The sequence below is a fragment of the Streptomyces sp. NPDC018833 genome, from assembly GCF_044390825.1.
In the GTDB taxonomy this organism is placed as follows: Bacteria; Actinomycetota; Actinomycetes; order Streptomycetales; family Streptomycetaceae; genus Streptomyces.
The window spans coordinates 426,888-484,286 of sequence record NZ_JBIRZM010000003.1; the positions used below are offsets into that span (position 1 = coordinate 426,888).

Genomic DNA, 57,399 nt, shown 5'->3' on the forward strand with positions numbered 1-57,399 from the left:
CGTACAGATCAAGCGGGAACGTCCCCAGGTGGCCGTCGTGGTCCTCGGGCCGGTGCCCAGCCCACGGGGCATCGCCGCCGCCTTCGCGGCCGGGGCGTCGGGCTATGTGCGCCACGACGAGCGCATCGAGGGAGTGGAGCGCGCCCTGGTGAAGGTCCGTGCGGGCGAGGCGGTGGTGGCGCCGCAGTTGCTCCAGGGGGCGTTCGCCGAGCTGCTCAACCCCGCGGCGCAGCCCGACGACGAGGGCCAGCGGCTCCTCGCGCTGCTGACCGCCCGCGAGGTCGAGGTGCTGGTGCGGGTCGCGGAGGGCGAGGACACCCGGCTGATCGCGGCCGGCATGGGCATCGCACCGAGCACCGCGCGCACGCATGTGCAGCGCGTGCTGATGAAGCTCGGGGTCGGCTCCCGGCTGGAGGCGGCGGCGCTCGCCGCACGGACCGGGCTGCTGGACCGGGCGGCCCGCGGGAGCCTGCCGCCGGACGCTGCGCAGGGCTGACCCAGGGGATCTCCCGCGACCCATCCGGCGGATATCGCCGGAGGTCCGGCCGCTTGCGTATGCCGGATGCCTCTGGTCGCTCCCGCATGCCCCGGACGTATGGGGACGAGCCCTTCATAACGAGCTGTTGACTTGTAGTTGGTTGTGTTCGATTCTGTTGGGGAAAGTGGTGAGGAGCTGCGCGTGAAGAAGACGTCGACCCGGCTCGCCGACGGTCGTGAGCTGCTCTACTACGACTCCCGCGGCGACGCCGTACGCGACGCCGTCGACACCCGGCCGCTCGATACCGTCTCCACCACATCCGAGATCCGGCTCGACGTCCTGCTGGGCGACTCGGTCGCCATCGCCTCGCACCGTCAGGCCCGTACCTACCACCCGCCGGCCGACGAGTGCCCGCTCTGCCCCTCGCGCGACGGCCGCCTCGCGGAGATCCCGGCCGCCGACTACGACGTCGCCGTCTTCGAGAACCGCTTCCCCTCGCTCGCAGGCGAGGCCGGCCGGTGCGAGGTCGTCTGCTTCACCTCCGACCACGACGCCTCGTTCGCAGACCTCACCGAGGAGCAGGCCGGTCTCGTCCTCGCCGCCTGGACCGACCGCACGGCGGACCTCGCCGACGTGTCCGGCGTCGAGCAGGTCTTCTGCTTCGAGAACCGGGGCGCCGAGATCGGCGTGACCCTCCAGCATCCGCACGGCCAGATCTACGGCTACCCCTTCGTCACACCGCGCACCGCGCTGATGCTGCGCTCGGCGGCCGGGCACCGGGCGGTGACCGGCCGCAACCTCTTCGACGACGTCGTCGCGCGCGAACTGGCCGAGGGCGTACGGGTGGTGCTGGAGGGCGGGCACTGGGTCGCCTTCGTACCGTACGCGGCGCACTGGCCGTACGAGGTGCACCTCTACCCCAAGCGCCGGGTGCCCGACCTACGGGCGCTGGACGGGGCCGCGCGCACGGAGTTCCCACAGATCTATCTGGAACTCCTGAGGCGCTTCGACCGGATCTTCGGCCCGGGCGAACCGCCGACCCCGTACATCTCCGCCTGGCACCAGGCGCCGTTCACCGTGGACGGGCGGGACGACTTCGCCCTCCATCTCGAGCTTTTCACCATCCGCCGCACTCCCGGCAAGCTGAAGTTTCTCGCGGGTTCCGAGTCCGGTATGAGCGTGTTCATCAACGACGTGCCGCCGGAAGCCGCGGCCGAGCGACTGCGAGAGGTAGCGAGCTAAGTGAGCAAGAAGTACCTGGTCACAGGCGGTGCGGGATATGTCGGCAGTGTGGTGGCCCAGCACCTGGTGGAGGCCGGTCACCAGGTGACCGTGCTCGATGACCTCTCCACCGGGTTTCGCGAGGGCGTTCCGGCGGGCGTGGCGTTCATCGAGGGCCGCATCCAGGACGCCGCGCGTCATCTCGACGCCTCGTACGACGGGGTGCTGCACTTCGCCGCGTTCTCGCAGGTCGGCGAGTCGGTTGCCAAGCCGGAGAAGTACTGGCAGAACAACGTCGGCGGCACGATGGAGCTGCTCGCCGCCATGCGTTCCGCCGGAGTGCGCACCCTGGTCTTCTCCTCCACCGCCGCGACGTACGGCGAGCCGGTGTCCACCCCGATCACCGAGTCCGACCCGACCGCGCCCACGAGCCCCTACGGCGCCTCCAAGCTCGCCGTCGACCACATGATCAGCGGCGCGGCCGCGGCGCACGGCCTGTCCGCGGTGTCCCTGCGCTACTTCAACGTCGCGGGCGCGTACGGCGACTGCGGTGAGCGCCACGACCCCGAGTCGCACCTCATCCCGCTGGTCCTCCAGGTCGCCCTCGGCAAGCGCGAGTCCATCTCCGTCTTCGGCGACGACTACCCGACACCCGACGGCACCTGCGTCCGCGACTACATCCACGTCGCGGACCTCGCCGAGGCCCACCTGCTCGCGCTCGACGCGGCGAAGCCCGGCGAGCACCTGATCTGCAACCTCGGCAACGGCAACGGCTTCTCCGTGCGCGAGGTCATCGAGACCGTCCGCAAGGTGACCGGCCACCCGGTGCCCGAGGTCGTGGCCGAGCGCCGCGGCGGCGACCCCGCCGTCCTCGTCGCCTCCGCAGCCGCCGCCCAGGAACGCCTTGGCTGGCAGCCGAGCCGCGCCGACCTGGCCGGCATCGTGTCCGACGCCTGGGCCTTCGCCCGCAGGAGGGAGAACACATCATGAACGACGGTGTGTGGGCAGCCCCCGGCAGGGTGAATCTGATCGGTGAGCACACCGACTACAACGGCGGTTTCGTCATGCCCTTCGCGCTGCCGCACACCGTGGTGGCCACCGTGGCACGCCGCGACGACGGCGTGCTGCGGCTGCACTCCGCGGACATCGACGGCGCCGCCGCCGGCCCGGTCGAGCTGCGCATCGACGCGCCGGCAACGGGTGGCGGGGGCGGCTGGACCGACTACCCGGCGGGCGTGGTCTGGGCGCTGCGCGAGGCCGGCCACCGGATCGGCGGCGCGGACATCCACTACGAGTCGACCGTCCCGGCCGGCGCGGGCCTGTCCTCGTCCGCCGCGCTCGAGGTCGTCACGGCGCTCGCCCTGAACGACCTGTACGAACTCGGCCTCGAACGGTGGCGTATCGCCCGCCTGTGCCGGCGTGCCGAGAACGTCTACGTCGGAGCCCCCACCGGGATCATGGACCAGATGGCCTCGGCCTGCTGCACCGACGGCCACGCCCTGCACCTGGACACCCGTGACCTGTCCCTGCGTCAGGTCCCCTTCGAGCTGGGGGCGCACGGGCTCGAACTCCTCGTCGTCGACACCGGGGTGAAGCACTCCCACAGCGAGGGTGAGTACGGACGACGCCGCGCGGGCTGCGAGGTCGGCGCGGCCGACCTGGGCGTGAACGCGCTGCGGGACGTGCCGCACGACGCGCTCGACGACGCCCTCGCCCGCCTCGACGACCCCGAAGTGCGGTCCCTGGTCCGCCATGTCGTCACGGAGAACCACCGCGTGGAGCGCGCGCTCGCGCATCTGGAGGCGGGCGAGGTCCGCGCGATCGGCCCGGTGCTGACGGAGGGGCACGCCTCGCTGCGCGACGACTTCCATGTCTCGTGCCGCGAACTGGACCTGGTGGTAGACACCGCGCTGGCCTCGGGAGCGCTCGGGGCCCGGATGACGGGCGGCGGCTTCGGCGGCTCGGCGATCGTGCTGACCGAGTCGTCCTCGGCGCACCTGGTGACGAAGTCGGTCCAGGAGGCCTTCGCCTCGGCGTCGCTGGACGCGCCGCGGGTCTTCACGGCGGCGCCGTCGGCGGGGGCGCGGCGGGTGAGCTGAACGCGCCCCGGCCCGCCGTCGCCTGTCGCGCCGGGGCGGGAGCAGGGTCCACCGCACGTGGCGCATCACGCGTGGTCCCGTGCGGCGGTGGACGCGTCCTCGCGCGATGCGGCCGGGGCGGTCAGTTCTGCAAAGAGCCCTCCGTCGCGGCCACCCGTCCGTACTCTGATGGTCGACACCGGTGGGGGCCGGTGTCGATCAGGGGGCGAGACCGTTGGGTACGGTGCCCGGGGCGGGGTATCAGTCAGAGCACGGCGGCGGCCGGGCGATGTCCAGTACCGCGCTTCTCCGGGCGCCGTATCCGCGCCGATCCGTCCTCCGGCACTGGGGGTGTATGTGGTTCGTATCCGGGTCCTGGTCGTGGACGACCACCGGATCTTCGCCGAGTCGCTCGCCGCGGCTCTCGCCGCCGAGCCCGACGTCGAGGTCGCCGCGGCAGGCAGTGGGCCGGCCGCGCTGCGCTGCCTGGAGCGGGCCGCGGCCGAAGGGCGGCGCTTCGACGTCATGCTCGTCGACGCCGATCTGGGCATCACTCCGGTGCCCGCGCCCCGCGCGGTCGCCGGCTCCGAGGACGGGCTCGTGGACGGGATCTCGCTGGTCGCGGGCGTCCGTTCGCACGGGATCGCCGTGCGCTCCGTGGTGCTCGCCGAGAAGGACGACGCCGCCCGGGCCGCGCTCGCGCTCCAGGCGGGGGCGTCGGGCTGGGTCGCCAAGGACTGTTCGCTGCAACGGCTGCTCGCCGTCATCCGCGGCGTGCTGCGCGACGAGACGCATCTGTCGCCCGCGCTGCTCACCGGCGTCCTGCGCGAGTTGACCGCCGCCCGCAAGCATCGCACCGAGAGCGAGCAGCTGGTCGAGTCGCTGACCCCGCGCGAGCACGAGGTACTGCGCTGCATGGTTGCGGGACTGGGGCGCAAAGCCGTTGCCGAGCGTCTCTTCCTGTCCCCGCACACCGTGCGGACGCACATGCAGAACGTGCTGGGCAAGCTCGGCGTGCACTCCACGCTCGCCGCGGTCGCGCTGGCGCGACGGGCGGGTGTCGGACCGGCCGAGCTAACCGGGGATGTTGTCGAACGGGGCGGTCAGCTGGCGTAGCAGTGCGGCCAGTTCGGCGCGCTGGGCGTGGGACAGCTCGGACAGGATCGCCCGCTCCTGGGCGAGCAGTCCGGCCAGGGCCTGGTCGGCGCGGTCGCGGCCTTCGGGAGTGAGCCGTACCAGGACGCCGCGCCGGTCGCTGGGGTCGGGTAGCCGCTCGACCAGATTCTTCTTGGCGAGCCTGTCGATGCGGTTGGTCATCGTGCCCGAGGTGACCAGCGTCTGGGTGAGCAACTGGCCGGGGGAGAGCTGGTAGGGCGCTCCGGCGCGCCGGAGCGAGGTGAGCACGTCGAACTCCCAGGGCTCCAGCTGGTGCTCGGCGAAGGCGAGCCGGCGGGCGCGGTCGAGGTGGCGGGCGAGCCGGGAGACGCGGCTGAGCACCTCGAGTGGTTCCACGTCGAGGTCGGGGCGCTCTCGGCGCCATGCTGCGACCAGTCGATCGACCTCGTCCTCCATGTCGATCAGTGTAGTTGGTCTGTCGACATGAAGTCTCTTGACGTCAAGATATAGTCCGCTGGACTATTGGGCATGGTCGGGCCGAAACACGCTCCGTTTCGGCATTCCGTTCCTGCAAGGGGGACTCGAACATGCACTCCGTACCCAACTGGGACCCACATCAGTACCTGCGCCACGCCGGGCACCGCACTCGTCCCTTCCTGGACATGCTCGCCCGCATACCCAGGCTGCCCTCCGGCAGCCGACCTGCGCGTATTGCCGACATCGGCTGCGGTCCCGGCAATGTCACCGCCCTCCTCGCCGATCGCTGGCCCGACGCCCACATCACCGGCTTCGACCTCTCGCGCGAGATGCTCGCCCAGGCCGAGAAGGACCACGCGGGCCCCACGGCCGGCGGCGGCCGACTGGATTTCCACCACGCCGACGCCGCGCACTGGACCCCCGACGAGCCGTACGACCTGATCGTCTCGAACGCGGCATTGCAATGGGTCCCCAACCACCCCGAGTCCTTCGCCGTCTGGATCGACGGACTCGCACCCGGCGGCACCTTCGCCTTCCAGGTGCCGGGCAACTTCAGCTCCCCCAGCCACGCCCTGCTCGGTGAGCTGTGCGAGTCCCCGCAGTGGCGCACCCGCCTCGGCGACCACGGAAGGCGCTACGTCCACATCCTGGAGCCCGCCGATTACCTTCTGCGCCTCGCCGACCTCGGCTGCGACACGGACGCATGGGAGACCACCTATCTCCAGCTGCTCAACGGCGACGACCCGGTGCTCGACTGGGTGAAGGGCACGGCGCTGCGTCCGGTCCTCACCGAGCTCGCCGACGACCCGGAGGCGGCGGCGGAATTCCTGGGCCAGTACCGGGACCTGCTGCGCAAGGCCTACCCGCCGGGGCCGCACGGCACCGTGTTCCCCTTCCGCCGCATCTTCGCCGTCGCACGGAAGGTCGCCTGATGCTCGCCGCCGTGGACGACGACCAGCCCGCCGCACCGCCCGGCTCCGAGGACGCGCTGCGCGCCCACTGCCGGGAGGTGCTGGGCATGAACGAGATCCCCGAGCCGCCACAGCTCGCGGCGGCTGCTGGTTCGTGAACGGGTCCGTCCAACTGCATCCGGGCATCGAGCAGGACTTCCCTCCCGCCACGTGAGCGGGCCCGTACAGGCGAAGCGCCCCGCCGCGGGTGAACCGCGGTGGGGCGCCTGGCTGCCGGGTGCCGGCCGGGATCTGAGGGATCAGGCCGGCCGGATCAATACTGTCCTGGATCAATACTGTCCCGGATCAGTACAGACCGTTGTAGGTGTTCCAGCCGGTGCCGATCCTGGCCTTCGCCTTGAAGCCGCCCTTGCCGTCGGCGTCGTAGCGGTACAGCTCGCCGTCCGCGTTGCGGACCAGCAGGTCGGCCCGACCGTCGCCGGTCAGGTCGCCCGGTGCCACGAACCTGCTGAACTGGTTCCAGCCCGTGCCGATCAGCTTCTTCGCCTTGAACGGGGCCGCGGCCACGCCGGTACCCGCGTACAGGTGGAGGCTGCCGTCCTTGGCGCGCGCGACGATGTCCGCGCGGCCGTCGCCGTCGATGTCACCGGCGCCCGCCAGCGCGGTGAACTGGCCCCAGCCGGAGCCGATCTTCTGGCGGGCGGCGAATACCGAGCCGCTGCCGTTGCCCCGGTACAGGTACAGGACGCCGGAGCTGTCGCGGGCGATGAGGTCGCCCTTGCCGTCGCCGGACAGGTCGCCCGGGCCTACGAGGCTGTTGTAGATGCCCCAGCCGCTGCCGAGCTCGCCGTCGCCGACGTAGTCGTCGTAGTTGTACAGCGTGCCGTCCATGACATCGAGCAGGTCGCCGAAACCGTTGTTGTCGAAGGACGAGGCCAGCGACAGCTTCGCGCCCTGCCAGCCGGTCGAGCCCTGCTGGCGGGCGCTGAGCAGGCCGTTGTTCATGCCGTGGTACCAGTACGTGGTGCCGGACTTGTCGACGCCCAGCACCTCGTTCTTGCCCCAGAACGGGTTGCTGCCCGCGCCGGCGAACTGCGAGACGGGGTGCCAGCCGGTGCCGAGCTGCAGCTTCGCCTGGAAGGCGCCCGTGCCGGTGGAGAGGTACCGGTAGAGCGTGCCCGACACGGTGCGGGCCATCAGATCGGCGAAGCCGTCGCTGTTCACGTCGTCCACGCTGAACAGCTGGTTGTACTGGGCCCAGCCGTCACCGACCTTGACCCGCGGCTTGAAGGGCTGCTCGGCCTCGACGCCGGCGTAGAAGAACAGCTCACCTGCGGGGTTGCGTGCGAACAGATCCGCGATCCCGTCGCCGTTGGCGTCGTTGACGCCCACGAGCTGGTCGAACTGGCCCCACCCGGAGCCGACCTTCACCTTCGGCGCGAACGGTTCGGCCGCTCCGGGCCGGGCCCGGTACAGGAACAGCTCACCGGCGAAGTTGCGCGCGAGGACGTCGCCGGCGCCGTCGCCGGTGAGGTCGCCGGGCGAGAAGACCTTGTTGAACTGCTGCCAGCCCGTGCCGGACCACTGCGGTTCGGCGGAGGCCTCGTCGCTGCGGTACGAGGACAGGCGGCCGTCGGCGGACAACGTGAAGTGGGTGGGACGGGTCGGCTCGGCGGCGTCCATGCCCGCGATCGAGAACACGTCCTTGAACGTCTCGTCGCTCGTGCCGAGCGCATAGATGTAGGTGTCCTCGCTGCCGGTCGGCGTCACCCAGTACTGGCCGTCGATCGCGCGGTGCAGCAGGTCGCTGAAGCCGTCGCCGTCGATGTCGCTGCGCGGCAGGGCCGGCTTCGCGGCCTGGATGCCGGCCGGTGCGGCCGACGGTACCTTCGCCGCGCCGGACTGCGTGATCGGAGACTTCGGCATGCTGTCGACGGTCGGAGCGGTGCGCGGCGCAGGCTTGCGCGGCGCCGGTGCGTCGTCCGCCTGAGCCGGAAAGGTGAGCAGCATGCCCGCCGAGATGGCCAGCGCCGTACAGGCCGTGGTGCGCCGCGCCGCCTTGTGGCGCGCGACGGCAGGGCGGCCGGATTCCTTCGAAGTCAAAGTTCCCCCCGGGGAAGGTCATGAAGCCGGGATCACGCAGTCCGCGTCCTGGAAGTCGGTCTGCTCCCTGTCGGGGGACTTGTCCCGGAAGTCGTGTCCTGCAGCCTCGTCGTCCATCGACGGGGCACGGAGATAGACGGCTCAGGGGGATCCAGGGATGCACGGCGGACCGGTCGTTTTTTCTGTGCCGCTTTCCGGCCCCGACCCGGCCGGGCCGGGGCCGGGCCGCGCGGGTGTGGAGGGCGTCGTCGCTGGCTTCCGGGTGCCGGCTGTATCCCGCTGCTGCGGGCACCCGCGTCCCCCGGTGCGCTCCCAGGACGGCCGCGCGCGTCCGGCACGGGTGCGGCTTGCGTCCCGCCCGGCGGGCTCTGGGTGCGCTCGGCGCTGGTTCCGGGAGCTGGTCCGCCGGGAGCCGCGGTCGGCGCCCTGGCCGCTGTGCTCTCGGTTCCGTCGGCACCGGGCCCGGTGCGCCTGCGGGCCCGCGCTGGCCCGGAGCCGGGAGGTTCTCGGGTATCCCGGCCGGGCCCCCGCCGGCCGGGACCGGTCGTCGCTGTTTCCGGGGGCCGGTCCGCCGGGCCCCGCGGTCGGCCGGCCGGGTGCCGGAGCGCTCTGATGGCGGTCGGTGGCTCCCGGTGGCCGGCCTGCATCCCGCCGCGGCGGCTCTCTCGGGGGCCTCGGGGGCCTGCGCCCCCCGGTGCGTTCCGAGGGCAGTCGGACGCGGGTGCCGGCTGTCGGGTGCGGCTTGCGTCCCGCCGAGGCGGGCTTCAGGGCCGTGGTGCTTGCGTCTGAGGGCGGTCAGGCTGGCAGGTGGTCCTGGTCTGCAGGGCGGGCGTCGTCGCTGTCTCTCGGGCCGACCTCCGTAGCCGCCCCGGCGGGCTCTTGGGTGCGGTCGGTGCCCGCCACGAGGGCGAGGGCCTCGGGGCCGGTCTGCGTCCCCCGGTGCGCTCCGAGGCGGCGGTCGGCGGGCGCCGGCTCCGGGTGCGGGTGCCGTCGGTGCTGGCGCCCCGAGGGCGGCAGGCTCACAGGCGGCCCTGGGCCTGCGAGGCGGCGGCCCGCGGGGCCGGTCGTTCTCAGGCCTGCCTCCGCCGCCGCCCTGGTGGGCGGCGTGCTCGGCCGCGCTCGCCGACGTCCCGCTCCGGCGGGCTCTTGGGTGCGGTCGAGGCCCGCGAGGGCGGGCGGGCTCGGGGCCCTCGGGCCAGGCCTGCATCCTGGTGCGCTCCGGGGGCGGTCGTCGACGGCTGTTCGAATGCGGCTTCCGTGCCGCCCGGCGGGCTCCCGAGGGCGGTCGGACGCCGGACACCAAGGGGGGCACGGGGTCGGCGCTGGAGCCCAGCGGTCGTCAGGCCCGCGGTCCGCGCCGGGCTCCGGAGTCGGTCTGCGCCGGCCCCCGAGCCGGGCACGCGGTGGGCGCGGTCGGCCCCCGAGCCGGCCCCGTCGCTCCCCGGCTGTCGGCCGCAGTGTCAGTTCTTGCGGTGGCCTATCAGGCGTGGCTTCTGTTCCAGGCCGTCCAGGCCGTGCCACGCCAGATTCACCAGGTGCGCCGCCACCTCCGCCTTCTTCGGGCGGCGGGCGTCCACCCACCACTGGCCCGTGAGCGCCACCATGCCCACCAGTGCCTGCGCGTACATCGGGGCCAGCTTCGGGTCGAAGCCCCGGTTCTTGAACTCCAGGCCCAGAATGTCCTCGACCTGCGTGGCGATGTCGCTGATCAGCGAAGCGAACGTCCCCGTCGACTGCGCCACCGGCGAATCCCGCACCAGGATGCGGAAGCCGTCCGTATACGTCTCGATGTAGTCCAGCAGCGCGAATGCCGCCTGCTCCAGCAGTTCCCGGGGATGGCCGGCCGTCAGCGCGCCCGTCACCATGTCCAGCAGTTGGCGCATCTCACGGTCGACCACGACCGCGTACAAGCCCTCCTTACCCCCGAAGTGCTCGTACACCACCGGCTTGGAGACGCCCGCCTTGGCCGCGATCTCCTCGACCGACGTGCCCTCGAAGCCCTTCTCGGCGAAGAGGGTGCGCCCGATGTCCAGCAACTGCTCCCGGCGCTCCGCGCCCGTCATCCGCACCCGTCGCGCCCGCCTGCCACCGGGCGACCGGGTCTTGTCCGCGCTGCTCGTACTGCCGTCACTCGCCACGTCGTCCATCATGCCGCGTCGGCGGTGACACGCTTGCCGCGGGCATCGGCGTCGTCCGCGTCCGCACGGCGTGCGTCGATACGCGATTTCTGCGGCCAGCGCACGTCGTACGCCCAGCCCGCCAGCTCGAACCAGCGGATCAGGCGGGCGCTGGAGTCCACCTGGCCCCGCAGCACCCCGTGCCGCGCGCTGGTCGGGTCCGCGTGGTGCATGTTGTGCCACGACTCACCGCACGAGAGCACCGCCAACCACCACACGTTGCCCGAACGGTCACGCGACTTGAACGGGCGCTTGCCCACCGCGTGGCAGATCGAGTTGATCGACCACGTCACGTGGTGCAGCAGCGCGACACGGACCAGCGAGCCCCAGAAGAACGCGGTGAACGCGCCCCACCACGACATCGTCACCAGGCCGCCCACCAGCGGCGGGATCGCCAGCGACAGCACCGTCCACCAGACGAAGTCCCGCGAGATGCGGCGCAGCGCCGGGTCCTTGATCAGGTCGGGGGCGTACTTCTGCTGAGGGGTCTGCTCCTCGTCGAACATCCAGCCGATATGTGCCCACCACAGGCCCTTCATCAGCGCCGGGAGCGTCTCGCCGAACCGCCACGGCGAGTGCGGGTCGCCCTCGGCGTCCGAGAACTTGTGGTGCTTGCGGTGGTCGGCCACCCAGCGCACCAGCGGTCCCTCGACGGCCAGCGACCCCATGATCGCCAGCGCGATCCGCAGCGGACGCCTCGCCTTGAAGGAACCGTGCGTGAAGTACCGGTGGAAGCCGATCGTGATGCCGTGGCAGCCGATGTAGTACATCGCCACCAGCAGACCGAGATCGAGCCAGCTCACGCCCCAGCCCCAGGCCAGCGGCACCGCCGCGAGCAGGGCGAGGAAGGGGACCGTGATGAACAGCAGCAGGGTGATCTGCTCGATCGACCGCTTGCTGTCCCCGCCGAGCGTGGCGGACGGCGCGTCGGCAGGTGGCTTCTTGGTGTCCAGCAGATCGGGGCTCGTGGTCATGAGGGTTCCCTGGGGGTGGGGAGAGGGGACGGATGCCGCCTGGCTACGGTCCCGTAACCTACGGCGACGTAAGTATGGCAGCGCCCGGAGGGGCGGCAAGAGACCTGAGGACAACGTCAGGGAAATGGACACCTATCCTGGGTCTCGTCGGACAGCGCGGTCCGCAGCCTCCAGTACCCCTCCAGACGTGCTCAAACACTGCAAGGAGCCGCACCTGTGAGCAGTGCCGACCAGACTCCCACCGCCAGCGCCGAACTGCGCGCGGACATCCGCCGACTGGGCGATCTTCTGGGCGAGACGCTCGTCCGCCAGGAGGGACCCGAGCTCCTTGAGCTCGTCGAGCGGGTCCGCGCCCTGACGCGTACCGACGGCGAGGCCGCAGCCGAGCTGCTGGGCGACACCGACCTCGAGACCGCGGCCAAGCTCGTCCGCGCCTTCTCCACGTACTTCCACCTCGCCAACGTCACCGAGCAGGTGCACCGCGGCCACGAGATGCGCGAGCGCCGCGCCGCCGAGGGCGGCCTGCTGTCCCGCACCGCCGACCGGCTCAAGGACGCCGACCCCGAGCACCTGCGCGAGACCGTCAAGCACCTCAACGTGCGGCCGGTCTTCACCGCGCACCCCACCGAGGCCGCCCGGCGCTCCGTGCTCAACAAGCTCCGCCGTATCGCCGAGCTGCTGGAGAATCCGGTCATCGCCGCCGACCGCCGCCGCCACGACCTGCGGCTCGCCGAGCACATCGACCTGATCTGGCAGACCGACGAGCTGCGCGTCGTACGCCCCGAGCCGGCCGACGAGGCGCGCAACGCGATCTACTACCTCGACGAGCTGCACGCCGGGGCCGTCGGTGACGTCCTCGAAGACCTCGCCGCCGAGCTGGAGCGCGTCGGCGTCGAGCTGCCGCCCGGCACCCGCCCGCTCACCTTCGGCACCTGGATCGGTGGCGACCGCGACGGCAACCCCAACGTCACCCCCGCCGTCACCTGGGACGTGCTGATCCTCCAGCACGAGCACGGCATCACCGACGCCATCGAGGTCATCGACTACCTCCGCGGGCTCCTGTCGAACTCCATCCGCTACGCCGGTGCCACCGAGGAACTGCTCGCCTCGCTCCAGGCCGACCTGGAGCGGCTGCCCGAGATCAGCCCCCGCTACAAGCGGCTGAACGCGGAGGAGCCCTACCGGCTCAAGGCCACCTGCATCCGCCAGAAGCTCATCAACACCCGCGAGCGCCTCGCCAAGGGCACCCCGCACGAGGACGGCCGCGACTACCTCGGCACCGCCGAGCTGATCAACGACCTCACCCTCATCCAGACCTCGCTGCGCGAGCACCGCGGCGGCCTGTTCGCCGACGGCCGCATGGACCGGGTCATCCGTACCCTGTCCGCGTTCGGCCTCCAGCTCGCCACCATGGACGTACGCGAGCACGCCGACGCCCACCACCACGCCCTCGGGCAGCTCTTCGACCGGCTCGGCGAGGAGTCCTGGCGCTACGCCGACATGCCGCGCGACTACCGGCAGAAGCTGCTCGCCAAGGAGCTCCGCTCCCGCCGCCCGCTCGCGCCCACGCCCGCGCCCCTGGACGCCGCCGGACAGAAGACCCTCGGTGTCTTCCACACGGTCAAGGAAGCCTTCGAACGCTTCGGGCCCGAGGTGATCGAGTCGTACATCATCTCGATGTGCCAGGGCGCCGACGACGTCTTCGCCGCCGCCGTCCTCGCCCGCGAGGCCGGACTGATCGACCTGCACGCCGGCTGGGCGAAGATCGGCATCGTGCCGCTGCTGGAGACCACCGACGAGCTCAAGGCCGCCGACGTCATCCTCGAAGGCATGCTCGCCGACCCCTCCTACCGGCGCCTGGTCTCCCTGCGCGGCGACGTCCAGGAGGTCATGCTCGGCTACTCCGACTCCTCCAAGTTCGGCGGCATCACCACCAGCCAGTGGGAGATCCACCGCGCCCAGCGCAGGCTGCGCGACGTCGCGCACCGCCACGGCGTACGGCTGCGGCTCTTCCACGGCCGTGGCGGCACCGTCGGCCGCGGCGGCGGCCCCTCGCACGACGCGATCCTCGCCCAGCCTTGGGGCACTCTCGAAGGCGAGATCAAGGTCACCGAGCAGGGCGAGGTCATCTCCGACAAGTACCTGATCCCGTCCCTGGCCCGGGAGAACCTGGAGCTGACCCTCGCGGCCACCCTCCAGGCCTCCGCGCTGCACACCGCCCCCCGCCAGTCCGACGAGGCGCTCGCCCGCTGGGACGCGGCCATGGACACCGCCTCCGAAGCGGCCCACTCCGCGTACCGCAAGCTGGTCGAGGACCCGGACCTGCCCGCGTACTTCTTCGCCTCGACCCCCGTCGACCAGCTCGCCGAGCTCCACCTCGGCTCGCGGCCCTCGCGCCGCCCCGACTCCGGCGCCGGTCTCGACGGACTGCGCGCCATCCCGTGGGTCTTCGGCTGGACGCAGTCGCGGCAGATCGTGCCCGGATGGTTCGGTGTCGGCTCCGGCCTCAAGGCGCTGCGCGAGGCGGGCCTCGACACCGTGCTCGACGAGATGTACGGGCAGTGGCACTTCTTCCGCAACTTCCTCGCCAACGTCGAGATGACGCTTGCGAAGACCGACCTGCGGATCGCCCGCCACTACGTCGACACGCTCGTGCCCGAGCACCTCAAGCACGTCTTCGACGCCATCGAGGCCGAGCACGCGCTCACCGTCAACGAGGTGCTGAAGGTGACCGGTAACGACCGACTGCTCGGCTCCAACCCCGTCCTGCAGCAGACGTTCGCCATCCGGGACGCCTACCTGGACCCGATCTCCTACCTCCAGGTCGCGCTCCTCAAGCGCCAGCGCGACGCGGCCGAGCATGGCGAGGAGCCCGACCCGCTGCTGGCCCGGGCCCTGCTGCTGACCGTCAACGGCGTGGCGGCCGGCCTGCGCAACACCGGCTGACGCCGGACGACATGAGGATGCCCCCGCCTGAATCAGGCGGGGGCATCGTCATCTGAGCTGTCAGTGCTGACGGGCCGTACGGCGGCGGGCCATCAGGTAGCCGCCACCCGCGACCAGCGCGGCAGCGACGCCCGCGAGGATGCCGATGGGCGCGCCGTTGCCGGTCTCGGCGAGGTCGCCGGACGTGTCGTCACCGCTCGGCGCCGGGGCGGCCGAGGTGTCGGGCGCGGTCGACGGCTCGTCGCCCGGCTTGTCGCCCGGCTTCTCACCGGGCTTGTCCTCGCCCGGCTTGTCGCCCGGCTTGTCCTCACCGGGCTTGTCGCCCGGGGTCTCCTCGTCGTCGCAGTCGACCTTGAAGACCTTGTGCTTGGCGGCGTTGCTCTTCTGGCCCTCGAAGGTCCAGAACAGCTTGTACTGGCCGTCGGCGAGCGTCATCTCGTCGGTGCGCTCGTGGCCGGAGCCGTCGAGCGTCAGCGAACCGGTCTTGACGACCACACCCTTGTCGAGGTCGTTGTTCGCCCACGCCTGGATCTCCCAGTCGACCTTCTGGGCACCGTCGAACTTGAAGCCGTCGATGTAGAAGGTGCAGACCTTGGGGTTGTTGCTGGGGTCGTACTCGCCCGTCTCGATGTCGTGGATCTTGACGTTGCCGTTGTCGCCGGGCGGCGTGGCGAACGCGGCGGGTGCGGCCGACAGCGAGAGCGCTGCGGCGGCCACCATGGCGCCGGTGGAGCGAAGGATGCGCATATGGGAATCCATCGTGAGAGAGGGAAGGAAGATGGCGTGGGGGGCGGCTCAGCGTCCTGTGAACCAACGCGCTAGTCAAGGTCTCTTCCTCCCCATCCGTACCAGGAAGCATGATTCGACCCAAAGATGCTGATAACGATCAGGTCAACTGGGGCGTCCACACAGACTTCTGACAGCTCTACAGCGCCAGGAACGACGCCACCAGAAGTGCCCCGCCCACGGACGCCGCCACCCACGCCACCCGCGTCAGCCGCAGCCCGCCGCCGATCACCAGCGCCGCCAGCAGCAGTGCACCGCCCAGGGGCAACCAGGCATGGAGCCCGCCCGCCGGCCCCGTCCGCACCGCCTCGCCCGTACCCGGCTTCAGTACGACGGCGAGCGTCACGCCCTTCTTCACCGCGACGGACCGGTCGATCGTCACCCGGTCGCGCTCCGGCGCCGGGTCCTTGGGCACATACGGTCCCGAGCACACCTTGTCGTCGCACCGCGCGACCGTGAGAGTGCCGTGCTCACGCCCCCTGGAGAGCAGGATGTGCTGCGCGTTGCCCCAGGACGACCAGAAGCCGGCGACAAGGAGCAGCAGGGCGACGAGCGCCATGGCCGCCTTGCGCGTGTGGGTCAGTATCCGGCCGGGGGAGTTCCGCTTCATGGCCCGCGATCCTTGGCCATAGGGCTGCGCGGGGTCAAACATCGCTGGTCAGCGACGAGACCGCACGTGGTACGCCCCGCTACGGGTATCGAGGCGAAAGCGCGCCCAAGAGAAGCAAATGGGCGCGCTCGCCGGTGTCCGCGGTTACTCCTCGGTGAAGATCGCCTCGGCGGTGGCGGCGGTCACCGCGTGGGTGAGCCACGTGCGCATCAGTTGTGTGTCGTCGCAGGTGGTGATCCGCTCGCGGGCTTCGTCGGGAACGTCGAGTCCGCGCTGGTGAAGGACGAGGAGGATGGCATCCGCGAGGCTTTCCGCGCGGCCCTCCGCGCGCCCTTCCGCGCGGCCTTCCGCGCGGCCTTCGTCCCGGATCTCCTCCGAGAGGGGAGAGGTGTAGAAAGAAAGATCCACGGCCACCAGGTTCCTCCACTGATCTGCGGCCGGGCGGTTGCCCAGGCCCTGTGCGGTGAGTTCGACGATAGGGTCGGCGATGGCTTCCGGTGCGTCCCGCAGCGCGGCGGACAGCGTTTTCAGTATGGCACCGATGTCCGGATCGCCGGCGTGCGTGATGGCGGCCAGCGTGGCGAGCGCCAGGTCCTTCCGGGCTTCGGCCACGTCGACGATCACCGGCATGTTGTGCGGACCCGCGACGAGGGGGCGCAGGGTGAGCGCAGGCCACTTCCGGGGGCCGATGGGTACGGGGCGCGAGGCCCATTCGGCGGTGGCGCGGTCCTGACAGACGACCAGCAGCAGTGGCGGCGTCCGGTACTTCGTGTACAGGAAGGACAGGTAGTACGCCCAGCTCGCGGGTTTGTCCGGGTCCCTCTTCCCCTGGGCCTCGATGGCCAGGAGGAACGACTCGTCGTCCTCGGTGTCGATGCGTAACAGGGTGTCGACGCGGCGTTCCACGGGACGCGCCTCGGTGAGGTCTGTGGGCAGAAGTGTGGTCGAGACGGGTGTCGGGAAGGGAACGCCGAGCACCTCGGAGACGCGGGAGAACAGCCCCGGATACTCCTGAAAGATGCGGTGCATCGCCTCGTGGGGAGAACTGACCATGGGGTGCCTTCGGTTGTGAGGGTGAGGACGGTTCAAGCGGCTTCCTGCGCGCCGGCGCGGCAATCGCGACAGCGGCCCCGGTAGCGGGGCGCGGAAGGCGCGGTCGCACTTGTCGCAGTTCTGGAGCGGGTTGCGGGCTTTCGGTGGGGCGAGGGTCGGCAAGGGCGGCGGTAGGAGTGCGGCCGGGACGGCGGTGCACGGCTGGTTGTACGAGATCGTCCGCGTCACGACCTTGCCGTCGGGCAGCCGCTCCAGGGTGCGCGACAGGTAGCGGTGGTCCTCCAACTCCCGCAGCGCGGCGGCGATACGGGCCTCGCTCTCAGGGAACCGGTCGGCCAGCACCTTGATGCCGACCTTGGCCCCGTCGGGCAGCGACTGGATGTGGACGGCGAGCCCGATCGCGGTGAGCGACAACTGCCCGTGCTGGGCGACGTGGTTGCCGACGATCGTGAAGCGGCTGGTGTGGATCGCGTTGACGTGGATCACGCCGAAGGCGGTGACACGGCGGGGAACGCGGGACGAGGCGCGCGAGGGCGCGCTAACCTTCTGGGTATCCATCGGGAAGCCCTAACTTCCTCGGTGGTCAGGCCCTCGATCGGGATTGCAGTCCCGGCCGGGGGCCGTCGCATGTCTGTGGTTGTCGCCGCGAGCATATGCCCGCCAACCGGGCACGGATCCAGCCCAATTGGCCAATGTCACCCGTGCGAGTGACGGGGGTGTGCGTGGGGTGGGATGGGGTCCGGCGGGTTCTTTCCGCGGTCCTTTGAAGAAGTTCTTCAAGTCTTTTGCGTCGTGCGCCGCCGCGTCGCGGAGAACCGCATCGCGGGAACCCGCGACCCGGCGGCGACGGTCACGGCAGCAGGTCGATATCCACCCAAACCGTCTTGCGCGGCACGGGTCCTGGCGTGACACCCCCAGCGGTCGGCGAGCGCTTCGACGATCAGCAGCCCGCGTCCGGATTCGGAGGCGTGGTTGGGACCAGCAGGCCCGGGCCTGCTCGGCAGATGTTCGCCACGTGTGTCGGTGACTTCGATCCGAAGTCGCTTTCCGTCGTCCAGGACAGCGAGGTCGAGCCGGAAGTCCCGCCCCTGTACGCGGCCGTGGAGGGCGGCATTGGCAGCCAGTTCGGCGGCGACCTGAACCGCCGACTCCGATTCGATGCCCCAGCCGACCAGTTGTGACGCCACCAGCAGCCGTGCGAGACGGGCACCTCGGCGCGTAGGGGAGAGCAGCACGGTGAACTTCCGTACGGGAGCGGAAGATTCGGTTCGAGTGATTTGCGGATTCACGTCACTCAGCGTGGCCGCCTCGCATCTACGCTGAACAGTAGTGACGTGCGTACGGACAGCGACTGTCCAGCAGTTGCCCCGGCCTGTCCATGCGGTACGGCGTCCAGCGCGAATCGGTACAGGCACGGGCGGAGGCGGGTGTCGTATGACAGCTGAGGTCGCCAGGGAATGTACGGCGGACGAGCCGGACCGGGACGTCGACCCGGAGGACGACTCGGGCGCGGTGATCGCGGCGGTCGGCCGGCAGATCCGCCTCTGGCGCGAGGCGGCCGGGATGCGTGCGGCCGAACTGGGCGCGGCGATCGGCTACGGCGAGAACCAGGTCTACAAGGTCGAGACGGGAAAGCGGATCCCCAAGCCCGAGTTCCTGGACAGAGTGGACGAGGTCCTCGGCGCGGGCGGCAAGCTCGCCGCGATGAAGAAGGACGTGGCGGAGGCCAGATACCCGAAGAAGGTCCGGGACTTGGCGAGACTGGAGGCGGACGCGGTCGAGATGGGTGCGTACGCCAGTGTCGTGGTGCACGGGCTGCTGCAGACCGAGGAGTACGCCCGTGCGCTGCACGGGGAGCGGCGGCCCGCCTTCTCCGAGGATGAGGTCGAACGGCGTGTGGCGGCGCGGATGGCGCGGCAGTCGGTCTTCAGCCGCCAGCCCGCCCCGCTGCTGACTTTCGTGCAAGAAGAGGCGACACTGAGGCGGCCGACCGGAGGCAGGCCGGTACTTCGTCGCCAGCTCGAACGCCTGCTTGAACTAAGCTCGTTGAGGCATGTCGAGATCCAGGTGATGCCGACGGACACGGAGGAACACGCCGGTCTGGACGGTTCGCACAGAGTGCTCAAGCTGAGGGACGGCACGACTGTGGGACACAACGAGGTTCAACTCACCAGCCGCCTGATCAGCAACCCCAAGGAGGTCCAGATCCTTGAGATGCGGTACGGCCTGATCCGAGCCCAGGCACTCACACCTCGACTGTCTCGGACTTTCATCGAGAAACTGCTGGGAGAGACATGAGTGGCAAGCCCTCGGCCGGAGACACCTTCAAGCTCACCTGGGTCAAAAGCAGCTACAGCACAGCAGACGGACCCGACTGTGTCGAGGTCGCGGCAGCCACCGGCGCGATCCACGTCCGCGACTCCAAGAACGTCCCGGGCCCCCGCCTCGGCTTCGCGCCGGGCGCGTGGACGGACTTCGTGACGTACGCGTCCGAGGGCTGACGAGCGGAGGCTTCCGGACAGCGGGTGACCCGGTGTCAGATCGTCACCCGCACGGCTCGTAGAGTCGCAACGGTGAACGCAGACGCCGCCTTTGACACGCCGGACGCCCCTGATCCTGACCTGCCGATGCTGACTGCCGCACAGGCAGCACATCTGCGGGAACTCGCCGCGCCCTACACCGACAACGGCCATACCTACTCCCTGCAGAACCTGGCGCACATGTGCCGCCGAGCACCGGAGGACCGTTGGCCCGAGCTGGTGGAGACGCACTTCGCCCGTTTGCAGGCGGCGGGGCACGGCGACGAGAGCGCGGCGGAACTGCTCAGCGGGGTGCATGCACGGTTGCTGCCCAACGAATCGCTCACCCCGGACCTCGTCGGCGCCATGCGCTACGCGCGTGTGGTCGCCGACGGGCTCGTCTTCGCCTACGCCCTTGACCAGCCCACCACCGTGCGGATCCTCACCGACCCGGACGTGGAGCGCGCAGGACTGGAGGCGCTGGGAGAGGCGGCGTACGCGAACCTGATGCGTGTACCTGTCGCGCATGAGGAAGTAGCCATCGAGGGCCGGGCGTTGCTGCATTCCGTGTACGGCGACTCCCCGTTCGTCGCGAGCAAGGCGTTGTTCCTGTCCGAACTGGCCCGGGAGGTCACTGGCGAGGCACTCCCGGACGCCGGAGCCCTCGTTGCCGTGCCGACCCGGCACCTGCTGGCGTTCCACCCTCTCACCGACGGGTCTGTCGCCGACGCCATCAACGACCTTGCTCAGTATGCCCTCGGTGCCTATCAGGACGGACCGGGTGCGCTGTCCCCTCGCGTCTACTGGTGGCACCGAGGAGGCCTGACGTCGCTGACGGTCATCGACACCGAGACCAACACCTTCTCCCTCCAGCCTCCGCCGGAACTCCTCGGCATCCTGAAGGGCCTGGTCCGCCTCGACCGGGCCGGGCGGCTCGCCGGGCGCACCGCAGTCGACGCGCCGGACGTCGACCAGCTCACGCACACCACGGCCGATGCGATAGCCCGGCTAACCCAGGACGGGGCCGGACTTGGCGACGCCTTCGCCTCCGCCCTCGAACTCGCCCACGCCCATTGCGCCCTTGACCCCGACGTGGATCGCCTCCCCGCCTGGGACGCGTGGGCCACCGCAGTGCAGCTGGGCTCCGCGCTGTTCACGGGCGCGCAGCCGCAGGAGTGCCACCTCGGTGGCGACCTCGTGCGGCAGCTGCCCGCCGTCCCCGCCGAGCCACCCGCGGACGCCCGCGCCTGGCTCGACGCCTTCTACGTCGCGGTCGTGTGCCGGCAGACGGCCCGCATCGACCGGTTGTGCCAGGTGCCGCTGGAGGTCCTGCGTCAGGACGACTCGATCGACGAGTACGTCCTGCACTGGATCGACACGCTGCAAACCTACTGGGCCGAGCGCCCCATGGACGACGTGGTGGAGAAACTGCTCGCCACCATGACGACGTCCGCGCCCGACGCCGTGACCCGGGCGCCGATGGACTTCGTGAACCTGATCGACTACCAGCCGGTCGCCCTCTTCCACCGCCTGATCACGCGCGACCACGACGCCCTCGCCGAAGCGCTGACCGAAGCGGTCGCACAGCACGCCACCTACTGGGCCGACTCACCGGCGCCACGCGCCCGGGTGGCGCTCGGACCGCTGGCGATGGCGAGCCTGGCGTACGACTACGGGTTCCCTGTCGCGGGGAAGCGGCAGTACCTGCCGACGTATCTGCTCGACCGCACACGAATCGAGGAGATCCCCGGCTGAGGCTTCCGACTGGCGCCAACCGCCGAGTTCCCCGCCGTCAGGTGGGGAACTCGCCAGCCGGCCCCACCCGGTCACGTGAGCTTGAAGAAGAGCGTGTCCTGGGTGTACCAGTCGACCTTCCTTGTCGCGCTCTCCCACTCCTCGTACTCGAAGTCGAGCTTGTCAATGAGCTCTTGGACGTCGTACCGGAAGTCCGGGTCCATCCGGTCGAGAACGGCGCGGTAGGCGTCCGCGGCGGGTTTGGTCTTGGCCAGCGGCAGGTATCCGATGGCCGGATAGCCGTCCAGCGAGTGCGGTATATGCGGGAAGTCGTCGGGAAGCCCGCCATACAGGTAGCCGTGGGGCAGCAGGTCGGCAGGCACACCGAGGCGGCGCATCTCGTCGTCCACCAAGCCGAAGAACGTGCTGGGCTTGGAGTAGGTGCCCAGGTTGTACGGATCGGAGGCGTTGCGGTCGATGATGTGCTGAAGCGCGGAATGGTAGGCGTTGCCGGCGCACTCCGCGTCCGAGTCGGCGCGTCCGGCGATGAGGTGATCGAGGGCGTCCGGGATGGACAGGCCCCAGTCGACGCCCTGGCGATCGAGATCCTCCTGATGCGCCTGGGCATACTTGCGTATCCCGTCGAGGCAGCGTCGCTGGTCTGCCGTGAGGTTGCCGTTGCTCCCCAGGTAGGCCAGGACGTCGGCCTTGTCCGCGGTCGAGTACGCGATGTTGTGACTCATGAGTGCAATCATGCCGAGCGGCACTGACATCCACCCGTCGGGGAGACGGAGTTGGGCCGGCCCCTTCTCGGCATGATGCGGCCCATGGTCAACGGCCCGGAGAACTCCTCGGCACCGTCCCCCACGCAGCACCTGCCAAGTGTTCCTGAACAGGGACCTGTACGGCGAGCCGCCCACATGACCCTGAAGCCGGCGGCGTTGTCCCTCTGCCTGATGTGGCTGCTGCGCGAACGAAGCTCGACAGGAATGGCGGTGCTTGCCCCCGTGGGTGTGTCGATCGAGGTACTGATCGTTGACTGGGCACACATCGAGGCCGCTCCGCCGGATGAGCGGGCCGACCTCTTGGAGGAGGCTGCCTTCGGTCAAGACACGTGGCCCAACGCAGACGAGGGCTGGACCTGGCCCACACGGCCTGCCGCCGACTGGTACGCGAGCTATGAGTTCTCCCGGACGCTCGGCTCGTACAAGCCGCACTTCTGGGCGGGTGAACAGTGGGAACGGCTCCGCGACTTCGCGAATCCGCAGCTTCGGGGCATGTTGGACCGCTTCGCTTCTGTGCTGTTCTGGCACGGCCTCGAGTACATGGAGGACATCGATGCTGAGCAAGTACCCGAGCGGTCAAGCCCTTGGCCGGTGAACACGCTCATGTGGAGTTCGCCCATTGAGGCAGCAGAGCTGAAACTCCTGTGGGAGTGCGTATCTCCGCAGCTGGAAGCACTGCGCGAACCGTTCGACCGGCACGTCGCGCGTCCAGAGGGCTGGATCAACGACTTCGATTCGTTCCTGACTTTCCTGGAGGGGTGGAACGAAGTCGTCACTGCCGCGCACGCCAGGGGATGGGGAATCGTGGGGCTGCGCTGCTGATCAGCGGGGCTGCTGTCCCCACCAGCAGCTTGCAAGGGGAGCCCCGGACATACCCTTGCGGCATGGCTGATCTTTACGAACTCCAGCTCGCTCTCGACCTCCCGGACTCCCTCCCTGACGACGACCTGCGCCTGCTGCGTTGGCACTTGGACGAGCAGGGCGACGCCACAGCGGATGCGGCTGGCCATGCAGCGTCGTACCCTTTGCTTTCCTCGAGGGGTCCGGCCAGCCGCGTCGGGGGAACGCTGGTCGGCGCCCTCTGTCGTCGCCCCGAGGGTTGGGCCTTGACGGCCCGACAGGAGCTGCATCCTGACGAGTTCGATGACTTTGAGCAGTTTCTGAAGTGGCTGGTGGCACGAACGACGACGATCGGCACCATCGGCTACCTGCGCTTCTACGAATCACACGTCCCGGACATTCTTGTCTCCGATGCCGAAGGCGTCAGTCGGAAGACGCTCCGGGCGACACCGGCCGCTGAGCAGCATCTCCTCCCCAACGGTTGCGACTGAGCAGAAGGGCGGCATAGGGGCCCTCGGACAGGGCGATTTCCCAGTCGCTCTGGGAAGCGTTCCCCTCAGTCCGTCTTGTTGGGATCAATCGTGACATGCAGATGTGCCTCGGCATTGGCAATCAGGCGACCAATTTCGATGGGGAGATGCTCGAACTCTTCCATGACCACGTCGTAGGGCTCCACTTGACGCACATTCCCGTCCAGGTCCGTTGCTTCGATTACGAATCGACAGCCAGCGGGCGAGCTTGCGTCGTCAACGACACTCCAGTGCCCGCCTCTGTGTCGCACGAGGACATCGCCAAGGAAGGAGACGAGGTCTGTATGTAGAGTGATCCAGTCTGATTGCTCGAAATCTTCAAGCGGTAGGCGGGACACGTAATTTTGCAGCCCCGGCAGAGCGGCCAGAGGATCAGTTTCAAACCGGTCTAGGGATACACCAACCATGGCGGCGAGGTGGGCTGCATTTTGGTGAGCCCCCTCTGCCCAGCTTGAGATATCGACTGCTGAGGCGCCTGGCCCTGCATTATCCACGATTCACTACCCTTCAAAAAGTCTCACCCAGAGCGGTCTACTGATTCAACGCAACTCTCAGTGACCCTTCTTAGGTGCAGGTCCGTACTCAAGGAAGATTATTTTTGCTTGCGTGAGGTAATCTCTGAGTTCCTTAGAAGGTCCGGCGTGAGTGAACGACCAGCGCGGATCGAATCCCGGGTTTGCTTCCCGCAGGGCGATATCCTTGTGAATTTGTTCCTTGATGCCCTTGCTGAGCGGGACTTCGTTTTTGACTGCTTCCTTGGTTCCATCCTTAAGGGTGATGGTGCGGTATTCGCCGTATGTCTTCACCTCGACTGCCACAGTTCGGCCGTCGGGCAGGTCTACCGGAACATCGACCTTGCGTCCACCTGGTGTCGTGACAGGGTACCGGCCTTCATTCCGCATCGGCACGGGGTAAGCGCGCTCGGGACCGCCTCCCCACATTTGGCGGTGCAGTTCCTCACCTGACCGCCAACGACGCTCTGGATCACGGATGTTCCGTACGTCTCGCAGCGTTAGGGGGCCGTCGGCGGGCATAAGCGCGGGCCTGGAGAAGTCGGCTTCCTGACCTGCATACGGGTTGCTCGAAGCATCGTCAGCTCCCCGGACCCCGTCTGCTGCGTTCGAGTCCGCATCAGATCCGGTGCGCGCTCCTTCGTCGCTTAGGCCCCCTGCATCGTCCGAGGCGTCGTCGCCGAGGTGGCCGAGATCGTCCAGCGTGCTGTTGGCTGGGGACTGGCTGCCGGTGCCACCACCAGGCAGGCCGTTATCCAGGTTTCCGACCGGGACGTGGGTGGCCTGGCCTCCCGTCGTGTGGTTGGCCGTGCCGCTCGGTGAGCTGTCCAGACCCTCCGCACTGGGGCCGTTGAAGCCAGGGCGGGTAGCCCGGCCGTCCAGGTTGTTCGCTGGCATGTTGCCGCCCGCCCCGCCGCCCGGCGTGCGGTCCGGGAACGTGCCCGCGCCCGGGGCGTTGTCGCCGAGGTGGATGCCGTCGTCGCCCAGGTCCGTGCCGAGGCGTGCGGCGTCGTCGCCGGTGCCCGCGCCCACGAGGGCCGGCTGTCGGACGGGCGGGGTGGGGGAGGAGACGTCCGCGCCGGTGGCCGGTGCGGCGGCTTTGGGGGCGTCGTCGGCGTGCTGGAGCAGGGAGCCGTCCGTCGCGAGGAGGTGGCCCTCGGGGGTGAAGAAGCCCGCGCCTGCCGGGGCCGTGCCCGGTGGCAGTGCCGTTGCGCCCTCCGGGACCTTGATCGTGCCCTCGGACACCGCCACCGAGCCGGCCGGGACCTCCCCGCGCCTCGGAAGCTGGACCATGCCGTCGCCCAAGTCCACCGCGCCCCGAGGGATGGGCGTGCCCTCCGGGAGCAGGACGGTGCGTTTCGGGACGGCGAACGCGCCCTCCGGCATCGCCGCGCCTTCCGGCAGATGGAGCGTGCCGTCCCGGAGCTTGTACGCGCCCGGCGGCAAGGCGATGGCGCCCTCGGGCAGCGGCGGGACCTCGATCCTGCCCATGCCCTTGAGGCCGGCCATCACGTCGCCGAGCTTGCTCAGGCCCGCGCCCGCGCCCTTGAAGACGTACGTCATCGGGTCGACTACGCGGCTCACCTTGCCCGCGATCGCCAGTGCCCTGGCCACCGCACCGGCCTTGCCCGCGGTCGCCGCCGCGCCGCCCGCCCCGCCGGTGAAGACGGTCGTCACCACGTTGAACGTGACCGCGCCGGCTGCCCGCCCCGGGTGGGCGTCCCAGTCGTCCCAGGCCAGGAGTGCCTTGCCGGTCTCCTTCAAGGCGGTGCGGGACTCGGCCATCCACGCGGGGAGTTCATCGTCCGAACGTGTCAAGTACCACTCGTTCACCATGGGGTTGGAGGCCAGCGCGGCGCCCATCACCAGCTTGCCCAGCCCGTCCCAGGCCTGCCCCGCGGCGTCCCAGCCGTTGAAGCCGGCCAGCGTGCCCAGGCCCACGATCGTGCCCCACACGCCGTCCACGAAGAAGCCCGTCACGAAGTCCGCGGCGTGCTCCCACACCTGCCAGCCCGGTGTGGACTCCTCCACCGCCTCGCCCCACGGCAGGCTCTTGGCCTGCTTGAGGGTCTCGGCGTCGTAGCCGTACATGCCCTTCTGGCCGGAGCCGTCGTCCGTCTTCAGCGGCGTGCCGCCGACGAGTGCGACGATCTTGGCGTGGCAGGCCTTCTCCACGTCCTGGAAGGCGGTCCACACCTCGGCGACCTTGTTACGGCGTTGCAGGTTCTCGTCGATCAGGTCGCCGTCCTCCCGCCACTCGTCGTCGTCCGCGACTTTGGCGCGAAACGCCTCTGCCTCCGCTCGCAGTTCGTCGAGCTGCTTGACCAGCGGCTGGGCGTCCTGGGCGTAGGTCCGCAGCGCGCCGGCGATCACCGACAGATCGGAACCGAGTTGCTGGGCCGTGGACCTGACCGGCTCGGTGACCGCGAAGAGCTGTTCCGCCTCGGGAGCCTTGTAGTACGCCCGCAATCCACCGAATGTCGTGTGGACGTCACCGGCGGCGGTGGGAATCTTCGTACTCGCGCCGGACAGCGCCTTCACCCGCAGGTCAAGTTCACACCAGCTGCCAGTGAAGTGCGGGATCTCGTACGGGTCGACCGGGTTGTCTCCGCTCACTGCCGGTTCCCCCCGGTGTCACGCATCAGCAGGTCCAGCCGCACCTGACGGGCCGCGTCCTGGGCTTCCTCGGCCGCGGCCAGGTCACCCTCGATGTACTCGCCGGTGGCCTTCGCCGCGCCCACGACAGCCGCTTGGATACGCTCGGCCATCGCCTTCAGAGCCGTCGACCGCTTCTCCGCGTACTCGGAGAGTGCCGCGGCGACCGGGCCCATGGCCTTCTGGTGTGCCATCAGCGGAGACGGCTGCGGCCCTGGCGCCAATGGACCTACTTGAGTCGGATAGACCGCCGAGCCCGGCACCGCGGTGCCCGCGGCCTGCGCAGCCGCAGCCAGGTCCGCGATCATCGCGGTCAGGACCTTCTCCAGGCTCCCGGCCCGTGCGCCGGTGAGCTGCAACTGGCCTTGTACGCCTTGCGGTTTGATGTCCCACGCCGTCATGAAAGCCCCCCTGCCAAACCCGGACTGCCGCTGCCACCACGCGCCACAACACCCCGCCGGATCGTTCTTCGGCGGGGGTTGGCGTGTACGAGGTGGCTCAACCGATGCCGTCGACCGCTGCCTTCGCCCGCGCCAGCGTCTGCTGCGCGGTCGCGTCGTTCTTCTCCAGCGTCGTCTTCAGCAGCCGGATGATGTTCCGCACCTCCTCCGAGGTGCTGTACCAGCGCAGTTCCTTGCCGTGGTACTCATCAGCCACGCCGTCCGCCGCGAAGTCCTTCATCGCGTTCTTCACCTGGGTGTCACGCGCCGCCATGACCAGCTCCAGACGTGCGATCACCGCCTGGATGTTGCCCTGCGCCTCGCTCGACGCACCCGTGTCGTACGACCGACGGTCGCTGCCGGCACCCGCCATCACAATCACTCCCCGTAAGTTTCGGACACTGCTGCCACGCCAGCAGGTCAGCTACGACCCGAGAACCGCGCCGCGTCGAAGTTCGCCGCCGACATCTGCGTCTTCGCGTTCTCGTCCTGCTCCTGATCACCGGAGCCGAACGCCGCGTCCATCCCGGACTGGCCGCCCAGGATCGCGGCCAGCGAGGCGTTCAGATCTGCCGTGATCTCGTCCGCGCGGGACTTGAACAGGTCGAACGCCGCCTTGCCCGCCCCGTTGAACCTGCCCTCCAGCGGAGCTGCCGCCTGGATCAGCTGACGGATCAACAGCCCCAGGTCACGGCTGGAGCCATGCGACTGCGACGTCAGGGTGGAAAGGGTCTGTGCGCCCATGTCGAACTTCATCGAACTCCCCCGTTCGTTCAGATGGTCGTACGAAGCTCATGCCTACCAACTCATGCGTCACAGAAGCAATCAACATTCGCGACACTCCGAGCCGGAGTCGGCAATGTCACACAAGGGCTGATCAATTCCCGTCGGCCAGACGGGATTTGGCGTGATTCCGTTCGCGGTGCGCCTTACACACCCTTGAGATGGCTCACGAGTCGCTCGAAGTCCCGCCACCCCGACAGGTCGGACGGATCCCCTGGCAGGGAGTAGTACAGGGCGGGCCGGGCCTTCGGCCCGAGCTGCACCGGCGTCACGGACAGCGGCGTACGGCGGGCGCGATCACCGGGTATCCGGCGAACCTCCTCCGCACCGAGCACGAAGGCCACCGGGACTCCCGGCCCCTCGAAACGGGCTGGCACCGCCAGATCGCGGCGGGCTTTGCGCAGTTGAACAAGCAACGACTGGAGGTTGTGGCGCGTCGCGAGCACCTCGGCCGCCCTCGAAAGGGCCTCCAGCGGAGGCTCCTCGTTGGTCCCGTAGCCGAACGCCAGCGTCACCTCCTCCTCGACGCCCGCCTTGGTGCGGCTGATGTGGACCGTCGCCAGGCCGGGCCGGTCCGGGCTACCGACGACCACGGCCCAGGTCGGGCGAGGCGACCGCTCGTAGGCGACATCGGTGAGCCGGCGCGGTGACCAGGGGACGCCGGCGGGCTCCGCGGTGCCCCACCCGGCCGGGGGTTCGCCGGTGAGCTCGCGCCAGACCGACTCCACGGCTCCGCCGAGCACCAGACGCTCGTCCGCCGGGTGGATCGTCCGGAAGGTGAGGGCCATTTGGCGCTCACCGGTGTCCGCCGTCTCCTTGAAGGCGGCCGCGACCGGCGTACGCGGGTCGTCGGCGTTCCCCTCGGAGGCCAGGACCGCGTCGACCGGCGCGAACATGCCGTCCTGCCAGCGCAGTACCGCCCCGGACCGGCCGTCGTAGTAGCCGTCCCGTTCGTCCTGCACCACCCAGCGCGACGGGTGTCCCGGCAGGGCGTTGCGCACGGCGAGGGAGAGCGTGGTGCCCGCGGGACTGACGATCTGCAGGCCGAGGTCCGCGTCCGCGGCGGCCCGGAACGCGTCGGACAGCCAGGCCGTCATGGCGACTACCGGACGGTCCTGGATCACGACGGCGACCTTGTCGGTCAGGACATCGACCGCGGGCTGTGCCGCCGCCGGCGCGGGCACGGCACTCGCCGCACTCGCCCCGTCGCTCTCCACGACCGCGAGCGACCGCGCGAACTCGGGAGGCCAGGCCGAGCCGCCGAGCAGTGAGGTCAGCCGGGCCGCGATAGTGCCTGCGAGCCGTTCGGCCTCCTGGACGCCGGTGGTGGCGCGGGCCTCCGTCCACCAGTACGGTACGGGCGGCGCCGTGGCTCCCAGTAGCCGTTCGGCCTCTCCGGCGACCTCGATGAGCATTGGCGTCTCCACGGAGACGAGCGGTCGCCCTTCCAGGTCGCAGAGTTGCACCACGGCACCGTCTCCCTGCGTGCCCACGAGTTTGTCGGGGCCTCCGGATAGCAGGCCGGCGAGCACGCTCGAAGGGTCGGGCATTCGATCGGTGAGGGCGATGACGTCCTTGGTCATGGGGTCGTCCTGCTCCTGGGTTTGGGATGGTCGCCCGGTCGGTCCCGGCCAGGTCGGGCATCGTCCGGTCGGGCATCGTCAGGTGGGTGTGCCGTGAGCGCCGGCGAAAGCGGCAGATCATCGTGGCGTGTACACGGTCTGGATCAGGCGGTTCGACTGTCCCCGGCGGATGAACACCCCGCGTCCCGGCGGCTGCCGGGACGCGTACACCCCGGGGAACAGCTGCCCCTCGCTGCGGTCGCCCGCCATCAGGACCGCCGACGCTCCCGATTCGCGCAGGCCCTGCACCAGCGGCTCGTACATCCCGCGCGACGCGCCCGCGACACGGCGCGTCAGCACGAAGTGCAGGCCGATGTCGACCGCGGAGGGGATGTACGGCAGGAACGGACCGAGCGGCGACTGGCCGGCCGTGGTCAGCACGTCGTAGTCGTCGACGAGGACGACGATCCGAGGGCCGCTGCCCCAGCTGCCCGGCTCCAGATCCTCCAGGCGGGCGTTCTCGTCGGGCAGCCGCTTCTCCAGTTCGGTGGCGATTCCCGCGGAAAGGCCGGCGCACAGCTTGGCGTTGTACGCGTAGCCGCCGTTGAACTCCTCGGGGACCGCGCCCCGCAGGCTGCGCCGCGGGTCCATGACGGCGAAGACCAGCTCGTCCTCGCCATAGCGTTCGACGAGGCCGTCGGCGATCGCCTTGAGCAGGTTCGTCTTGCCGCACTCGCTGTCCCCCATGACCAGCAGATGCTGGTCATGGGCGAACAGGTCGAGCAGCACCGGCGCCAGCGCCGTCTGGTCCAGACCGATCGGCACCTTCCGCGGCTCGGCGGCCGGGCCGGGCAGGAGGTGCGGCTCCAGGACGTGCGGCAGGACCCGTACGGGCTGGGCGACCTCGCCGCTCCAGGTGGCACGGATCATCCGCGCGGTGCGTTCCAGGACCGTGCCGAGCTCCGAGACGTCCGGGAGCGAGTCGGTACGGGGCAGCGCGACCTGAGCGAACAGCTTGCCGTCGGTGAGCGCCCGGCCGGGCTCGTCCGGCGAGAGGGTCTCGGCGAGCTTGCGGTCGATGCTGGACTCGCTCGGGTCGTTGAGGCGCAGCTCGACGCGGGAACCGAAATTCGACTGGGTGGCGATGCGGACGTCGTTCCAGCGGAGCATGCCGGCGACGACATGGACGCCGTAGCCGCCGCCGCGCTTGAGGATGTCCACGACGGCGTCGTCCAGCTCCTCGAAGTCGTCCCGCAGCGCGCCGAAACCGTCGATGACGAGGACGATCTCGGCCGAGGCCAGCTCTGGCAGCCGGCCCGCGGCGTGCAGGGTGCGCAGCTGCTCGACGGAGTCGATGCCGTGTTCACGGAAGACGTCCTCGCGCAGCGCGAGCATGTTCCGCACCTCTTCGACGGTGCGCGCCGCGCGTTCGCGGTCGGCGCGGCCCGCCACGCCCCCGACGTGGGGGAGTCCGGCGAGGGCCTGGAGCCCGCCGCCGACCAGGTCGAGGCCGTAGACGCCGACCTCCTGCGGCGTATGGGTCAGGGCAAGGGAGAGAACGAGGGTGCGCAGAAGGGTCGTCTTGCCGGACTGCGGGCCTCCGATGACGGCGGCGTGGCCGCCTGCCACGGTGAGGTCGAGATACCACTGGCCCTGCCACTGCCTGGTCGGGTCGTCGAGCAGCCCGATCGGCACCGTCAACTGCCCGCGTCGCTTCGACAGCTGCGTCCCCCGCTCACCGACCTCCAGCGGACCCGCCACATCGTCCAGGGCGATGGCACCGGGCAGTGGGGGCAGCCAGATCCGGCGCACCGGGTCCGCGGCGCTCTCCAACTGCCCGACCACGACGCCCAACTCGGTCGGGCCGGTCTCCCGACGCCGCACCGTCTGCTCCTGCGGGGCCGAGTCGTCGGGCGAGCCGAGCGTGTTGTACGCCTCGTACTCCAGCGCGAGGGGGCCGGTCTCCTCCTCATCGACGCGCCGCACGGGGCCGCGGTAGGCGCCGGAGACGTAACTCGCCTTGAAGCGCTCGTAGTGGCTGGTGTCGACCTTGAGATAACCGAAGCCCGGCAGCGGCGGCAGGTGGAAGGCGTCCACGGTGTCCAGGACTGTGCGGGACTCGTCGGCGGAGAACGTACGCAGGCCGAGCCGGTAGGAGAGATAGGTGTCCAGACCCTTGAGCCTGCCGCCCTCGATGCGCTGGCTGGACAGCAGCAGGTGCACGCCGATGGAGCGGCCGATGCGGCCGATGGACAGGAACAGATCGATGAAGTCCGGCTTGGCGGTGAGGAGTTCACCGAACTCGTCGATCACGACGAAGAGGTGCGGCAGCGGCTCCAGCTCGGGGCGCCTCTCGGCGCGCAGGGCGGCGTAGTGGCCGATGTCGGCGACGTTGCCTGCATCCTTGAGGACCTGCTGGCGGCGCTTGACCTCGCCCGCCAGCGAGGCGTGGACACGCTCAACGAGCCCCGCCTGGTTCTCCAGATTGGTGATGACACCCGCCACATGGGGCAGGTCCGCGAACGGCGCGAAGGTCGCGCCGCCCTTGTAGTCGACCAGGACGAGTGCGAGGTCCTCCGGCGGATGCGTGGCCACCAGAGCGAGGACCAGAGTGCGCAGCAGCTCCGACTTCCCGGAACCGGTGGCGCCGACGCACAGACCGTGCGGGCCCATTCCGAGCTCGGACGACTCCTTCAGATCCAGGAGCACCGGTTCACGGGAGTCGCTGATGCCGATGGGCACGCGCAGGAAGGCACGCTCACCGCGCGGCGCCCACAGCCGCGACAGATCAAGCACCGCCACATCTTCGATACCGAGCAGATCGGCGAAATCGACCGGTCCGGCGAGCGGGGCGTCGGCGAGGGACTCCGCCGAGAGCCGCAGTGGCGCCAGCATCCGGGCCAGGCCCTCTGCGAACGCGATGCCCACCTCGTCCACCGTGCCGTGAGCGCTGATCGTCTCCTCTTCGCGCAGGTCCTCCGTGACCACCTGGTCGCCGTCGACGGTGATCCGTACGCCGACGTGGCCCGGCTCCTGGATCCGCTCCTCGAGCAGGTGCAGGACGGTGACGCCCATCTCGCGCAGGCCGACCGCGTCATCGGGGCGCGGCAGGTCGACGGCGTCCTCGCCGTGTCCGTCACTGACGACGAGTAGTCTGGAGGTCACGGTCAGGGCGTCCTTGCCGGAGAGGCCGCGCCGCACCTCGGCGGCGTAGGAGGCGCGACGGCGCAGTTCGGGACCGATCTGCCGGGCGAGCTGGGAAACGGACGGGGCGATACGCCGGGCAGCTACCGGTCCGTCGAACTGATCGGTGTCGAGCAGATGCGGTATCCACTTCGCCCACTCCCAGTCGCCTCGCCGGTCACCGGCTACGGCGAGCGCGATGCCCACGTCGTCGGGCGCGTGCATGGCGGCGGCCTGGACGATCAAGGCACGCGCCACGCGCAGGCAGGCCTCGCGGGGGCCGACGACGCTGATGTCGCCGACGCGGTCGAGGGGGACGGTGAGCGGAAGTTCGGTGCCGGTACGGAAGCGTGAGGTGAGCGCCGACGCCTCGTTGAGCATGAAGCGGTCGGGCGGCGTGAGAACGGACGAGCCCTGCTCCGCGACCTTGAGGTCACGTACGGTCACCTCGCCGGTGCCGAGCCGCACCCGAAGGAAGTCTCCGTCCACGCGGCGGCGCTCCCAGAGGCGGGCCGGGTCGCGGACGATGTCGTACAGGGCGAGCGGCGGCGGATCGAGGATGCCGGCCCGCTCACGGTGCTCGCGCTCCTCGGCGGAAAGCTCCTCGCGCAGCTCCTCCAGATAGGCCAGGTACGCCTCGCGCTGGATGCGGCGGGTGCGTTGTGCCTTGCCGCGCTGAGAGAAGACCAGCACGACCGAGCCGATGATCGTGACGACGAGGATGATCGCACCGAGCGCGGCGAACTGGCTGTTGCGTACGACCGTCATCATTACCACGGACGACATGACACCGGCGACGGGCAGCAGCGACATCGCGATGTTGCCCGCCTTCCCCTCGGGGAGGTTCGGCGGGGCCTCGATGGTGCGGGGGGCGGAGGCGGCCAGGGGTCGTGTGGTCCGGGCCGGGCGGTGTATCAGGCGGGTGCTCATCGTCGTCGTCCGTCGTCGTTCACGGTCGGGCTCGGCAGGGGAACCATCGGGCTCGGCATGGGATCAGTGACGTTTCTGCGACAGCTGGAACACGTCGGCCGAGAGACGGGCGGCGGCCTGCCGGGTCGAACGGGCCAGCAGGCCGGTGTGGATCGCACCGCCTGCCGCCAGATGCCGGTCGTAGGGCAGGACATGCACGCCCGCCCCCGTGGCTTCGAGCCGCGCGACGGCCTTGGCCAGGTCCAGCCCCGTGTGCGGCACCAGTTCGGTGAGCACGACGACCGTGCCGGCGAGCATGTGCCGGGGCAGCCCCTGCATCCACTGGAGCACCGCGTGCGTGCTGGCGATGCCCTCCAGCGTGGCGGGTGCGGTCAGGATGCGGGCCTGGGCGGCGGAGAGCGCGACGCGGGCGACCTCGGCGGGCAGGGTCTCGCAGTCGACGACCGTCACACCGAAATAGCGGCGCAGCGCCACCATGACCCGCTCGTACGCCCGCGTGTCGAGCATCGCGCCGATCTGACCCTGACTGCCGGGCAGCAGCCAGGCGTTGCCCGGAAGCTGGACGAGATATCCGGTGACGTCGAGCAGGGACATCTGCGGTTCGACGATGTCTGCGACGTCGCCGATCGTCCAGCGCAGCGACTCCGCGCCGAGACGCAGCGGCAGTGAGCCGAGCGCCGGATCGGCCTCGACCAGGAGGACGGGGTCCTGCCGGTAGTGGGAGTACGTGGTGCCGAGCAGCGCCGCGACGGTCGATTTGCCGGCGCCGCCGCGTATGGAGGTGACCGCTATCTGGCGACCGGTCGTCACCGGCTGCTGGAGAACCTCTGCGGTACGGGTGCTCTCGGCGACCTCACGAGCGGCGGACGACATGACGATGCGGCCCACGGCACGGGCGGCGCGGGTGGCGAGGGACTCGCCGTGGCGGGGGCCGCGACGTGCCGCGGCGACGTCCGGGCTGACGACGGGCCGTGAGTCGGGGGTGTGCCGGCGCCGGGTGGCGGGGCCGGCGGCCTGGGGAGATGTGGGGCGGGGATGGGGCTGCACCTGAGGATGGTGTGCCGGGCTGCCTTGTGCGGGGGCCGGGTGCGGCTGCGCCTGCGGTGCCTGATTCCCCGGGACCTGGGCCGGGACTTGATGGGTCTGCGGCTGAGGCTGATGGGCGGGCTGTGTCCGCGATCCGCCGCCGACCGCCCGGCGGGGCGTGGAATCGCCCTGCGGCGAGGCCGTATCCGGAGTCCGGTCGCCCCCTCTGAGGTCACGCAGCAGATCGCGCTGCCAGTTGTCTCCGTTCGGCATGCCTGCCGTCTCCTCCGCCCTGCTGCCCCGCCCCCGGAGCGCCATCGCGTTGACTCAGAACTTGTTGAGCAGCTGTCCGTAGGCGCCGAACACCCCCACGGCGAGCGGGAAGAGCGCCACCACTCCGATCGACTCGACCAGATCGGCCGTCCGCCGCAGCCGGACCCGAACATGCTCGGGAGGCTGCACCGCCAGGACGAGCAGCGGCACCACGGCGGCCGCGCACAACAAGGCGAGCGGACCGGCACCCCCGGCGTGCCGCATCCACAGCACGACGAGGCGTACGACGAGTGCCGCCGCAGCGGCGAAGAGGACCACCACCTCTGCGACCAGTGGGAAGGCCCGTGCGCGGGACAGCAGCACCACGGCGACGAGCGAGGGCAGCACCACCGTCCATACAGTCGGGCTCTCGGCCAGAGTGAGCAGCCACCCTGCGGCGGCTGCCGACACCGCGGCGACCATCGTCGCGAGGACGAGCCCCCGGTGCGTCGCCGCAAGCGCATTGGCCACCTGGTGGCGGCTGACGGACATGCCACCCGAGCGGCGGTCGTCGAGGGCGGTGAGGCCCGATGCCGTCAGCGCGATCCGCGGCAGCAGACCGAGCAGCACCACGGAGAAGAGGGCCATGACCGCTCCCAGCCGGGCCGGCTCGTCCTGGACGGCGGCAACGGCTTCCCACACCACCGTGACGACGCCGGTGGCCACGGCTCCGATGAGTCCTCCACGGCCGAGCGGCGAGAAATAACCGAGGAGCAGCAGCGTCAGAACCAGCGACGCCGCGACGACGGCCAGCCGTGCGGTGCCGGGCCAGCCGTATGCGTCGGCGGCGGTCCACGCGGCGAGCACGCCGAGCCCGCCGGAGGTCAAAAGGAGGGCCGTCGCCAGACCGCGGTTGCCCTGGCCGATCCTGGCGACGATCGCTCCCGCAATCGCGAGTACGAGCGTGACGGCCCCCAGCGCGCCCGCCAGGGAGCCGAGCGCGACCTCACGGCGGGCGAGCAGCGCGGCGATCACCGCGAACGCGACGGTGGCCACCCCCGCGGCCGCACGGCGGGTGCCCGGCCGCCAGCGCCAGGTATGCAGGTCGAGATCGTCGGCGACCTGGTCGATGACGTCGTGCACCACCGGGGCAGGCGGGGCGGAGTGTGTCCTGACCAATTGAAGGACGGCGCCGTCCAGTATCCCGGCCGAGGCCAGCGTGCTCTCGTGCGACAGCGCCGAACCGTCGGCGGTGAGCAACTGCCGTGTCATCGGACGCGACGCGGCCCGGTCGTCCAGCAACTGGAGAATGTCCGGAAGCAGTTGACCGATAGGAGTGTCGGAGGGCAGGACGATGTCAGCGCGGCGTCGCTCGCCGACCAGCGTCACCCTGCTCAGTTGCGCCCGGGAAGTCGTTGCTGTGCTCACCACTTGCGGGAACCTATCACCGCGCCGCAGCGAACTCCTGGGCGTTTTGCGCCGATCCGTATCGTCACCGAATCCCCCGATTCTCTTCCGGCAATTCTCTCCGCCACTGCGCACTCGTCGTGCCGTGGCCGGCTTGTCGTCAACTCTTTCCGGCGCCCGCCGACTTCTCCGGCTCCGGGGACTGCGCCGGCTGCTGGTATCGCTGATCCTGGCGCTTCTGCTCGGCCTTCTGCTCCTCCAGCGTGTGCTGCAGGAAGGACCAGCCAATACATCCGGCGCACAGCACTGCCGCTATCGCGATACCCGCGAACAACTTCCCGAGTCTCTCGTCCGCGGTGCGGCGCGTCCGCTGCGCCCCGAAGAGCAGCGCATCCCGCATTCGGCGCCGGCGTACCGCCACCGACTCCAGAAGTTGACTGTCGTAATCCCGTGACATCCGTCGCCCCGTCGCCTCTCGCCCGTCACGGGGTCGTCCGTCGCGCTCTTGCCCGTCGAAGCGTCAAGGCCGAAGACGGTCTGCGGCTGCCGTCCCCGAGGCATGCGGATCCCCCTCGCATTGCCTCTGCAACATAGAGCATGGCCACGACAGCGGCCCACTCCGGGCCACGCGAACGGCCCCGGCCCCGTCACGCTCCCGGCTCAGGAGTTGTACGTCCCCTGCGCCCGCTCGAGGCCGTCGATCACCAGGCACTCCACCGCGTCCGCCGTGCGGTCCACGAAGTAGTCGAGCTCCTTGCGCTCCGCCGACGAGAAGTCCTTCAGCACGAAGTCCGCGACCTGCATCCGGCCCGGCGGGCGGCCGATGCCGAAACGCACCCGGTGGTAGTCCGGGCCCATCGCCTTCGTCATCGACTTCAGCCCGTTGTGGCCGTTGTCACCGCCGCCCAACTTCAGCCGCAGCGTGCCGAAGTCGATGTCCAGCTCGTCGTGCACGGCGACGATGTTCGCCGTCGGCACCTTGTAGAAGTCCCGCAGCGTCGTCACCGGACCGCCGGACAGATTCATGTACGACATGGGCTTCGCCAGGATCACCCGGCGGTTCGAAGGGCCCGGAGCGCCGATGCGGCCCTCCAGCACCTGCGCCTGCGCCTTCTGCGCACGCTTGAACGATCCGCCGATCCGCTCGGCCAGCAGGTCGGCGACCATGAAGCCCACATTGTGGCGGTTGGCGGCGTAACCGGGCCCCGGATTGCCGAGGCCCACGATCAGCCAGGGTGCGTTCACGTCGGACATCTGCGCTGCGTCTCCTCGTGGCGGAAGGGCGGGAAGGCGGGAAGGCGGGAAAAGGAACGGGGCGGCCGGCCGAAGCCCGCCACCCCGTGTCCAAGCTCAAGCAGAGCTTACGGCTCAGGCCTCGGCGGCCTCTTCGCCCTCGCCCTCGGCGGCCTCGGCGGCCGGCTCCTCGGCCTGCGCGGCCAGGACCTGCAGGACGACAGCGTCCTCCTCGACGGTCAGGATCGTGCCCTTCGGCAGGGTGATGTCCTTGGCAAGCACGGAGTCGCCGGCCGACAGGCCCTCGATGGAGACCGAGACGGACTCGGGGATGTGGGTGGCCTCGGCCTCGACCGGCAGAGCGTTGAGCACGTGCTCAAGCAGGAAGGCGCCCGGGGCCAGCTCGCCCTCGGTGTGGACCGGGATCTCGACGTTGACCTTCTCGCCGCGCTTCACCAGCAGCAGGTCGACGTGCTCGAGGAAGCCCTTCAGCGGGTCGCGCTGCACGGCCTTCGGGATGGCGAGCTCGTTCTTGCCGTCGATGTCGAGGGCAAGCAGAACGTTCGGGGTACGCAGGGCGAGCAGCAGCTCGTGGCCCGGCAGGGTGATGTGGACCGGGTCGGTGCCGTGACCGTACAGAACACCCGGGACCTTGTTGTCACGGCGGACACGGCGGGCGGCGCCCTTGCCGAACTCGGAACGGAGCTCAGCGGCGATCTTGACCTCGGACATGTGCACTCCTCGTCAGCAGATACAGAAAACTGGTGGCCGTCACCCGGCCACGACAGGCCTGCTACGAAGAGCGCGTCGATAACGGACCGCCGCACCACCGGTGCGGCCTCCCTCGCCGAGCAACTTCGACAGTCTACGCGGCAGCCGCCGGGCGCCCAAATGGATCACGGCGGGCACAGGTTAACGGCGGGCACAGGTTAACGGCGGGCACAGGTAAACGGCGGGCACAGGAAAAGGGACGGACCCAGAAAGGGTCGGACACAGGAAAAAGGGCCGCCCCGCACACGGGGGACGGCCCTTCTCACCGATACGCCGGTACGTCCTACGCCTGCTCCTCGAACAGGCTCGTCACCGAACCGTCCTCGAAGACCTCACGCACGGCACGTGCGATCGTCGGCGCCATCGACAGCACCTTGATCTTGTCCAGCTCCAGCTCACCCGGCGTCGGCAGCGTGTTCGTCAGCACGAACTCGCTCACCTTGGAGTTCTTCAGCCGGTCAGCGGCGGGGCCGGACAGGATGCCGTGCGTCGCCGTCACGATCACGTCCTCGGCGCCGTTCGCGAACAGCGCGTCCGCCGCGGCGCAGATCGTGCCCGCTGTGTCGATCATGTCGTCGACCAGCACACAGACCCGGCCCTCGACCTCGCCCACGACCTCGTGGACCGTCACCTGGTTGGCGACGTCCTTGTCACGGCGCTTGTGCACGATCGCCAGCGGCGCGTCCAGGCGGTCGCACCAGCGGTCCGCGACGCGCACGCGGCCCGCGTCCGGGGACACGATCGTCAGCTTGTTGCGGTCCACCTTCGCGCCCACGTAGTCCGCGAGAACCGGCAGCGCCGACAGGTGGTCCACCGGGCCGTCGAAGAAGCCCTGGATCTGGTCCGTGTGCAGATCCACGGTGAGGATGCGGTCGGCACCAGCGGTCTTGAGCAGGTCCGCGATCAGGCGGGCCGAGATCGGCTCACGGCCGCGGTGCTTCTTGTCCTGGCGTGCGTAGCCGTACGACGGGATGATCACGGTGATGCTCCGGGCCGAGGCCCGCTTCAGCGCATCGATCATGATCAGCTGTTCCATGATCCACTTGTTGATCGGAGCCGTGTGGCTCTGCATCAGGAAGCAGTCGGCGCCGCGGGCGGACTCCTGGAAGCGGACGTAGATCTCGCCGTTGGCGAAGTCGAAAGCCTTCGTCGGGACGAGGCCGACACCGAGCTGGTGTGCGACCTCCTCGGCCAGCTCGGGGTGGGCGCGGCCGGAGAAGAGCATCAGCTTCTTCTCGCCGGTCGTCTTGATCCCGGTCACAGCACTGTCTCCTCAGACGTGTTCTCTGGCCGCGAAGAACCTGGGCGCGAGCCAGCCGAATTTGTGTGCACGTATCACGGTACGCCGAGTTCGACGCACTCGTTTCCGGTCAGTTGTCCTCGGCGACGCCTTCCGTTGCCGCAGCGGCGGCCTGCGCGGCAGCGCTGCCCGGACGCTTACGAGCCACCCAGCCCTCGATATTCCGCTGCTGGCCACGAGCGACAGCCAGCGAACCCGGCGGCACGTCCTTCGTGATCACCGAACCCGCGGCCGTGTACGCACCGTCCCCGACCGTGACAGGAGCCACAAACATGTTGTCCGAGCCCGTGCGGCAGTGTGACCCGATCGTCGTGTGGTGCTTCTTCTCGCCGTCGTAGTTCACGAAGACGCTCGCCGCGCCGATGTTCGAGTGATCGCCGATCGTGGCATCACCCACGTACGACAGATGCGGCACCTTCGTGCCCTCACCGATCGTCGCGTTCTTGGTCTCGACGTACGTGCCGATCTTGCCCCTGGCGCCCAGCCGCGTCCCCGGACGCAGATAGGCGAACGGGCCCACCGACGCGCCCTCGCCGACCTCGGCCGTGTCCGCCACCGTGTTGTCCACCCGGGCGCCGGCGCCCACCACCGTGTCCGTGAGCCGCGAGTTGGGGCCCACCTCGGCGCCCTCCGCGAGATGCGTGGCGCCGAGCAGCTGCGTACCCGGATGCACGACGACGTCCTGGCCGAAGGTCACCGTCACGTCCAGCAGCACCGACGCCGGGTCCACGACCGTGACACCCGCCAGCATCGCCCGCTCCAGCAGCCGCTCGTTGAGCAGCCGGCGCGCCTCGGCGAGCTGCACGCGGTTGTTGATCCCGAGGATCTCCCGGTGGTCCGCGGCGACCGACGCCCCGACCCGGTGCCCGGCCTCCCGCAGGATCCCGAGCACGTCGGTGAGGTATTCCTCGCCCTGGCTGTTGTCCGTACGTACCTTCTTCAGCGCGTCGGCCAGCAGGACGCCGTCGAACGCGAACACGCCGGAGTTGATCTCACGGATCGCCCGCTGTTCGTCGGTCGCGTCCTTGTGCTCGACGATCGCCGTCACGGCGCCGGTCGCGGCATCGCGCACGATGCGCCCGTAGCCGGTGGAGTCCGGCACCTCCGCGGACAGCACGGTCACCGCGTTGCCGTCGGCGGAGTGCGTGGCGGCCAGGGCGGTCAGCGTGTCCCCGGACAGCAGCGGAGTGTCGCCGCAGACGACGATCACGGTCCCGGGCAGCTCCCCGCCCAGTTCCTCAAGGCCCATGCGCACGGCGTGGCCGGTGCCGTTCTGCTCGGCCTGGAACGCGGTACGGGTGCCGGCGTAGCGCTCCCCGAGGTGCGCCTCGACCTGGTCGCGCGCGTGGCCGACGACCACGACGAGCTGCTCCGGCTCCAGTTCACGGGCCGCGCAGACGACGTGACCGACGAGCGAACGCCCGGCGATTTCGTGCAGGACCTTGGGAGTCTTCGACTTCATGCGGGTGCCCTCACCCGCTGCAAGAACGACGACGGCTGCCGGGCGATTGGCGCTCACGGGTATGCCCTTCGGCTTCGGGTGGTGGACATCCGAAGGATACCGGGGGGTTTCAGGCAGGAAACGAGCGCGGGTCCTGACCGGGGAGGTCAGGACCCGAAAGCAAGGGCTCCCCCGCCAGGACTCGAACCCGGACATAAGGCACCAAAAGCCTCAGTGCTGCCAATTACACCACAGGGGATTACGGGCACCTAAATCGGACATCCGATTACGGTGCCTCTTGAGCACCCAACACTATGCCGTACCAAGCCCCCTCGATGCGACGGCATAGATAGGCGCTTTTGGTGACGAAGGCGACGAGGCAAAGTCGACAGGCGGATGAGGCGGCTCGTGCAGGTGTCGGCCATGTTCCGGTGCGCGGCCCCGGGGTTGTGCCGCTTGGGGTGTTCGTTGTCCGGAATGCGGGCGTCCGGCTCGAAACTCTGGTCGATTCACCAGTTCGAGCGTTCTCGGTGCATCACGGAGGAAGCGCGCGGGGTCCGCACCCCCCGCACCTACGAGAAAATGACTCGCGCCCGCCCGTAGGCTGGGACGCATGACCGCAACGGGGGCAGAGCAGGACGCCGCGGGTTCGACCGCCCGGGCGTGGCTGTGGTGGGGGCGGCGGCGCAGTGCCGTGCTCGACGTGGGGTTGGCGGGCGTTTCCGCCGTGGAATGCGCGCTGCAAGGGGTCGCCTTCGCGGAGCAGGCCGCGCTGCCGGTGCCTTTCGGGGTGCTGTTCGGGCTGGCCGTCGGATCGGTGCTGGTGGTCCGGCGACGGTGGCCCATCGCCGTGGTGCTGGTCTCGGTGGCGACGACGCCCGCCGAGATGGGTTACCTGATGGCCGTGGTCGGTCTCTACACGCTCGCGGCCTCCGAGGTGCCGCGGCGGATCACGGCGACGCTGGCGGGGATGTCGCTGGCGGCGACGTTCATCGTGACGGTCGTGCGGGTGCGCCAGGACGTGCAGAGCGAGGACTTCGGCGCCTGGTACGTGCCGCTGATGGCCGGGTTCATGTCGCTGGGGCTGACGGCTCCGCCGGTGCTCTTCGGCCTCTACATAGGGGCGCGGCGACGGTTGATGGAGAGCTTGCGGGAGCGGGCGGACAGCCTGGAGCAGGAGCTGTCGCTGCTGGCGGACCGGGCGGAGCAGCAGGCGCAGTGGGCGCGGCAGGAGGAGCGGACGCGGATCGCGCGCGAGATGCATGACGTGGTCGCCCACCGGGTGAGCCTGATGGTGGTGCACGCGGCGGCGTTGCAGGCGGTGGCGCTGAAGGATCCGCAGAAGGCGGTGAAGAACGCCGCGCTGGTCGGGGACATGGGCCGGCAGGCGCTCACCGAGCTGCGGGAGATGCTCGGGGTGCTGCGGGCCGGCGAGGGGGAGCGGCGGCCGGCGGACAAGCCCGTGCCGCTCGCGGCTGTCGGAGCCGCGGCCGCGGCTGCGGCGGCTGCCGCGGCGGAGGACGGGCCGTCTCTGGGGGACATCGAGGCGCTGGTGGGCCAGTCGCGGCAGGCGGGCGTGGTGGTGGAGTTCGCCGTGCAGGGGGAGAGCCGGGACTACGCGCCGGAGGTCGAGCAGACGGCGTACCGGGTGGTGCAGGAAGCACTGACCAACGTTCACAAGCATGCGGCCGGCGCGAAGGTGATGGTGCGCCTCGCCCATCGTGAGGCGGAGGTCGCGATGCAGGTGGAGAACGGTGCTCCGGACGCGGCGGGCGCGGCGTCCGCGCCTGGTCTGCCGAGCGGGGGGAACGGACTGGTGGGGATGCGGGAGCGGGTGACGGCGCTGGGCGGGGTGTTCGTGTCCGGTCCGACGGACCTGGGCGGCTTCCGTGTTTCGGCGGTGCTGCCGTACCGGCCGCGGGCAGGTGCCCCGAGGCCGCCCGAGGCGGCGGGAGCGGCGGCGCGGCAGCGCGCTGCGGCGCCGCGGGTCACTCCGTCGTGAGGCGGGCGGGCTGCGTGCCGGTGACCAGTGTGGTCAGCGCCTGATCGATGTCCGGGCCGAGGTACCAGTCGCCGGTGTGGTCGATGCTGTAGACGCGGCCCTCGGTGTCCATCGCGAGGACGGCCTGGTGGTCGCCCTCCCTGCCGAGCGGGGCGATCTCGGTGTCGAGTGCGCGGCCGAGATCCGAGAGCGTGCGGGCGAGGTGGAGGCCCGCGAGCGGGTCGAAGTGCAGGGGGGCGGGTGCGTGCTGGCGGCCGGGCCCGGGCGCGGTGATGGTGAGCCCGCCGAATTCGGCCCATGCCTCGACCGCGGCGGGGAAGACCCTGTGCCGGTGTCCGCCGGGGGAGACGTGCGCGCGGAGGCTGTCGGCCCAGTGCTCGGCCTGCGTGATGTCCCACCGGCCGGGCTGCCAGCCGGCTTCGCGCAGCGCGGCGTCGACGGCGACGGGGAAACGGGTCGTGCTCAGGTGGTCGTGCATCGCTGTGGGTGTCAGCCGTTCTCGGGTGCGGTCGGGTCGACGGGGCGTACGCCGAAGTGGTCCAGCATGGCGGTGCATGAACGGCATGGCGGCGCGTAGGTGCCGTGGAGCGGGTCGCCGTCCTCGCGGATGCGGCGGGCGGTGAGCTTGGACTGCTTGAGGGCGCGCCGGGCCTCTCCGTGGGTGAGGGGTTTGCGCTGGGCGCGCTTGGAGCGCTGGCCCTCGGCGGAGCTCAGATGCCGGGAGAGCAGTATGGCTTCGGGGCACCGGCCGGTGAAACGTTCGCGCTGTCCGCTGGTGAGGGTGTCGAGGAAGTCCTGTACGAGCGGGTGGAGGGCGGGCGGCTGGTCCCCTTTGCCGGCGGTGCAGGTCAGCGTCTCGCCGCGTACGGAGAGCGCGGCCGCGACTGCGGGCAGGATGCCGTCGCGGCGGTGGCGGAGGCCGGGCGGGGGCGCGGTGTCGTCGCTGCTCCAGCTGAGGCGTGGATCACCGTTGGTGCGTGGTCGCGCTGTGTGCATGGTGCTTCGGTCCCTCCCGTGCACTCCCCCCAGTGGCGAGGGGAACAGCCTGCCAAACAGGGCGGGTGATGGGGAAGCTGGGTCGCTTAAACGTGTCGCCGATGGGCGCTGGGTCACTCGAAAGTGACTGTTCGTTACGGAAGCGGAGCGCCAGTCGCCTGTCTTGCCGTACCGCATAGGCTGTGCTGAACCAGCCAGACGCCACAGGGGGCAAATCGCCATGACGACAGGTCGGCAGGGCCTGGGGGCAGCAATGGGCCCCGGGGCCGGCGCGCGTACCGCGCCACCGAATGCGGCCTACGCCGGGCAGGTCGTGCACTTCCCGGACCCGGTCCGGGCCGCGCGTCATCCGCGCGGGGTACGCGTCGACGACAACGGATTCCCGGACTTCTCACCGTACGCGCGCGCGGCCGCGGAGATCGCCGAACCGCCGGAGGGCTTCGGCGTGGACGAGTTGCGGCTCACCGACTTCGTGTCGGCGAACGCGGCGCTGCACGCGGACGGCCATGCGCTGTGGGACACGGTGCCCGCGGTGGCGACGCCGCACGGCTGGACCTGGCACCACGTGCCGGGGACCAGACGGCTGGAGCTGGTACCGGTCGAGGTGAAGGCGCTGCTGCGGCATCACGGCGGGCTGGCGACGGCTCCCGTGGACCGGGGCAAGCGGGGCACGCGCCCGTTGCAGGAGACGCGGCCCGCGCATTTCGGCCTGCCGAAGGGTGCGGTGTCGGTGACCGAGCAGCAGGTGCAGGGGGTGGAGGAGGACCTGGGCTATCGGCTGCCGGGGCCGTACCGCTCCTTCCTGAAGGCGGCGGGCGGTTGCGCGCCGGTCGGTGCGGCGCTGGACGCCGAGCTGGGGCTGCTGGTGGACCAGCCGTTCTTCACGGTGCGCGACGAGGCCGGCGTCAATGACCTGGTGTACGTCAACAAGTGCCTGCGGGACCATCTGACGAAGGATTACCTCGGTGTCGCCTTCGTCCAGGGCGGGATTGTCGCGGTGAAGGTGAGGGGCTCGGACACCGGGTCGGTGTGGTTCTGCGCGTACGACGACGCGCGGGACGTCAGCGAAGCGGCCGGCTGGACCGTGCAGGAGCGGGTGGAGCGCCTGCTGATGCCGTGCGGCGAGGACTTCGACGCGTTCCTGCGGCGGCTCGCCGGCAATCCGCCGGAGCTGGAGACCGTGGCGAATCTGATGGTGGACGGCGGCTTCGCGCGGGCCGTTCCGGTTCCGGGCGAGGGGTGACGGTCCGATGGTGACGTTTGCGCAGGCGCAGGAGCGCGCCGAGGCGTGGGTGAACGGCGATGTGCCCGCGTACCAGCACCGCGAGGTGCGGGTGCGCGAGTTCGAGCTGGGCTTTGTGGTGTGGGCCGAGGACCGCGGTGGTGGTGTGCGTTCGGACGGCGGGGACCAGCGGCTGGTGATCGCCCGGGACAGCGGTGAGGCGACGCTGTGGCCCGGGCTCCCGGTGGGCGAGGTGATCCGCCGGTACGAGGAGGAGTACGGGGCACAGCCGGCCGCGGCGGCTCCGTCGGCGGCGGAGCCGCCGCAGCGTATCGATCTGAACCAGACGTCGTTCCTGCTGAGTCCGCCGGAGTGGCTTCAGGAGGCGGCGGACAAGCTGGGCATCCCGGACCGGCGGACGGCGACGTCCGGCGCCGGCACCGGCGCCGGGGCGGATGCCGCCGCCGCTTCGTCCGCCGCTTCGTCCGCCGCCGCGGGTGCGGACGCAGGTGCGTTGTCCGCCGCGGGCGGGCCGGACGTCTCCGGTTCGATCGGCGGCAACGCCTCGCAGGCGACGGGGAATTCGCATGCCGCGAGCTCGGTCGCGTGGCCGGACTCCGGTGCGGCGCCGGACGCGGACGCCTCGCGCGCCGGCGCCCCGGCGTGGCCGAGCGCGGGCGGTGACCACGAGCCGACGGCGTCGGACGGTGTGCCGGCCACCCCGGCGGGTGTGCCGGCACCGGCGGGTGGCACCGGCTGGAACGACACGAACGCGGACGGCGGCGACGATGTGTCCGTGCCGCTGCCTGCGACGGTGTTCGCTCCGCCCGTGTCGGTGGACGACGACGCCACTCCGCCGCCCGTGGGCCCCGACGCCCCGACGGCGCTGATGACGGGCGGGAGCCGGCTGCCCCGAACGGCGATCGCCCCGGCACTCCATCCCCAGAACGGGACGGGTGCGCAGCCGCCCGCCGCCTCCCCGTCCTCTCCTTCCTCCCCTGCTTCTCCGCCCGCCCCCGCGTCCCCGGCGACGCCGCCCGCCGGGCCGCACGGTCCGAGTGCGGCCGACATCGCGGACGCCGCGACGAGTAAGGCGGTCCTGCCGCCGCGCGGTGCGCGTGGCGGGGCGGCCGGGGGCGCGACGCCTCCGCCGCCGCCCGGCGCTCCGGGCACGCCGGGCGTACGGCCCGGTGCCACGCCGCCGCCGACCGGCCCGGGGGCTCCCGGCGCGCCCGCGGGCGGTTATCTGCCGACGCAACTCGTCCCGCAGCTCGGCCCGGACGGGCCGCAGCCGCCCGCACCGCCCGGTTCGACGCCGCCGCCTCCGGGTCCGCCCGCGCCTCCTGGTGCGACGCCGCCTCCGGGTGGTGGGGTGCATCATGCGGCGACGATGCTGGCCGATCCGAGTCAGATGGGTCCCGGGGCTCCGCAGCCTCCGGGTCCCCCTGGTGCGCCGCGTCCCCCCGGTCCGCCCGCGCCTCCTGGTGCGACGCCGCCTCCGGGTGGTGGGGTGCATCATGCGGCGACGATGCTCGCCGGTCCTGCCCAGATGGGTCCCGGGGCTCCGCAGCCTCCCGGGCCGCCCGGCGTCCCCGGGGGCGTACCGCATGCGCCGCAGCCGGGTCAGCCGCTGCCGGGTCAGCCGGGTCAGCCGGCGGCGTACGGCTATCCGCAGCAGCCGCCGTCCGGCCTGCCGACGGTCGGCCCCGGCTACCAGGCCGTGCTGCGCTATCGCGCGGCTGACGGCTCCGAGGCCCAGCTGATCCGCCGTTCGGCGCCGGGCACCCCGCATCCGGAGTGGCAGATCCTGCACGAGCTGCGCGCCATGAACGTGCCGCCGCAGCAGGTGCTGGAGCTGCACACCGAGCTGGAGTCGTGCGAGCTGCCGGGCGCGTACTGCGCCCGCATGATCCGCGAGACCTGGCCGCAGGCGCGCATCACGTCGATCGCTCCCTACGGCAGGGACCATGCGTCCCGCCAGCAGGGCATGGCGCAACTGCTCGCCCACCAGGGCGAGTTGCACCAGGTCGCGGACGGGCCCGCCCGGCCCGCGCCGGTGCGTGCGCCGCTGCCGCAGGTTCCGCCCGCTCCGCCGATCCCGCCGGAAGGCGTCGCGCAGGAGCTGGCGGCGGCGTTCGGCCCGCAGGGGCTGTGCCGGTTCGACCAGCGGTCGGTGTCACGCCAGGGAGTGCCGGAGGTCGTGGCGGCGACGCTGGTGTGGGCGGGCCTCCCGGGCGACTTCAATCCCTTCTTCTGGGCGCAGCCGGCCCAGCCGGTGGTGCCGACGCTGGCGGAGCTCGCGGCGCAGCGTCAGGTGCAGCCGGCGTCGGACGCCGGCTCGTACCTGGTGCTCGGCAGCGACTTCGGCCGCGCGATCTGTGTCCAGTACGGCACGGCGCACATCGTCGCGGTGCCGGTGGAGGCCGGTCCGGGCGGGGCGCCGGTGGCGCCGCAGTTCGTGAACACGGGCCTGCCCGAGTTCGTGCGGTGCATGGCGCTGCTCGGCCGGATGTGGCGGCTGCGCTTCGGGCTCACCCCGGAGCAGGCGGGCCGCTGGACGGTCGACTTCCAGGCGCAGTTGGCGGCCCTGGACCCGGCGGCGCTGTCGTCGCCGGAGAGCTGGTGGTCCGTGCTGCTGGAGCAGATGTGGGACGGCCTGCTCTGACCCGCTGAGCAACAGGCCGGGCGCCGGGTCCGCGAGGGCGGACCACGGCGCCCGGCCGTTTGCCGTCAGGACTCGGGAGTTCCCGTCGTCGCCGGTGCGCCGGCCAGGATCGACGGTTCCAGCTCCTCGTAGCGCTGCCGCTCCCCGTCCGCGTCGCGTTCGGACAGGATCGTGCCGAGCCAGCCCGCGAGGAAGCCCAGCGGGACGGAGACGAGTCCCGTGGTGGTGAACGGGAACCAGTTGAAGTCCTCGTCAGGGAAGACGGACTGCGGTGATCCGGACACGAGATTGCTGCCGGTCATCAGGACCAGTGAGGCGACGGTGCCGATGACGAGTGTGGCCAGCAGGCCCGTACGGGAGAAGCGGTGCCAGAAGAGGCTGTAGACGAGCGCCGGCGCGACCGCGGACGCGCCGATGCAGAAGGACAGGGTCAGCAGCGCCTGGAGGTTCAGGTGCCGCGCACCGGCGGCGATGACGAGGGCCACCAGACCGACGCCGGCCGCGGCGGACCGGGCGATGGCCATCTCGGTGCGGTGCGGCAGGGCCACCCGGCGCAGCCCGTGGGCGACCAGGTCGTGCGCCAGGGTGTTGGCGCAGGCGAGGGTGATGCCGGCGACCGAGGCGAGCAGTGTGAGGAAGATCGCCGTCGCCACTGCCGTGAACAGCAGCGTTTCGAGGGTCGTCGGGTCGGCGCCGAGCACCGCCTGGGTGACCATCAGGAACGCGGTCTTTCCCTGCGGGTCGCCGGTGACGAGCACCTCGCGCCCGACGATCGCCGACGCTCCGAAGCCGATCACGACGATCAGCAGGCAGGTGACGACGACGATGGAGACGGCCCATGACATGGAGCGCCGTACGGCGGTAGCGCTGCGTGCGGTGAACATGCGCATCGTGATCTGCGGCAGGACCGCGGCGCCCATCACGACCGTCAACTGGGTGCTGATCATGTCGAGTTCGTCGCCGGCGAACTGCAGTCCGGAGGCGAGGTAGACGTCCGGCGCCCCGCTGCCCCGCCCGGCGGCGTCCAGCAGGACGGGCAGGCTGAAGTCGTAGCGATCGAGGATGAGGAGGGTGACGGCGATGGCCGCGCCCAGCAGGACAACGGTCTTGACGATCTGGATGAAGGCGGTGCCCTTCATGCCGCCGATCGCCGCGTAGGCGATCATCAGCACGCCGAGGAACACTATCGCCCCCGTCTTGAACCCGTCGGCGTGGAAGCCCAGGACGACGGCGAGCAGGTCGCCCGCGCCCGCGAGCTGGAAGACGACCAGCGGCAGCAGTGCCGCGAGGGTGACCGCGGCCGTGACGATCCGTACGGCCGGGCCCGGGGCGCGGCGGGTGAACACGTCGCCCATGGTGAACCGGCCCGCGTTGCGCAGGGGTTCGGCGAGCAGGAACATCATCAGCACCAGGGAGAGCACGGTGCTCAGGGCGAGCGTCACCCCGTCGTAGCCGACGAGGGCGATGATGCCGATGGTGCCGAGCACGGTGCCGGCGGAGATGTAGTCGCCGGCGATGGCCATACCGCTCTGCACGGGGGACAGCGAGCGGTAGCCGGTGTAGTACTCGCCCAGGTCGTCGCGGTCCGGGCCGGTCATCACACACAGCAGCAGCGTGACCGTGATGACGGTGATGAAGGCGATCAGCGACATGGTCTGCGCCTCGGAACTGAAGCCGGTCATGCGCGCGAACCTCCCGCGGGGTACTGCCACGCGGGGCGTCCGGGACGGCTGTGACGCTCCTGGGGGGCCTGGGCGGCGGCCGCCTCGGCCTGTTCCCGTATCGCCTGCGCGAGGGGGTCCACCCGGCGGCGCGCGATCCGTTCGTAGACGGCGATGGCGGCGAGTGCCACGGGCAGTTGGAGGAGTCCCAGGACGAGGCCGGTGGTCAGTCCGCCGGAGACCTGGCCGGTCATCATCCCGGGGGCGTACCCGGACAGGATCAGGAAGAGAACGAAGTAGCCGAGCGCGGTCAACGTGGCGACGCGGCGAAGCCGGCGGTAGGCCGAGCCGAGTGCGCGCAGGTCGCTGCGGCCCTCGGGCTCCGCGTGCTGCTCCGGCTGCTGCCGAGGGCTGTCCCACGGCTGCTGCCGGGGACTGTCCCACGGCTGCGGGTCCTCGTCCCAGGAGTAGGCCGCCGCGTCGTTGCGGTGCCGGCCGGCGGGCCGGGGCTGCGGCGGTGGTTCGGGGAAGAGCTGGTGGTACGACATCGTCTCGCTCCTTGCCGCCCTCGGGGGACGGGGCGGGTGGCGCTGGTGGTCCGGGTACGTTACTCATCGGTAGGGCCTCGGCGTAAGGGGTTTCCGACCGCTCGGTATGTCGGTTCGGTGACGATTCCGGCCGCCGTCGTCGGCGCTCCCGGCGAACCGCTGTCAGGCGTCCGCCTTGTCCGAGATGACCGGGAATCGGCGCGGTGCCACGAACACCAGCGCCAGCAGCGCCAGACCGGCCGCCGCGGCCGCGCCCACATAGACGTGGTCCACCGCCGCGTCCACCGCCCTGCGCAGCGTGTCCGTCGCCGCGCCCGGCACGGGGTGCTCCAGCGCACGGGAGACGGAGTCGAGGTCCCCGCCGCCGAGGCGGGAGACCAGCACGGTGTTGGCGATCGCACCGAACAGGGCCGCGCCCACCGACTGGCCCACCTGGCGGCAGAAGAGGACGGACGCGGTCGTCGTGCCGCGTTCCGACCAGCCGACCGTGGACTGGACACCGACGATCAGGGGCAGCTGGAAGAGCCCGAGCGCGGCGCCGAGCAGCAGCATGACGAGCGCCGGTTGCCAGGGCGCGCCGGGGTACGGCAGCAGGGGGAAGGCGAGCAGGATCAGCATGGCCAGGCCGATGCCGATGATCGCGGTCGGACGGAAGCCGATGCGTGTGTAGACGTGGTTGGACAGCGCGGCGCTGACCGGCCAGCTCAGGGTCATCACCGAGAGCACGAACCCGGCCGCGATGGGCCCGAGGCCGAGGACGGACTGCGCGTACGTCGGCAGGAACACCGTCGGGGCCACCATCAGCAGACCCAGTGCCCCCAGGGCCAGGTTCACCGCCGCGATCGTGCGCCGCCGCCAGACCCAGCCGGGGATGATCGGCTCGGCCGCCCGGCGTTCGACGACGACCGTGAGGGCGATGAGGAGCGCGCTGCCCCCGAACAGCACCAGGGACGGCGGCGACAGCCACGGCCACGCGATACCGCCCTGGACGAGAGCGGTGAGCACCAGGGCGCCGGCCGCGAAGACGAGCAGCGCTCCGGCCCAGTCGACGCGGGGGCGGGCCGCGGGCGCGGGGCGGGAGGGCTCGACCAGGTAACGGACGACCAGCCACAGCGCGACGGCGCCGACGGGCAGGTTGATCAGAAAGATCCAGCGCCAGTCGGCGTACGCGGCGAGCAGCCCGCCGACCGCAGGTCCCGCCACCGCCGCCACCGCCCACACCGTCGACAATCTGGCCTGGATCCTGGGCCGTTCCTTCAGCGGGTAGAGATCGGCGGCGATCGTCTGCACCGTGCCCTGGAGCGCCCCGCCGCCCAGCCCCTGGACGACGCGGAACGCGATGAGCGCGGCCATGTTCCACGCGGCGGCGCACAGCAGGGAGCCGATCAGGAACAGCACGATGCCCGCGACGAGGACGGGCTTGCGGCCGAAGGTGTCCGACAGCTTGCCGTAGACGGGCAGGGTGACGGTGACGGCGAGCAGATAGCCGGAGAACAGCCAGGAGAAGACGGAGAAGCCGCCGAGATCGCCGACGATCTGCGGCACGGCGGTGGAGACGATGGTCCCGTCGAGGGCGGCGAGTGCCATCCCGAGCATGAGTGCGGCGACGACGGGCCCGCGACGGGCGGGTGTGGGGGTGTCCGGCCCGCCGCGCGTTCCGCGGGCCGCCACAGGGGCCGGTCCGCGGCTGGTTCCGCCCGGTTCGGGGCCGTCCGCCGCCGCGCCGGTGTGCTTCCCGCCCCGCGCCGGGGACGCCGCGCCGTCACCAGGTGTCTCCTCGACGTCCATGCCCGGGTCCTTTCCCCCTGCATCTATTTCCGGGGACACCCTCTCATCCGGCAACGGGGAATGCTCCGGTCCTCCGGCGGAGGCCATGAGGTCATGGCTCCGGGACCGGTGGCAAGCGGGTCTTGAACCGGCCGAACGCCGAACGCCGAACGCCGAACACCGAACTCCGGACACCCAACGCCGAACGCCGAACGCAGAAGTCCTTGCCGATCGCCGCCGGTGGTCTTGACGACCGGGTGGAGGACCGCGCGCGACTCGGGACAGAGGCCATGCCGGACGAGTTTGATGACGGCCCCGCGCAGCCAATCGTCGGCAGGACGAGGCAACGCCTCCGGCCGGCATCGGAAGGGTCGTTGCCCCCATCCCCTCCCTTCGGTGAGGGGATTCGTCACTTGAACCTGACGCAGCGGGAGGGTGCACTCTCGACCTGCCGGCCTCCACCTGAGGGTGGAGAGCCCCTAGGGGGATGTCCTTACTTCCGGTCAGGGAGCGGTCGTCCCGGCGGACGACGAGAAGGGCCGGTGCCTTTCCTTAACTTGGTCCTACGGCCGCAACCGGGGCCGCGCACCGGCAGGGGGTGGGGAAAACCCCCGGGCCGGAACTGCGCTGCGCACCAGCGCGCCGGACCGCTTCCGTCGCAAGACTCGACACGTACCCGTGGCGATCTGACGTCGTCACTTCCCACAGCTAGGAGACCTACCGTGACAACGGCTGTAACCACCCCCGCACACGGGGAGACCGGAGGGCGTACGGCCGTCGCCGCACGGGGGCGGCAGGTCGTCAAGGCTTACGGCGCCGGGGAGACCCAGGTCGTCGCGCTCGACCACGTCGACGTGGACATCGCCCGCGGGCAGTTCACGGCCATCATGGGGCCGTCCGGCTCGGGCAAGTCGACGCTGATGCACTGCCTGGCCGGCCTCGACACCGTCACCTCGGGCCAGATATTCCTCGACGACACGGAGATCACCGGGCTCAAGGACAAGAAGCTGACGCAACTGCGCCGGGACCGGATCGGGTTCATCTTCCAGGCGTTCAACCTGCTGCCCACGCTGAACGCCCTGGAGAACATCACGCTTCCTATGGACATCGCGGGACGCAAGCCGGACGCGGCGTGGCTGAACAGGGTCGTCGACACCGTCGGCCTGGGCGAGCGGCTGAAGCACCGGCCGACCCAGCTCTCCGGCGGTCAGCAGCAGCGCGTCGCCGTCGCCCGCGCGCTGGCCGCCCGGCCCGAGATCATCTTCGGTGACGAGCCGACCGGAAACCTGGACTCGCGGGCGGGCGCCGAAGTCCTCGGCTTCCTGCGCCGTTCGGTGGACGAACTCGGCCAGACCATCGTGATGGTCACGCACGACCCGGTCGCCGCCTCCTACGCGGACCGCGTGCTCTACCTCGCCGACGGCCGCATCGTCGACGAGATGCTCCGGCCCACCGCCGAGGCCGTCCTCGACCGCATGAAGGACTTCGACGCCCGGGGGCGTACGTCATGACCGTCCTGAAGAACTCCCTGCGCAACTTCTTCGCCCACAAGGGGAGAATGGCGCTCTCCGCGGTGGCGGTCCTGCTGTCCGTGGCCTTCGTGTCGGGCACGCTGGTGTTCACCGACACCATGAACACCACGTTCGACAAGCTCTTCGCCGTGACCGCCTCCGACGTCACCGTCACCCCGAAGGGTTCGGGCGACAAGGACAATCCGCCCACCGGCAGGCCCGAGTCACTGCCCGCCTCCCTCGTCCAGGAGGTCGCCGCCGCGGAAGGCGTCGAGTCCGCCGAGGGCGCGGTCGTGAGCCTGAGCGTGACCGTCGTCGACTCGGCGAACAAGAACATGGGGTCCGACGGTGGAGCCCCGACCATCGCCGCGAACTGGACGAAGAACGAGCTCAAGTGGATGGACATCACCTCCGGGCACGCCCCGCGCGGCCCCACCGAGGTGATGGTCGATGCCGACACCGCCGACAGGCACGGCCTGAAGCTCGGCGACGAGCTGCGCACGATCGCCGTCACCGGTGACTTCACCGCGAAGATCTCCGGCATCGCCACGTTCAAGGTCACCAATCCGGGCGCCGCCGTCGTCTACTACGACACGGCCACCGCCCAGCGCGAACTCCTCGGCAAGGAGGATCTGTTCACGCAGATCCTGGTCACCGCCGCGCCGGGCGTCGGCGACGAGCAGCTCAAGAAGAACGTGGCCGCCCAGCTGGAGCGGCCGTACAAGCTGCAGACCGCGAAGGAAGCGGCGGACGCGGGCCGCGAGGAGGTCGGATCCTTCCTCGACGTCATGAAGTACGCGATGCTCGGCTTCGCCGGGATCGCCCTGCTCGTCGGCATCTTCCTCATCGTCAACACCTTCTCGATGCTGGTCACCCAGCGCACCCGTGAGATCGGCCTGATGCGGGCGATCGGCTCCAGCCGCAAGCAGGTCAACCGTTCCGTGCTCGTCGAGGCGGTGCTGCTCGGCGTGGTCGGCTCCATCGCGGGCGTGGCAGCCGGCGTGGGCCTGGCCGTCGGGCTGATGAAGATGATGGGCGCGGTGGGCATGAACCTGTCCACCGACGACCTGACCGTGAAGTGGACGACCCCCGCGGTCGGCCTGACCCTCGGCATCGTCGTCACCGTGCTCGCCGCGTACATCCCGGCCCGCCGGGCCGGCAAGGTCTCCCCGATGGCCGCCCTGCGCGACGCCGGAACCCCGGCGGACGGCAGGGCCGGACTGGTCCGCGGCATCATCGGCCTCGTCCTCACGGGCGGCGGCGCGGCCGCGCTGGTCGTCGCCACCCAGGCGGACAAGGCGAGCGAGGGATCGCTGTTCCTCGGCCTCGGCGTCGTGCTCTCCCTGATCGGCTTCATCGTCATCGGCCCGCTGCTCGCGGGTGTCGTGATCCGGGTGATCAGCGCCCTGGTGCTGCGGATGTTCGGTCCGGTGGGACGCATGGCGGAGCGCAACGCGCTGCGCAACCCGCGCCGCACCGGAGCGACCGGCGCCGCGCTGATGATCGGTCTGGCGCTGGTGGCCTGCCTGTCCGTGGTCGGCTCGTCGATGGTCGCCTCGGCGACCGAGGAGCTGGACAAGTCGGTCGGCGCCGACTTCATCGTGCAGTCCGCCGCCAACGACGGCCGGGAGATCGTGCCGAAGGCGCAGCAGGCGCTGGAGAAGGCGCCCGGCATCGCCCACGTCACCGAGTACCGGGTCGTGCGGGCGAAGATCACCGCCCCCGACGGCAGGACCGAGTCCGAGCAACTCGTCGCGGCCGACCCGACGTACGCCGAGGACCTGCGCCGCGAGACCGTCGCGGGTGACCTGGCCGCCGCGTACGGGAAGGACGCGATGTCGGTGGGTGAGGACTACGCCGAGCGGCACGGCGTGAAGGTCGGCGACACGATCGAGGTGGCGTTCCGGAACGGGAAGAGCGCGGATCTGAAGGTCGCGGCCATCACCTCCGACGACTCGAACGTCGACAAGGGCGCGATGTACACGAACCTCACGACCGCCGCCCGGTACGTCCCTGCCGACAGGATGCCCCAGAACGTGATCATGTTCGCCGAGGCGGAGGACGGCAAGGAGAAGGAGGCGTACGCCGCCCTGAAGAAGTCGCTGGCCGATTACCCGCAGTACAAGGTGCAGAACCAGACCGACTTCAAGCAGGATCTCAAGGACCAGGTCGGCCAGCTGCTGAACATCGTCTACGGACTGCTGGCGCTTGCGATCATCGTCGCGATCCTCGGTGTGGTGAACACCCTCGCCCTGTCGGTGGTCGAACGGACCAGGGAGATCGGCCTGATGCGCGCGATCGGTCTCTCGCGCCGCCAGCTGCGGCGCATGATCCGCCTGGAGTCGGTGGTCATCGCCCTGTTCGGCGCGCTGCTCGGACTCGGCCTGGGCATGGGCTGGGGCACCTCGGCGCAGAAACTCCTGGCGCTGGAGGGGCTGGGGGTGCTGGAGATTCCGTGGCCGACGATCATCACGGTCTTCGTGGGTTCGGCGTTCGTCGGACTGTTCGCCGCGCTGGTGCCGGCGTTCCGCGCGGGCCGGATGAACGTGCTGAACGCGATCGCCACGGAGTAGGGCCCGCAGCACGGGGGACCGCGGGCCCTCGACGGCCCCGGATGTCCATGTCGGACATCCGGGGCCGCCGCTCGTGCCGGACCGGACGTCAGGCGCGGAGTCGGAGCAGCAGATAGCCGCCGGCCGCCCCGGTCAGGGAGTAACGGGCTCCGGGGTGCAGCCTCCCGGCGTACTCCTCCGGCCGCGGGAAGTCGCCGTCGGTGTTGTCGAGGGCGATGTAGTCCGGCGTCTCGCCCCGTGCGCCGCCCACCCAGAAGACGCGGCAGCGGCCCGTCAGCCGGCTGATCGGGCCGATGTTCGCCTCGACCGACACGCCGTCCGGTATGCGTTCCAACAGCCTTTCCGCTGCGGCCACTTGACCGCTCCTGCGGTAGGTCGCGGGATCGGTGAGCGCGCCCAGCGGCAGTGTGGTCGTCAGCGCGAGTGCCGCGGCCGCCGTGCAGGCCGGCAGCCGGAAGGCGTAGGCGCGCAGCCAGGTGTGCGGGCTGCGGCGGCAGATGTCCACGGCGTCGGCGAGCGCGAAGGCGAGGACGGGCATGAGAACCGCGTTGTAGTGCCAGTCGGTCGACCAGTAGTGGTCCTCGGCGGACAGGAAGCGCCAGCCGAGGGTGGGCAGGGCCACCACCAGCAGCGGCGAGCGCAGGGCGAGCAGGCCGGTCGTCGGCAGCAGGAGCCAGGCCAGCGTGCGGAGTTTGACGTCGAGGGCGGTGGTGAGGAAGCCCACCGCGTTGTCGTGTCGCCCCACTTTGTCCCAGTAGTCGTACCCGCCACCCGTGTTGAAGGCGGGAATGACCAGCGTCAGCGTGACCAGTGCCGCCACCACCCCGAACGCGGCGGTCCCGAGCCCCCACAGCGCCGCCCGGGGCGAGGCGCGCCGGGCGCGCAACGCCACCACCAGGCCCAACGCGGCGACGGTGACTCCCAGGTCCTCCTTGACGAGGACGAGCGGGACGGCGAACGCCAGAGCGCGGTACCAGCGCCCGCGCAGGACGGCCTCCAGAGCGAACGCGATCAGCGGCACGGCGAAGGCGATCTCGTGGAAGTCGAAGTCGACCGCGCGCTGCACGCCCCACGAGAGCCCGTACGCGAGACCTATCGAGACTCCCGCGAGGCGGGCCACCGGGATCACGGACACGGCGAAGAGCGCGGCCTGTGCGACGAGCAGGGTGACGGGAGAGGGGAAGAGCCGGTAGGGCGCGGCGAGGAGTGCGGTGACCGGGCTGAAGTGGTCTCCGAGGACGAGCGTCCCGGGGCCCTTGAGATCCACGACGGGCGCCTGGAGGTGGGCGTAGGCCCGTACGGCCTGCTCGAAGATGCCGAGATCCCAGGAGAGCGTGTCCATCCGGCGATAGCGGCTGACGGAGATCGTCGCGTACGCGATGAACAGCAGACCGGCGAGGACGTACGGCACCACGGTGCGGCGCCGCCGTGCCGCGGGCGCGGGACGCGGGGCGACAGCCCTGGTCCCGGGCACGGCGAGAAGGACTCCTGGCATGGACGGGCCTTTGCGGTGGGGATGGGGGCTGCGGACGGTCAGGGGACGGGGCAGGGGAAGCGGCGGTCGGGGAGAGAAGGGGCCGGGGAGAGGCGTGGTCGGGGAAAGGGGCGCTCGGGGAGAGGC

Annotated in this window: 45 protein-coding genes, 1 tRNA gene and 2 pseudogenes (1 of these 48 cut by a window edge); 18 read left to right on the forward strand and 30 right to left on the reverse strand. The window is 70.5% G+C overall.

Going from position 1 to position 57,399, the window contains the following annotated elements; translation table 11 throughout:
* The 5 genes from ACH5AF_RS09165 to ACH5AF_RS09185 all read left to right on the forward strand — a co-directional run.
* On the forward strand, positions 1–496 hold the 3' portion of the coding sequence (locus tag ACH5AF_RS09165; RefSeq protein ID WP_398900864.1) for a LuxR C-terminal-related transcriptional regulator. Its footprint begins 200 nt before the window's first position; only the last 496 of its 696 coding nucleotides appear in the window; its start codon lies off the left edge, out of view; its stop codon occupies positions 494–496.
* Between the two features lie 183 nt (positions 497–679).
* Positions 680–1,720 carry a galactose-1-phosphate uridylyltransferase gene (gene galT, locus ACH5AF_RS09170; protein WP_398900865.1) on the forward strand — a complete coding sequence of 347 codons (1,041 nt, stop codon included), beginning with the start codon at positions 680–682 and terminating at the stop codon, positions 1,718–1,720.
* Positions 1,721–2,689: a UDP-glucose 4-epimerase GalE gene (gene galE, locus ACH5AF_RS09175; RefSeq protein WP_398900867.1), complete on the forward strand. Its 969-nt coding sequence runs from the start codon at positions 1,721–1,723 to the stop codon at positions 2,687–2,689. It begins immediately after the preceding gene.
* Complete coding sequence (gene galK / locus ACH5AF_RS09180; RefSeq protein WP_398900868.1) at positions 2,686–3,798, forward strand: galactokinase; 1,113 nt, start codon at positions 2,686–2,688, stop codon at positions 3,796–3,798. The genes galE and galK overlap by 4 nt, the downstream gene beginning before the upstream one ends.
* 336 nt (positions 3,799–4,134) lie before the next feature.
* On the forward strand, positions 4,135–4,893 hold the full coding sequence (locus ACH5AF_RS09185) for a LuxR C-terminal-related transcriptional regulator (protein WP_398900869.1): 759 nt from the start codon (positions 4,135–4,137) through the stop codon (positions 4,891–4,893).
* On the opposite strand, the gene ACH5AF_RS09190 is transcribed toward ACH5AF_RS09185, so the two are convergent.
* On the reverse strand, positions 4,852–5,349 hold the full coding sequence (locus ACH5AF_RS09190; RefSeq protein ID WP_398900870.1) for a MarR family winged helix-turn-helix transcriptional regulator: 498 nt from the start codon (positions 5,347–5,349) through the stop codon (positions 4,852–4,854). The two genes, ACH5AF_RS09185 and ACH5AF_RS09190, sit on opposite strands and share 42 nt — an antisense overlap.
* Before the next feature lie 131 nt (positions 5,350–5,480).
* Between ACH5AF_RS09190 and ACH5AF_RS09195 the strand changes: the two genes are divergently transcribed.
* Both ACH5AF_RS09195 and ACH5AF_RS09200 read left to right on the forward strand, forming a co-directional pair.
* Entirely contained in the window at positions 5,481–6,302 is an 822-nt protein-coding gene (locus ACH5AF_RS09195; RefSeq protein WP_398900871.1) for a trans-aconitate 2-methyltransferase, read from the forward strand.
* A pseudogene (locus tag ACH5AF_RS09200) lies at positions 6,302–6,489 on the forward strand (glyoxalase); the annotation flags it as partial. The gene ACH5AF_RS09195 and the pseudogene ACH5AF_RS09200, both read left to right, overlap by 1 nt.
* Before the next feature lie 137 nt (positions 6,490–6,626).
* Here ACH5AF_RS09200 and ACH5AF_RS09205 read toward each other — a convergent pair.
* The 3 genes from ACH5AF_RS09205 to ACH5AF_RS09215 all read right to left on the reverse strand — a co-directional run bounded on the left by ACH5AF_RS09205 (position 6,627) and on the right by ACH5AF_RS09215 (position 11,535).
* A complete protein-coding gene (locus tag ACH5AF_RS09205; RefSeq protein WP_398900872.1) occupies positions 6,627–8,384 on the reverse strand; it encodes an FG-GAP-like repeat-containing protein in 1,758 nt (585 codons plus the stop codon).
* A 1,460-nt stretch (positions 8,385–9,844) separates the two neighbouring features.
* Positions 9,845–10,534 carry a TetR/AcrR family transcriptional regulator gene (locus ACH5AF_RS09210; protein ID WP_215186304.1) on the reverse strand — a complete coding sequence of 230 codons (690 nt, stop codon included), beginning with the start codon at positions 10,532–10,534 and terminating at the stop codon, positions 9,845–9,847.
* Positions 10,531–11,535, reverse strand: a complete 1,005-nt coding sequence (locus tag ACH5AF_RS09215) for an acyl-CoA desaturase (protein ID WP_398900873.1) — start codon at positions 11,533–11,535, stop codon at positions 10,531–10,533. Before ACH5AF_RS09215 ends, ACH5AF_RS09210 begins: the two co-directional genes overlap by 4 nt.
* A gap of 216 nt (positions 11,536–11,751) precedes the next feature.
* Between ACH5AF_RS09215 and ppc the strand changes: the two genes are divergently transcribed.
* Positions 11,752–14,481 carry a phosphoenolpyruvate carboxylase gene (gene ppc, locus ACH5AF_RS09220; protein WP_398900874.1) on the forward strand — a complete coding sequence of 910 codons (2,730 nt, stop codon included), beginning with the start codon at positions 11,752–11,754 and terminating at the stop codon, positions 14,479–14,481.
* Positions 14,482–14,541: 60 nt separating this feature from the next.
* Here the strand turns inward: ppc and ACH5AF_RS09225 are convergent, their stop codons facing one another.
* From ACH5AF_RS09225 to ACH5AF_RS09240, 4 genes and pseudogenes are all read right to left on the reverse strand, one after another.
* Positions 14,542–15,228, reverse strand: coding sequence for an LPXTG cell wall anchor domain-containing protein (locus tag ACH5AF_RS09225; RefSeq protein ID WP_398900875.1), 687 nt, complete (start codon positions 15,226–15,228; stop codon positions 14,542–14,544).
* Between the two features lie 178 nt (positions 15,229–15,406).
* A complete protein-coding gene (locus tag ACH5AF_RS09230; RefSeq protein ID WP_398900876.1) occupies positions 15,407–15,877 on the reverse strand; it encodes a hypothetical protein in 471 nt (156 codons plus the stop codon).
* A gap of 144 nt (positions 15,878–16,021) precedes the next feature.
* Positions 16,022–16,930, reverse strand: a complete 909-nt coding sequence (locus ACH5AF_RS09235; RefSeq protein ID WP_398901020.1) for a hypothetical protein — start codon at positions 16,928–16,930, stop codon at positions 16,022–16,024.
* 850 nt (positions 16,931–17,780) lie between these two features.
* Positions 17,781–18,219: pseudogene (locus tag ACH5AF_RS09240) on the reverse strand (ATP-binding protein).
* A gap of 145 nt (positions 18,220–18,364) precedes the next feature.
* On the opposite strand from ACH5AF_RS09240, the gene ACH5AF_RS09245 reads away from it, so the two are divergent.
* From ACH5AF_RS09245 to ACH5AF_RS09255, 3 genes are all read left to right on the forward strand, one after another.
* Positions 18,365–19,228: a helix-turn-helix domain-containing protein gene (locus ACH5AF_RS09245; RefSeq protein ID WP_398900877.1), complete on the forward strand. Its 864-nt coding sequence runs from the start codon at positions 18,365–18,367 to the stop codon at positions 19,226–19,228.
* Positions 19,225–19,431 (forward strand): DUF397 domain-containing protein, encoded by a 207-nt coding sequence (locus tag ACH5AF_RS09250; protein WP_398900878.1) that lies wholly within the window; start codon positions 19,225–19,227, stop codon positions 19,429–19,431. The genes ACH5AF_RS09245 and ACH5AF_RS09250 overlap by 4 nt, the downstream gene beginning before the upstream one ends.
* A gap of 72 nt (positions 19,432–19,503) precedes the next feature.
* A complete protein-coding gene (locus ACH5AF_RS09255; protein WP_398900879.1) occupies positions 19,504–21,204 on the forward strand; it encodes an immunity 49 family protein in 1,701 nt (566 codons plus the stop codon).
* Between the two features lie 71 nt (positions 21,205–21,275).
* Here ACH5AF_RS09255 and ACH5AF_RS09260 read toward each other — a convergent pair whose 3' ends face one another.
* Positions 21,276–21,926, reverse strand: a complete 651-nt coding sequence (locus ACH5AF_RS09260; protein ID WP_398900880.1) for a hypothetical protein — start codon at positions 21,924–21,926, stop codon at positions 21,276–21,278.
* Positions 21,927–22,103: 177 nt separating this feature from the next.
* Between ACH5AF_RS09260 and ACH5AF_RS09265 the strand changes: the two genes are divergently transcribed.
* Both ACH5AF_RS09265 and ACH5AF_RS09270 read left to right on the forward strand, forming a co-directional pair.
* Positions 22,104–22,790, forward strand: a complete 687-nt coding sequence (locus tag ACH5AF_RS09265) for a hypothetical protein (protein WP_398900881.1) — start codon at positions 22,104–22,106, stop codon at positions 22,788–22,790.
* Between the two features lie 62 nt (positions 22,791–22,852).
* Complete coding sequence (locus ACH5AF_RS09270; RefSeq protein WP_398900882.1) at positions 22,853–23,299, forward strand: hypothetical protein; 447 nt, start codon at positions 22,853–22,855, stop codon at positions 23,297–23,299.
* 65 nt (positions 23,300–23,364) lie between these two features.
* On the opposite strand, the gene ACH5AF_RS09275 is transcribed toward ACH5AF_RS09270, so the two are convergent.
* The 15 genes from ACH5AF_RS09275 to ACH5AF_RS09345 form a co-directional block, all read right to left on the reverse strand.
* Complete coding sequence (locus tag ACH5AF_RS09275) at positions 23,365–23,832, reverse strand: hypothetical protein (RefSeq protein WP_398900883.1); 468 nt, start codon at positions 23,830–23,832, stop codon at positions 23,365–23,367.
* A 57-nt stretch (positions 23,833–23,889) separates the two neighbouring features.
* The gene (locus ACH5AF_RS09280; protein WP_398900884.1) at positions 23,890–26,466 is read right to left on the reverse strand and encodes a hypothetical protein; all 2,577 of its coding nucleotides are present in this window, start codon (positions 26,464–26,466) and stop codon (positions 23,890–23,892) included.
* Positions 26,463–26,906 (reverse strand): DUF6507 family protein, encoded by a 444-nt coding sequence (locus ACH5AF_RS09285; RefSeq protein WP_398900885.1) that lies wholly within the window; start codon positions 26,904–26,906, stop codon positions 26,463–26,465. Before ACH5AF_RS09285 ends, ACH5AF_RS09280 begins: the two co-directional genes overlap by 4 nt.
* Positions 26,907–27,003: 97 nt before the next feature.
* Positions 27,004–27,318, reverse strand: coding sequence for a pore-forming ESAT-6 family protein (locus ACH5AF_RS09290; RefSeq protein ID WP_215186272.1), 315 nt, complete (start codon positions 27,316–27,318; stop codon positions 27,004–27,006).
* A gap of 47 nt (positions 27,319–27,365) precedes the next feature.
* Positions 27,366–27,701: a hypothetical protein gene (locus ACH5AF_RS09295; protein WP_398900886.1), complete on the reverse strand. Its 336-nt coding sequence runs from the start codon at positions 27,699–27,701 to the stop codon at positions 27,366–27,368.
* A 173-nt stretch (positions 27,702–27,874) separates the two neighbouring features.
* A complete protein-coding gene (locus ACH5AF_RS09300) occupies positions 27,875–29,311 on the reverse strand; it encodes a DUF6177 family protein (protein ID WP_398900887.1) in 1,437 nt (478 codons plus the stop codon).
* A gap of 117 nt (positions 29,312–29,428) precedes the next feature.
* The gene (eccCa, locus tag ACH5AF_RS09305) at positions 29,429–33,403 is read right to left on the reverse strand and encodes a type VII secretion protein EccCa (protein WP_398900888.1); all 3,975 of its coding nucleotides are present in this window, start codon (positions 33,401–33,403) and stop codon (positions 29,429–29,431) included.
* 63 nt (positions 33,404–33,466) lie between these two features.
* Complete coding sequence (locus ACH5AF_RS09310; protein ID WP_398900889.1) at positions 33,467–34,702, reverse strand: MinD/ParA family protein; 1,236 nt, start codon at positions 34,700–34,702, stop codon at positions 33,467–33,469.
* 54 nt (positions 34,703–34,756) lie between these two features.
* Positions 34,757–36,112, reverse strand: a complete 1,356-nt coding sequence (gene eccD / locus ACH5AF_RS09315) for a type VII secretion integral membrane protein EccD (protein WP_398900890.1) — start codon at positions 36,110–36,112, stop codon at positions 34,757–34,759.
* A 136-nt stretch (positions 36,113–36,248) separates the two neighbouring features.
* Entirely contained in the window at positions 36,249–36,545 is a 297-nt protein-coding gene (locus tag ACH5AF_RS09320; protein WP_398900891.1) for a hypothetical protein, read from the reverse strand.
* A gap of 203 nt (positions 36,546–36,748) precedes the next feature.
* Positions 36,749–37,342: an aminoacyl-tRNA hydrolase gene (pth, locus tag ACH5AF_RS09325; RefSeq protein ID WP_398900893.1), complete on the reverse strand. Its 594-nt coding sequence runs from the start codon at positions 37,340–37,342 to the stop codon at positions 36,749–36,751.
* A gap of 114 nt (positions 37,343–37,456) precedes the next feature.
* The gene (locus ACH5AF_RS09330; protein ID WP_398900894.1) at positions 37,457–38,053 is read right to left on the reverse strand and encodes a 50S ribosomal protein L25/general stress protein Ctc; all 597 of its coding nucleotides are present in this window, start codon (positions 38,051–38,053) and stop codon (positions 37,457–37,459) included.
* Positions 38,054–38,375: 322 nt separating this feature from the next.
* On the reverse strand, positions 38,376–39,353 hold the full coding sequence (locus ACH5AF_RS09335) for a ribose-phosphate diphosphokinase (RefSeq protein WP_215186253.1): 978 nt from the start codon (positions 39,351–39,353) through the stop codon (positions 38,376–38,378).
* 109 nt (positions 39,354–39,462) lie between these two features.
* Entirely contained in the window at positions 39,463–40,911 is a 1,449-nt protein-coding gene (gene glmU, locus ACH5AF_RS09340; RefSeq protein ID WP_398900895.1) for a bifunctional UDP-N-acetylglucosamine diphosphorylase/glucosamine-1-phosphate N-acetyltransferase GlmU, read from the reverse strand.
* Positions 40,912–41,020: 109 nt separating this feature from the next.
* Positions 41,021–41,092, reverse strand: a tRNA-Gln gene (locus ACH5AF_RS09345).
* 354 nt (positions 41,093–41,446) lie between these two features.
* Between ACH5AF_RS09345 and ACH5AF_RS09350 the strand changes: the two genes are divergently transcribed.
* Positions 41,447–42,835: a sensor histidine kinase gene (locus ACH5AF_RS09350; protein ID WP_398900896.1), complete on the forward strand. Its 1,389-nt coding sequence runs from the start codon at positions 41,447–41,449 to the stop codon at positions 42,833–42,835.
* On the opposite strand, the gene ACH5AF_RS09355 is transcribed toward ACH5AF_RS09350, so the two are convergent.
* Together ACH5AF_RS09355 and ACH5AF_RS09360 are read right to left on the reverse strand one after the other, a co-directional pair.
* Entirely contained in the window at positions 42,822–43,313 is a 492-nt protein-coding gene (locus ACH5AF_RS09355) for an SUKH-3 domain-containing protein (RefSeq protein ID WP_398900898.1), read from the reverse strand. The genes ACH5AF_RS09350 and ACH5AF_RS09355 overlap by 14 nt on opposite strands.
* Positions 43,314–43,324: 11 nt before the next feature.
* Entirely contained in the window at positions 43,325–43,831 is a 507-nt protein-coding gene (locus ACH5AF_RS09360; protein WP_398900899.1) for a YwqJ-related putative deaminase, read from the reverse strand.
* A 220-nt stretch (positions 43,832–44,051) separates the two neighbouring features.
* Here ACH5AF_RS09360 and ACH5AF_RS09365 point away from each other — a divergent pair, with 220 nt between their 5' ends.
* Both ACH5AF_RS09365 and ACH5AF_RS09370 read left to right on the forward strand, forming a co-directional pair.
* A complete protein-coding gene (locus tag ACH5AF_RS09365) occupies positions 44,052–45,074 on the forward strand; it encodes an SMI1/KNR4 family protein (RefSeq protein WP_398900900.1) in 1,023 nt (340 codons plus the stop codon).
* Between the two features lie 7 nt (positions 45,075–45,081).
* On the forward strand, positions 45,082–47,718 hold the full coding sequence (locus ACH5AF_RS09370) for an SUKH-4 family immunity protein (RefSeq protein WP_398900902.1): 2,637 nt from the start codon (positions 45,082–45,084) through the stop codon (positions 47,716–47,718).
* A gap of 65 nt (positions 47,719–47,783) precedes the next feature.
* Here the strand turns inward: ACH5AF_RS09370 and ACH5AF_RS09375 are convergent, their stop codons facing one another.
* The 3 genes from ACH5AF_RS09375 to ACH5AF_RS09385 all read right to left on the reverse strand — a co-directional run bounded on the left by ACH5AF_RS09375 (position 47,784) and on the right by ACH5AF_RS09385 (position 51,715).
* Positions 47,784–49,400, reverse strand: a complete 1,617-nt coding sequence (locus ACH5AF_RS09375) for a cation acetate symporter (RefSeq protein WP_398900903.1) — start codon at positions 49,398–49,400, stop codon at positions 47,784–47,786.
* Positions 49,397–49,927 carry a DUF485 domain-containing protein gene (locus tag ACH5AF_RS09380; protein ID WP_398900904.1) on the reverse strand — a complete coding sequence of 177 codons (531 nt, stop codon included), beginning with the start codon at positions 49,925–49,927 and terminating at the stop codon, positions 49,397–49,399. Before ACH5AF_RS09380 ends, ACH5AF_RS09375 begins: the two co-directional genes overlap by 4 nt.
* Before the next feature lie 162 nt (positions 49,928–50,089).
* Complete coding sequence (locus ACH5AF_RS09385) at positions 50,090–51,715, reverse strand: MFS transporter (RefSeq protein ID WP_398900906.1); 1,626 nt, start codon at positions 51,713–51,715, stop codon at positions 50,090–50,092.
* 701 nt (positions 51,716–52,416) lie between these two features.
* Here ACH5AF_RS09385 and ACH5AF_RS09390 point away from each other — a divergent pair.
* Together ACH5AF_RS09390 and ACH5AF_RS09395 are read left to right on the forward strand one after the other, a co-directional pair.
* Complete coding sequence (locus ACH5AF_RS09390; RefSeq protein ID WP_398900907.1) at positions 52,417–53,205, forward strand: ABC transporter ATP-binding protein; 789 nt, start codon at positions 52,417–52,419, stop codon at positions 53,203–53,205.
* A complete protein-coding gene (locus tag ACH5AF_RS09395; protein WP_398900909.1) occupies positions 53,202–55,778 on the forward strand; it encodes an ABC transporter permease in 2,577 nt (858 codons plus the stop codon). Before ACH5AF_RS09390 ends, ACH5AF_RS09395 begins: the two co-directional genes overlap by 4 nt.
* A gap of 88 nt (positions 55,779–55,866) precedes the next feature.
* Here the strand turns inward: ACH5AF_RS09395 and ACH5AF_RS09400 are convergent, their stop codons facing one another.
* A complete protein-coding gene (locus ACH5AF_RS09400) occupies positions 55,867–57,273 on the reverse strand; it encodes a DUF2079 domain-containing protein (RefSeq protein WP_398900910.1) in 1,407 nt (468 codons plus the stop codon).
* Positions 57,274–57,399: the final 126 nt, after the last annotated feature.

Excerpts from the sequence above, each read along its gene's own strand:
- galK (WP_398900868.1), top strand. The coding sequence starts at position 2,686 with ATGAACGACGGTGTGTGGGCAGCCCCCGGCAGGGTGAATCTGATCGGT.
- ACH5AF_RS09190 (WP_398900870.1), bottom strand. The coding sequence starts at position 5,349 with ATGGAGGACGAGGTCGATCGACTGGTCGCAGCATGGCGCCGAGAGCGC.
- ACH5AF_RS09195 (WP_398900871.1), top strand. The coding sequence starts at position 5,481 with ATGCACTCCGTACCCAACTGGGACCCACATCAGTACCTGCGCCACGCC.
- ACH5AF_RS09210 (WP_215186304.1), bottom strand. The coding sequence starts at position 10,534 with ATGATGGACGACGTGGCGAGTGACGGCAGTACGAGCAGCGCGGACAAG.
- ACH5AF_RS09215 (WP_398900873.1), bottom strand. The coding sequence starts at position 11,535 with ATGACCACGAGCCCCGATCTGCTGGACACCAAGAAGCCACCTGCCGAC.
- ACH5AF_RS09225 (WP_398900875.1), bottom strand. The coding sequence starts at position 15,228 with ATGCGCATCCTTCGCTCCACCGGCGCCATGGTGGCCGCCGCAGCGCTC.
- ACH5AF_RS09230 (WP_398900876.1), bottom strand. The coding sequence starts at position 15,877 with ATGAAGCGGAACTCCCCCGGCCGGATACTGACCCACACGCGCAAGGCG.
- ACH5AF_RS09235 (WP_398901020.1), bottom strand. The coding sequence starts at position 16,930 with ATGGTCAGTTCTCCCCACGAGGCGATGCACCGCATCTTTCAGGAGTAT.
- ACH5AF_RS09245 (WP_398900877.1), top strand. The coding sequence starts at position 18,365 with ATGACAGCTGAGGTCGCCAGGGAATGTACGGCGGACGAGCCGGACCGG.
- ACH5AF_RS09250 (WP_398900878.1), top strand. The coding sequence starts at position 19,225 with ATGAGTGGCAAGCCCTCGGCCGGAGACACCTTCAAGCTCACCTGGGTC.
- ACH5AF_RS09260 (WP_398900880.1), bottom strand. The coding sequence starts at position 21,926 with ATGAGTCACAACATCGCGTACTCGACCGCGGACAAGGCCGACGTCCTG.
- ACH5AF_RS09265 (WP_398900881.1), top strand. The coding sequence starts at position 22,104 with ATGACCCTGAAGCCGGCGGCGTTGTCCCTCTGCCTGATGTGGCTGCTG.
- ACH5AF_RS09270 (WP_398900882.1), top strand. The coding sequence starts at position 22,853 with ATGGCTGATCTTTACGAACTCCAGCTCGCTCTCGACCTCCCGGACTCC.
- ACH5AF_RS09285 (WP_398900885.1), bottom strand. The coding sequence starts at position 26,906 with ATGACGGCGTGGGACATCAAACCGCAAGGCGTACAAGGCCAGTTGCAG.
- ACH5AF_RS09290 (WP_215186272.1), bottom strand. The coding sequence starts at position 27,318 with ATGGCGGGTGCCGGCAGCGACCGTCGGTCGTACGACACGGGTGCGTCG.
- ACH5AF_RS09295 (WP_398900886.1), bottom strand. The coding sequence starts at position 27,701 with ATGAAGTTCGACATGGGCGCACAGACCCTTTCCACCCTGACGTCGCAG.
- ACH5AF_RS09300 (WP_398900887.1), bottom strand. The coding sequence starts at position 29,311 with ATGACCAAGGACGTCATCGCCCTCACCGATCGAATGCCCGACCCTTCG.
- eccCa (WP_398900888.1), bottom strand. The coding sequence starts at position 33,403 with ATGAGCACCCGCCTGATACACCGCCCGGCCCGGACCACACGACCCCTG.
- ACH5AF_RS09310 (WP_398900889.1), bottom strand. The coding sequence starts at position 34,702 with ATGCCGAACGGAGACAACTGGCAGCGCGATCTGCTGCGTGACCTCAGA.
- ACH5AF_RS09320 (WP_398900891.1), bottom strand. The coding sequence starts at position 36,545 with ATGTCACGGGATTACGACAGTCAACTTCTGGAGTCGGTGGCGGTACGC.
- pth (WP_398900893.1), bottom strand. The coding sequence starts at position 37,342 with ATGTCCGACGTGAACGCACCCTGGCTGATCGTGGGCCTCGGCAATCCG.
- ACH5AF_RS09330 (WP_398900894.1), bottom strand. The coding sequence starts at position 38,053 with ATGTCCGAGGTCAAGATCGCCGCTGAGCTCCGTTCCGAGTTCGGCAAG.
- ACH5AF_RS09350 (WP_398900896.1), top strand. The coding sequence starts at position 41,447 with ATGACCGCAACGGGGGCAGAGCAGGACGCCGCGGGTTCGACCGCCCGG.
- ACH5AF_RS09355 (WP_398900898.1), bottom strand. The coding sequence starts at position 43,313 with ATGCACGACCACCTGAGCACGACCCGTTTCCCCGTCGCCGTCGACGCC.
- ACH5AF_RS09360 (WP_398900899.1), bottom strand. The coding sequence starts at position 43,831 with ATGCACACAGCGCGACCACGCACCAACGGTGATCCACGCCTCAGCTGG.
- ACH5AF_RS09365 (WP_398900900.1), top strand. The coding sequence starts at position 44,052 with ATGACGACAGGTCGGCAGGGCCTGGGGGCAGCAATGGGCCCCGGGGCC.
- ACH5AF_RS09370 (WP_398900902.1), top strand. The coding sequence starts at position 45,082 with ATGGTGACGTTTGCGCAGGCGCAGGAGCGCGCCGAGGCGTGGGTGAAC.
- ACH5AF_RS09375 (WP_398900903.1), bottom strand. The coding sequence starts at position 49,400 with ATGACCGGCTTCAGTTCCGAGGCGCAGACCATGTCGCTGATCGCCTTC.
- ACH5AF_RS09380 (WP_398900904.1), bottom strand. The coding sequence starts at position 49,927 with ATGTCGTACCACCAGCTCTTCCCCGAACCACCGCCGCAGCCCCGGCCC.
- ACH5AF_RS09385 (WP_398900906.1), bottom strand. The coding sequence starts at position 51,715 with ATGGACGTCGAGGAGACACCTGGTGACGGCGCGGCGTCCCCGGCGCGG.
- ACH5AF_RS09395 (WP_398900909.1), top strand. The coding sequence starts at position 53,202 with ATGACCGTCCTGAAGAACTCCCTGCGCAACTTCTTCGCCCACAAGGGG.
- ACH5AF_RS09400 (WP_398900910.1), bottom strand. The coding sequence starts at position 57,273 with ATGCCAGGAGTCCTTCTCGCCGTGCCCGGGACCAGGGCTGTCGCCCCG.